The sequence below is a fragment of the Nisaea sp. genome, from assembly GCF_039990255.1.
GTDB lineage: Bacteria > Pseudomonadota > Alphaproteobacteria > Thalassobaculales > Thalassobaculaceae > Nisaea.
In genome coordinates this window covers 56,421-113,321 of record NZ_JBDXGG010000018.1, presented here as the reverse complement: position 1 = coordinate 113,321, position 56,901 = coordinate 56,421, and the positions used below count along the sequence as shown (strand labels likewise).

General features: G+C 59.4%; 55 protein-coding genes and 1 pseudogene (2 of these 56 running past the window's edge). 9 read left to right on the top strand and 47 right to left on the bottom strand.

Going from position 1 to position 56,901, the window contains the following annotated elements; genetic code table 11:
- The 6 genes from ABJ076_RS10780 to ABJ076_RS10755 form a co-directional block, all read right to left on the bottom strand.
- Positions 1 to 374, bottom strand: partial view of a TRAP transporter small permease gene (locus tag ABJ076_RS10780; RefSeq protein ID WP_348190000.1) — the 5' portion only. It extends 151 nt beyond the left edge of the window; only the first 374 of its 525 coding nucleotides appear in the window; it begins with the start codon at positions 372 to 374; the stop codon falls past the left edge of the window.
- A 92-nt stretch (positions 375 to 466) separates the two neighbouring features.
- Positions 467 to 1,447 carry a TRAP transporter substrate-binding protein gene (locus ABJ076_RS10775; protein ID WP_348189998.1) on the bottom strand — a complete coding sequence of 327 codons (981 nt, stop codon included), beginning with the start codon at positions 1,445 to 1,447 and terminating at the stop codon, positions 467 to 469.
- A 263-nt stretch (positions 1,448 to 1,710) separates the two neighbouring features.
- The gene (locus ABJ076_RS10770) at positions 1,711 to 2,628 is read right to left on the bottom strand and encodes a polysaccharide deacetylase family protein (protein WP_348189996.1); all 918 of its coding nucleotides are present in this window, start codon (positions 2,626 to 2,628) and stop codon (positions 1,711 to 1,713) included.
- Between the two features lies 1 nt (position 2,629).
- Positions 2,630 to 3,298: an aspartate/glutamate racemase family protein gene (locus ABJ076_RS10765; RefSeq protein ID WP_348189994.1), complete on the bottom strand. Its 669-nt coding sequence runs from the start codon at positions 3,296 to 3,298 to the stop codon at positions 2,630 to 2,632.
- A gap of 117 nt (positions 3,299 to 3,415) precedes the next feature.
- A complete protein-coding gene (locus ABJ076_RS10760) occupies positions 3,416 to 4,261 on the bottom strand; it encodes a GNAT family N-acetyltransferase (RefSeq protein WP_348189992.1) in 846 nt (281 codons plus the stop codon).
- A gap of 14 nt (positions 4,262 to 4,275) precedes the next feature.
- The gene (locus ABJ076_RS10755; RefSeq protein WP_348189990.1) at positions 4,276 to 4,410 is read right to left on the bottom strand and encodes a hypothetical protein; all 135 of its coding nucleotides are present in this window, start codon (positions 4,408 to 4,410) and stop codon (positions 4,276 to 4,278) included.
- Between the two features lie 145 nt (positions 4,411 to 4,555).
- On the opposite strand from ABJ076_RS10755, the gene ABJ076_RS10750 reads away from it, so the two are divergent.
- Complete coding sequence (locus ABJ076_RS10750; RefSeq protein WP_348189989.1) at positions 4,556 to 5,548, top strand: DMT family transporter; 993 nt, start codon at positions 4,556 to 4,558, stop codon at positions 5,546 to 5,548.
- Between the two features lie 78 nt (positions 5,549 to 5,626).
- On the opposite strand, the gene ABJ076_RS10745 is transcribed toward ABJ076_RS10750, so the two are convergent.
- The 4 genes from ABJ076_RS10745 to eutB all read right to left on the bottom strand — a co-directional run bounded on the left by ABJ076_RS10745 (position 5,627) and on the right by eutB (position 9,647).
- The gene (locus ABJ076_RS10745; protein ID WP_348189987.1) at positions 5,627 to 7,003 is read right to left on the bottom strand and encodes an aspartate aminotransferase family protein; all 1,377 of its coding nucleotides are present in this window, start codon (positions 7,001 to 7,003) and stop codon (positions 5,627 to 5,629) included.
- 155 nt (positions 7,004 to 7,158) lie between these two features.
- On the bottom strand, positions 7,159 to 7,641 hold the full coding sequence (locus ABJ076_RS10740; RefSeq protein ID WP_348189985.1) for an Lrp/AsnC family transcriptional regulator: 483 nt from the start codon (positions 7,639 to 7,641) through the stop codon (positions 7,159 to 7,161).
- 1 nt (position 7,642) lies between these two features.
- A complete protein-coding gene (locus ABJ076_RS10735) occupies positions 7,643 to 8,632 on the bottom strand; it encodes a cyclodeaminase (RefSeq protein ID WP_348189983.1) in 990 nt (329 codons plus the stop codon).
- Positions 8,625 to 9,647 (bottom strand): hydroxyectoine utilization dehydratase EutB, encoded by a 1,023-nt coding sequence (eutB, locus tag ABJ076_RS10730; RefSeq protein ID WP_348189981.1) that lies wholly within the window; start codon positions 9,645 to 9,647, stop codon positions 8,625 to 8,627. Before eutB ends, ABJ076_RS10735 begins: the two co-directional genes overlap by 8 nt.
- A 148-nt stretch (positions 9,648 to 9,795) precedes the next feature.
- On the opposite strand from eutB, the gene ABJ076_RS10725 reads away from it, so the two are divergent.
- From ABJ076_RS10725 to ABJ076_RS10715, 3 genes are all read left to right on the top strand, one after another.
- Positions 9,796 to 10,989, top strand: a complete 1,194-nt coding sequence (locus ABJ076_RS10725) for a M24 family metallopeptidase (protein ID WP_348189979.1) — start codon at positions 9,796 to 9,798, stop codon at positions 10,987 to 10,989.
- 10 nt (positions 10,990 to 10,999) lie between these two features.
- Positions 11,000 to 12,163: an acetylornithine deacetylase gene (gene argE, locus ABJ076_RS10720; RefSeq protein ID WP_348189978.1), complete on the top strand. Its 1,164-nt coding sequence runs from the start codon at positions 11,000 to 11,002 to the stop codon at positions 12,161 to 12,163.
- A 446-nt stretch (positions 12,164 to 12,609) separates the two neighbouring features.
- Positions 12,610 to 14,622: a methyl-accepting chemotaxis protein gene (locus ABJ076_RS10715; RefSeq protein ID WP_348189976.1), complete on the top strand. Its 2,013-nt coding sequence runs from the start codon at positions 12,610 to 12,612 to the stop codon at positions 14,620 to 14,622.
- A gap of 109 nt (positions 14,623 to 14,731) precedes the next feature.
- Here ABJ076_RS10715 and ABJ076_RS10710 read toward each other — a convergent pair whose 3' ends face one another.
- From ABJ076_RS10710 to ABJ076_RS10670, 9 genes are all read right to left on the bottom strand, one after another.
- Positions 14,732 to 15,193, bottom strand: a complete 462-nt coding sequence (locus ABJ076_RS10710; RefSeq protein ID WP_348189974.1) for a DUF3237 domain-containing protein — start codon at positions 15,191 to 15,193, stop codon at positions 14,732 to 14,734.
- Position 15,194: 1 nt separating this feature from the next.
- Complete coding sequence (locus tag ABJ076_RS10705; protein WP_348189972.1) at positions 15,195 to 16,067, bottom strand: amidohydrolase family protein; 873 nt, start codon at positions 16,065 to 16,067, stop codon at positions 15,195 to 15,197.
- 12 nt (positions 16,068 to 16,079) lie between these two features.
- Positions 16,080 to 17,897 (bottom strand): feruloyl-CoA synthase, encoded by a 1,818-nt coding sequence (locus ABJ076_RS10700; RefSeq protein WP_348189970.1) that lies wholly within the window; start codon positions 17,895 to 17,897, stop codon positions 16,080 to 16,082.
- The gene (locus tag ABJ076_RS10695; RefSeq protein WP_348189968.1) at positions 17,894 to 18,388 is read right to left on the bottom strand and encodes a MarR family transcriptional regulator; all 495 of its coding nucleotides are present in this window, start codon (positions 18,386 to 18,388) and stop codon (positions 17,894 to 17,896) included. The genes ABJ076_RS10700 and ABJ076_RS10695 overlap by 4 nt, the downstream gene beginning before the upstream one ends.
- Positions 18,385 to 19,161 carry a crotonase/enoyl-CoA hydratase family protein gene (locus ABJ076_RS10690; protein WP_348189966.1) on the bottom strand — a complete coding sequence of 259 codons (777 nt, stop codon included), beginning with the start codon at positions 19,159 to 19,161 and terminating at the stop codon, positions 18,385 to 18,387. The genes ABJ076_RS10695 and ABJ076_RS10690 overlap by 4 nt, the downstream gene beginning before the upstream one ends.
- A gap of 9 nt (positions 19,162 to 19,170) precedes the next feature.
- Entirely contained in the window at positions 19,171 to 19,935 is a 765-nt protein-coding gene (locus ABJ076_RS10685; RefSeq protein ID WP_348189964.1) for an SDR family NAD(P)-dependent oxidoreductase, read from the bottom strand.
- 45 nt (positions 19,936 to 19,980) lie between these two features.
- A complete protein-coding gene (locus tag ABJ076_RS10680) occupies positions 19,981 to 21,294 on the bottom strand; it encodes a TRAP transporter large permease (protein ID WP_348189962.1) in 1,314 nt (437 codons plus the stop codon).
- Positions 21,291 to 21,875 (bottom strand): TRAP transporter small permease, encoded by a 585-nt coding sequence (locus ABJ076_RS10675; protein ID WP_348189960.1) that lies wholly within the window; start codon positions 21,873 to 21,875, stop codon positions 21,291 to 21,293. The genes ABJ076_RS10680 and ABJ076_RS10675 overlap by 4 nt, the downstream gene beginning before the upstream one ends.
- Before the next feature lie 71 nt (positions 21,876 to 21,946).
- Entirely contained in the window at positions 21,947 to 22,987 is a 1,041-nt protein-coding gene (locus tag ABJ076_RS10670; RefSeq protein ID WP_348189958.1) for a TRAP transporter substrate-binding protein, read from the bottom strand.
- A 293-nt stretch (positions 22,988 to 23,280) separates the two neighbouring features.
- Here ABJ076_RS10670 and ABJ076_RS10665 point away from each other — a divergent pair.
- Positions 23,281 to 23,376, top strand: a pseudogene (locus ABJ076_RS10665) (methyl-accepting chemotaxis protein); the annotation flags it as partial.
- A 371-nt stretch (positions 23,377 to 23,747) separates the two neighbouring features.
- Here ABJ076_RS10665 and ABJ076_RS10660 read toward each other — a convergent pair.
- Genes ABJ076_RS10660 through ABJ076_RS10635 form a run of 6 tightly spaced genes read right to left on the bottom strand, consistent with a single transcriptional unit; the run spans position 23,748 to position 30,803 of the window.
- Complete coding sequence (locus ABJ076_RS10660; protein ID WP_348189956.1) at positions 23,748 to 25,364, bottom strand: AMP-binding protein; 1,617 nt, start codon at positions 25,362 to 25,364, stop codon at positions 23,748 to 23,750.
- A 4-nt stretch (positions 25,365 to 25,368) separates the two neighbouring features.
- A complete protein-coding gene (locus tag ABJ076_RS10655; protein ID WP_348189954.1) occupies positions 25,369 to 26,508 on the bottom strand; it encodes an acyl-CoA dehydrogenase family protein in 1,140 nt (379 codons plus the stop codon).
- Positions 26,508 to 27,320, bottom strand: coding sequence for an enoyl-CoA hydratase family protein (locus tag ABJ076_RS10650; protein ID WP_348189952.1), 813 nt, complete (start codon positions 27,318 to 27,320; stop codon positions 26,508 to 26,510). The genes ABJ076_RS10655 and ABJ076_RS10650 overlap by 1 nt, the downstream gene beginning before the upstream one ends.
- Complete coding sequence (locus ABJ076_RS10645; protein ID WP_348189950.1) at positions 27,317 to 27,775, bottom strand: MarR family transcriptional regulator; 459 nt, start codon at positions 27,773 to 27,775, stop codon at positions 27,317 to 27,319. The genes ABJ076_RS10650 and ABJ076_RS10645 overlap by 4 nt, the downstream gene beginning before the upstream one ends.
- Complete coding sequence (locus ABJ076_RS10640; RefSeq protein WP_348189948.1) at positions 27,772 to 28,518, bottom strand: SDR family NAD(P)-dependent oxidoreductase; 747 nt, start codon at positions 28,516 to 28,518, stop codon at positions 27,772 to 27,774. The genes ABJ076_RS10645 and ABJ076_RS10640 overlap by 4 nt, the downstream gene beginning before the upstream one ends.
- Complete coding sequence (locus tag ABJ076_RS10635) at positions 28,515 to 30,803, bottom strand: bifunctional salicylyl-CoA 5-hydroxylase/oxidoreductase (RefSeq protein WP_348189946.1); 2,289 nt, start codon at positions 30,801 to 30,803, stop codon at positions 28,515 to 28,517. The genes ABJ076_RS10640 and ABJ076_RS10635 overlap by 4 nt, the downstream gene beginning before the upstream one ends.
- Before the next feature lie 227 nt (positions 30,804 to 31,030).
- On the opposite strand from ABJ076_RS10635, the gene ABJ076_RS10630 reads away from it, so the two are divergent.
- On the top strand, positions 31,031 to 31,429 hold the full coding sequence (locus tag ABJ076_RS10630) for a RidA family protein (RefSeq protein WP_348189945.1): 399 nt from the start codon (positions 31,031 to 31,033) through the stop codon (positions 31,427 to 31,429).
- 119 nt (positions 31,430 to 31,548) lie between these two features.
- On the opposite strand, the gene ABJ076_RS10625 is transcribed toward ABJ076_RS10630, so the two are convergent.
- Entirely contained in the window at positions 31,549 to 33,096 is a 1,548-nt protein-coding gene (locus ABJ076_RS10625) for an alanine/glycine:cation symporter family protein (protein ID WP_348189943.1), read from the bottom strand.
- A gap of 12 nt (positions 33,097 to 33,108) precedes the next feature.
- The gene (locus ABJ076_RS10620; RefSeq protein WP_348189941.1) at positions 33,109 to 33,540 is read right to left on the bottom strand and encodes a universal stress protein; all 432 of its coding nucleotides are present in this window, start codon (positions 33,538 to 33,540) and stop codon (positions 33,109 to 33,111) included.
- A 227-nt stretch (positions 33,541 to 33,767) separates the two neighbouring features.
- On the opposite strand from ABJ076_RS10620, the gene ABJ076_RS10615 reads away from it, so the two are divergent.
- On the top strand, positions 33,768 to 34,502 hold the full coding sequence (locus ABJ076_RS10615) for a YrhK family protein (protein ID WP_348189939.1): 735 nt from the start codon (positions 33,768 to 33,770) through the stop codon (positions 34,500 to 34,502).
- A 58-nt stretch (positions 34,503 to 34,560) separates the two neighbouring features.
- On the opposite strand, the gene fumC is transcribed toward ABJ076_RS10615, so the two are convergent.
- The 4 genes from fumC to ABJ076_RS10595 form a co-directional block, all read right to left on the bottom strand.
- Entirely contained in the window at positions 34,561 to 35,949 is a 1,389-nt protein-coding gene (fumC, locus tag ABJ076_RS10610) for a class II fumarate hydratase (RefSeq protein WP_348189937.1), read from the bottom strand.
- A gap of 225 nt (positions 35,950 to 36,174) precedes the next feature.
- A complete protein-coding gene (locus ABJ076_RS10605) occupies positions 36,175 to 36,885 on the bottom strand; it encodes an SDR family NAD(P)-dependent oxidoreductase (RefSeq protein ID WP_348189935.1) in 711 nt (236 codons plus the stop codon).
- A 7-nt stretch (positions 36,886 to 36,892) separates the two neighbouring features.
- Positions 36,893 to 37,285, bottom strand: a complete 393-nt coding sequence (locus tag ABJ076_RS10600; RefSeq protein WP_348189934.1) for a DUF393 domain-containing protein — start codon at positions 37,283 to 37,285, stop codon at positions 36,893 to 36,895.
- A gap of 151 nt (positions 37,286 to 37,436) precedes the next feature.
- Entirely contained in the window at positions 37,437 to 38,690 is a 1,254-nt protein-coding gene (locus tag ABJ076_RS10595) for an MFS transporter (RefSeq protein WP_348189932.1), read from the bottom strand.
- A gap of 275 nt (positions 38,691 to 38,965) precedes the next feature.
- Between ABJ076_RS10595 and ABJ076_RS10590 the strand changes: the two genes are divergently transcribed.
- Positions 38,966 to 40,168, top strand: coding sequence for a CoA transferase (locus ABJ076_RS10590; protein WP_348189930.1), 1,203 nt, complete (start codon positions 38,966 to 38,968; stop codon positions 40,166 to 40,168).
- A 29-nt stretch (positions 40,169 to 40,197) separates the two neighbouring features.
- On the opposite strand, the gene ABJ076_RS10585 is transcribed toward ABJ076_RS10590, so the two are convergent.
- From ABJ076_RS10585 to ABJ076_RS10575, 3 genes are all read right to left on the bottom strand, one after another.
- Positions 40,198 to 40,797 carry a ferric reductase-like transmembrane domain-containing protein gene (locus ABJ076_RS10585; protein ID WP_348189929.1) on the bottom strand — a complete coding sequence of 200 codons (600 nt, stop codon included), beginning with the start codon at positions 40,795 to 40,797 and terminating at the stop codon, positions 40,198 to 40,200.
- A gap of 19 nt (positions 40,798 to 40,816) precedes the next feature.
- Complete coding sequence (locus tag ABJ076_RS10580; protein WP_348189927.1) at positions 40,817 to 41,305, bottom strand: hypothetical protein; 489 nt, start codon at positions 41,303 to 41,305, stop codon at positions 40,817 to 40,819.
- Between the two features lie 169 nt (positions 41,306 to 41,474).
- Positions 41,475 to 43,073, bottom strand: coding sequence for an MBL fold metallo-hydrolase (locus tag ABJ076_RS10575; RefSeq protein ID WP_348189925.1), 1,599 nt, complete (start codon positions 43,071 to 43,073; stop codon positions 41,475 to 41,477).
- A gap of 414 nt (positions 43,074 to 43,487) precedes the next feature.
- On the opposite strand from ABJ076_RS10575, the gene ABJ076_RS10570 reads away from it, so the two are divergent.
- Positions 43,488 to 44,456 carry a sulfurtransferase gene (locus ABJ076_RS10570; protein WP_348189923.1) on the top strand — a complete coding sequence of 323 codons (969 nt, stop codon included), beginning with the start codon at positions 43,488 to 43,490 and terminating at the stop codon, positions 44,454 to 44,456.
- Here ABJ076_RS10570 and ABJ076_RS10565 read toward each other — a convergent pair.
- The 13 genes from ABJ076_RS10565 to ABJ076_RS10505 form a co-directional block, all read right to left on the bottom strand.
- Entirely contained in the window at positions 44,446 to 46,014 is a 1,569-nt protein-coding gene (locus tag ABJ076_RS10565; protein ID WP_348189921.1) for a fused MFS/spermidine synthase, read from the bottom strand. The genes ABJ076_RS10570 and ABJ076_RS10565 overlap by 11 nt on opposite strands.
- A gap of 26 nt (positions 46,015 to 46,040) precedes the next feature.
- Positions 46,041 to 47,120: a YeeE/YedE family protein gene (locus ABJ076_RS10560; protein ID WP_348189919.1), complete on the bottom strand. Its 1,080-nt coding sequence runs from the start codon at positions 47,118 to 47,120 to the stop codon at positions 46,041 to 46,043.
- 80 nt (positions 47,121 to 47,200) lie between these two features.
- Positions 47,201 to 48,472: an NAD(P)/FAD-dependent oxidoreductase gene (locus ABJ076_RS10555; RefSeq protein WP_348189917.1), complete on the bottom strand. Its 1,272-nt coding sequence runs from the start codon at positions 48,470 to 48,472 to the stop codon at positions 47,201 to 47,203.
- A 27-nt stretch (positions 48,473 to 48,499) separates the two neighbouring features.
- On the bottom strand, positions 48,500 to 49,225 hold the full coding sequence (locus ABJ076_RS10550) for a c-type cytochrome (RefSeq protein ID WP_348189915.1): 726 nt from the start codon (positions 49,223 to 49,225) through the stop codon (positions 48,500 to 48,502).
- Between the two features lie 14 nt (positions 49,226 to 49,239).
- The gene (locus ABJ076_RS10545; protein WP_348189914.1) at positions 49,240 to 50,283 is read right to left on the bottom strand and encodes a c-type cytochrome; all 1,044 of its coding nucleotides are present in this window, start codon (positions 50,281 to 50,283) and stop codon (positions 49,240 to 49,242) included.
- Positions 50,267 to 51,523: a sulfite dehydrogenase gene (gene soxC / locus ABJ076_RS10540; protein WP_348189912.1), complete on the bottom strand. Its 1,257-nt coding sequence runs from the start codon at positions 51,521 to 51,523 to the stop codon at positions 50,267 to 50,269. Before soxC ends, ABJ076_RS10545 begins: the two co-directional genes overlap by 17 nt.
- Positions 51,524 to 51,543: 20 nt before the next feature.
- Entirely contained in the window at positions 51,544 to 53,235 is a 1,692-nt protein-coding gene (gene soxB, locus ABJ076_RS10535) for a thiosulfohydrolase SoxB (RefSeq protein ID WP_348189910.1), read from the bottom strand.
- Between the two features lie 146 nt (positions 53,236 to 53,381).
- On the bottom strand, positions 53,382 to 54,224 hold the full coding sequence (gene soxA, locus ABJ076_RS10530; protein ID WP_348189908.1) for a sulfur oxidation c-type cytochrome SoxA: 843 nt from the start codon (positions 54,222 to 54,224) through the stop codon (positions 53,382 to 53,384).
- A gap of 25 nt (positions 54,225 to 54,249) precedes the next feature.
- Entirely contained in the window at positions 54,250 to 54,579 is a 330-nt protein-coding gene (soxZ, locus tag ABJ076_RS10525; RefSeq protein WP_348189906.1) for a thiosulfate oxidation carrier complex protein SoxZ, read from the bottom strand.
- A 19-nt stretch (positions 54,580 to 54,598) separates the two neighbouring features.
- On the bottom strand, positions 54,599 to 55,021 hold the full coding sequence (gene soxY / locus ABJ076_RS10520) for a thiosulfate oxidation carrier protein SoxY (RefSeq protein WP_348189904.1): 423 nt from the start codon (positions 55,019 to 55,021) through the stop codon (positions 54,599 to 54,601).
- Between the two features lie 56 nt (positions 55,022 to 55,077).
- On the bottom strand, positions 55,078 to 55,635 hold the full coding sequence (gene soxX / locus ABJ076_RS10515) for a sulfur oxidation c-type cytochrome SoxX (protein ID WP_348202598.1): 558 nt from the start codon (positions 55,633 to 55,635) through the stop codon (positions 55,078 to 55,080).
- 61 nt (positions 55,636 to 55,696) lie between these two features.
- A complete protein-coding gene (locus ABJ076_RS10510; protein WP_348189900.1) occupies positions 55,697 to 56,263 on the bottom strand; it encodes a thioredoxin family protein in 567 nt (188 codons plus the stop codon).
- Positions 56,264 to 56,274: 11 nt separating this feature from the next.
- A protein-coding gene (locus tag ABJ076_RS10505; RefSeq protein WP_348189898.1) for a cytochrome c biogenesis protein CcdA crosses the window boundary here: on the bottom strand, positions 56,275 to 56,901 show its 3' portion. Its footprint extends 108 nt past the window's final position; the window shows 627 of its 735 coding nt (coding positions 109-735); its start codon lies beyond the right edge, outside the window — the gene reads right to left on this strand; the stop codon is at positions 56,275 to 56,277.

Sequence of the window (56,901 nt, the reverse complement as noted above, 5' to 3'; positions counted from 1 at the left end):
GCCAGCAATCCCGGGCTGATATCGTGGAAGATGTATGAAAAATAAACGAGGTCGAAGGCCCAGTATGTCAGGTAGCCCATGGCTGCAGCGCAGAAACCGACGCTCCAGAGCTCGGTCAATTTCGCCAGCGGTCCCTTTGCGAGGCGGATCAACAGGGTGACCCGGATATGCCCGTCATGCCGAAAAGTATAGGCGAGCCCGAGGAAGGTCGAAGCAGCTAGGCTAAAACCTGCGCTCTCGGTTGAATCGATTGCGACCCCGAAGAACCGCCCAACAATCTGGGCCACGATAGTGAGCGATATCGCGACCAGGAAGAAAGCAGCCAGATAGCCACTCCAGAGATAGAGGCCGTCCAGTAATCGTCGTGCCGCCATTGAATGTCTCTCGGGGGATTGTCTCTAAGGGGTGGGTCTAAATACGGAATTGGCAGCGGCCGCCCCGCATGGAGGCGGCCGCCGATCTTGGCTTACTTCAGCGCGAGATAACGGTCGAGAACCGCGTTCGCTTCCGGGCTCGCGCCTTCACGCCAGCCTTTCATCATCTCGAGACCAATGGTCTTCATCTTGGCGGTAACTTCTTCCGGCGCCGTGGCGGCGGTCATACCGTTATCCGTCAGAACCTTGATCTGGGCCACGGTGGTTTCCGCGCTCATTTCCCACGCCCGCAGCTCGGCTTTGGCCGCAGCGGCAAGCATTCCCGCTTGATCTTCCGGCGACAGGGCGGCGAAGTATTTCTCGCTCACAATGACCGCGTTCTTGGAGAAGATCGCACCGGCATAAGTGAAGTTGGAGGTGTTGTCCCAAGCCTGGATATCGATACCGGTTTGCGGCGAGGTGAACAGCGCCTCGATCAGGCCGGTGGAGAAGGCCTGCGGAATTTCGGCGAACGGCAGGATGGTTGCATCGAAGCCAAGCATTTCACCCATTTTCTGGGTCGCTGTGGAATAGATACGCAGCTTCTTTCCGCTGAAGTCATCGACCTTGGTGACCGGGAACTTGGTGTAGAAGCCCTGACCCGGCCACGGCTGATAGAACAGTACCCGCAAGCCGGCTTTCTTGAAGATTGCGTCGAAATAGCCCTTCTGCAGATCCTTCAGCAGCCATGCGGAGGCATAATCCGGCGCAATGAAAGGCAGACCGGCCAGGATATACATCGGATCTTCGTTGCCGTAGACGCCGAGGCGAATTTCGCCGATCGGGATCTGGCCGCGCTGCACGGCAGTCTTGATCGCGTCCAGCTTGATCAAGCTATCATTGGAGTTCAGCTGAATATCGACAGACGTGCCTGCTTTCACATCCTCAACGAACATCTTCAGGTTCTTGGTCAGGAAGTTGCTGTCCGGATAGCCGGACGCCATGATCCATTCCACCGCCTGGGCATTGCCCGCAGTCACCAGCATTCCGGCGCCAATCGCGGCGGAAGCCAAAAGTGTCTTCATTTTACCCATTTGCCACTCCTGTTCTTGTGTTCTTGATTTAGGGCGACAGAACACCGCCCTTGAAGGAAGGAAGCGCTTAGAGAACCGGCCCCGGAGAGAGACCACGCAATTCTGCGCCTGCCCCACGCTTGCAAGAAGGAGTCCAGAATGGACGCCATTTTTTTGTTTCCCTTCAGATACTTCGGAGATTTTTGTTCTGTCTCCATTAGGTATTTTGCTTAGTTTCTATGCAATCAGCATACAAATATGATCGCTTACCGGGCATGCCTTCGTTAGCAGACGTCCCGGCCCTGCCATTCCGGCAGACCGGCACGTGCCCGCCAATGTTTCGCGATATCGTCCCGCCGGGCAACCCATACGCCGTCCAGTTCGCTCAAATGCTTAAGCACCTTGTCCAACCCGCCGATCCGGCCCGGCCGGCCGATGATCCGCAGGTGCAGGCCTATGGTCATCATCTTCGGCGCCGTGGCGCCCTCTGCCCAGAGCCAGTCGATGGCATCGACGCAGTATTTCGCGAAATCGTCGCCATAGGTGAAACCGCCGCCGCGCTGGAACCGCATGTCATTTGTATCGAAGGCGTAGGGTAGAACCACGTGCGCGTGCCCGTCGACTTCCTGCACGAAAGGCAGATCGTCGTTATAGGCGTCGCTGTCGTAGAGGAAGCCACCTTCCTCAACCAGCAGCCGCCTCGTGTTCGGGCTGGGGGCGGAACGGGTGTGCCAGCCGACCGGGCGCACACCTGCGGCAGCCTCGATCTCGGTCACGCAGCGGGCGATGATCTCCCGCTCCTGCTCCTCGCTCATCCCCGCATGGCGCTCCCAGAGATAGGAATGACAGCCGATCTCGTGACCGCGCTCCACCATGTCCCGCGCCATCCAGGGCGACAGGGTCAGGGCCCGGGCGCAGCAATTCATGTAGGCTTTCATGCCGTAGCGGTCGAGCAGCCCCATGATGCGCCAGTAGCCGGCGCGGGTGCCGTATTCGAAATGCGTGTCCTTGCAGGGATCTGAGGCCCCTTCGACTTCCTCGACAATTTCGTAGACAGGCTCATTCCGGTGATCGCCGAGGCTAACGGAATATTCCGCCCCCTCCTCGACATTGACGACCAGAGACACGGCAAGCCGCGCCCCACCGGGCCATTCCGGGTTCGGCGGGGTGTTGCCGTAGCCGAGAAAGTCGCGCCCGCTCACCTCACGCATCCTCGCCAAGAATGAGTTTGCGGATACGCCGGGCAGCGGCGGGAACCGGGCCCACGATCGGACATGGCGGAGCGTTGGCCGCCAGTGTCTTCGCCGCATCGGCCAGCGGACCGCCGCCGATCACCACGGCATCGACATCCCCGCGCGCAACTGCCTCATCGATCATCCCATGCAGGGTCTCGACCAGCGCTTCCGGCTGGCTCATCAGAACATAAGCGTCGGTCTTCGTGGTCAACAGGGCGGAAAGCTTGTCCCCGACACCATAATTTTTGGCGAGACCGGTGATCGCGTCAAAGAGGTTCGGCGTCGGTGCGACAATGGCGAAATTGCCGTGCTCCGCCGCCTCCAGCATGCCGCACTCGGCAATACCGACAACCGGCACCGGCAGCTTGGCGCGCAATTCCTGCAGCGCCGGATCGCCAAAGGCCGCCACGATCACACCATCGAGCGGATCGCAGCCCTTGTCGAAGGCCTCAACCATCAGATCGGTCGCCAGCTTCAGGCCCGCATCGTTGGTAATGATGTCGGGAGCGCCGACATTCGTCATTTCCTCCACATACCAGTCCGGGCCGAGTTCCTCGCGAACGGCGACGGCCATGCGCTCGGTTACGTATTGAGTGGCGTTCGGATTAATCAGAAGAATGCGGTGTTTCTGGCTCATGACTTATCTCGGTGCAGCAACGGGGGAACGGTCGCGGGAGAGGTGCTGACCGTAACCTTTCGCCGACAAGGGTTTCTTCGTCAACTACAGCCGCATAGCGCGAAATGGCCGCTTGATTTATCCAAGCTCGAAACTTGTCACGCCGTAAACCCGCTCAAGGTCAACGTCGGGCGCAATGCCACGATACATCCGAGCTGTCTCAAAAACATGCTCCAGCCCTAAAGAACGGGCAAGCGCCAATGCCGCATTGTTCGGTTCCGGGACATCCAGAAATATCTCGCCTCCCCCCGCCCCATCGCTAGCTGCTTTCGAAAGTTGGCGCGCAATAGCGGGATCATCGGCGAACAGAGGTCCGATCTTGGTGCCTGCCCGGCAGGGCCTTGCCACAGCATAGCCAACGAGTTCGCCATCACGGATCGCCGCGAAAGCTTCATGATCCGGCGCAGTGATCCAAGCCTCAAGAAAACGTTCGCGCGGCGCCGGGAACAGCTTCCGGTCGTAGGCTTCAAGCTCATCGGAAAGCGATGTGAGCGGTTTCAGAAATGCGCCCTCTTCAGCGGCCAGAGCTTTAGGCAAGCCGCCGAAGCGAATATTCCTGTAAGCGAATTCAAAGCCGGAGCGCCTGTAGTTCTCCTGCTCCGCCAGGACCCCGTCGAGCCCCACCATACGCGCTCCGGCATGGGCAATCCCGGCTTTCCACAGCGTGTAGCCATATCCTTGCCCTCGGAAATCCGGATGGACAATGTAGAACCCCAAAAAGGCGAAGGCTGAATCGTAATTTATCACAGAGATCGACGCGATCATGCGACCATCGATAAAGCCGCCAATGAAACCTTCCGGATCGACCGATGTATAACAGGCCGCATCGCTGGCGCCAGGGTTCCAGCCCTCGGCAGCAGCCCAGCCGACCGCCTCCAGAACCTCGGCGCCCGTCATTGTGCGGATTGTGTAACCCTGCTCCATCGCTCAGGCCTCCGTCATTCGGCTTCTGGGGCATCGGCAACGAAAACTCCGCCGAAGAGTTTCAGCCCCGGACTTTCATACGCCAGACGTTTGCATGTCTTCAGCCCAAGTCCAACCAGCGCGTCGGAGAATTTTACAGCTGCCGCCATTGCGACCACACAGAGGTCGATCACAGACCGGACGTAGACAGTCGAACGCGGTTTCTGCGAAGATTGCGGCCTACCCGACGTGCATTCAGCTCAAAACAGCTTCGCGGCCAGACAGTGCAGCGCTGCTTCCGAAGGACTCGCAATCTTGGTCTCCGAACCCGACGGCAAAAAGCCTCAAGAACCGCAGCAACCTGAGACCGCACTCACCGTTTTCCGTAAATTCGCGACGTATCTCGCTGTGCTGGGAAAACCGGTCACAGTCCCCTTCAAAGCATTGCCCGGCAACGCGCGAGGCGCAATCTGGGTCGCGATTGCAGCCTTATTCTTTACCGTCATGGTCGCGCTGATAAAATCTATCGGCGACACAATCCCGGTCGTGCAAATCCTGCTGTTCCGGCAAATTGTGATGACCTGCACGGTGATGCCGGTTCTGATTTCCGGCTTCCCGGATATCCTGAAAACCCGCCATCTGGGGCTGCACCTGACACGGGTCGTCCTGGCGCTGATCGCGATGACCTGTGGCTTCACCGCCGTGGTCCATCTGCCTCTGGCGGAAGCAACCGCCATCGGCTTCGCCAAAAGCCTGTTCGTTACCATTTTTGCCATGGTCGCTCTCCGGGAAATCGCGGGACCACGACGCTGGTTCGCCGTGCTTATCGGATTCGCCGGGGTGCTGGTAATGGTGCAGCCGGGGCCGGACGGCCTGAACATCTATGCGCTTATGGCAGTGATCGCAGCAGCCTCGGCAGCAGTCGTCATGGTGATCATCCGCAAGGTCTCCCAGTTCGACCGCCCCGTCACCATTCTCAGCTATCAGGCCATTCTCGTCGGCTTTCTGATGGTGCCGCCGACGATCTACTTCTGGGTCACTCCCAGTCTCAACGAATGGCTCATCATGGGCGCGATTGGGTTGTTCTCCGTCTGCGGCCAGCTCTCCAATATCCATGGTTTCAAGGAGGGGGAAGCCTCGGCCGTTGCCCCCATGGACTATATCCGGCTGGTCTTTGCGACAATCATCGGTTTCGCCGTATTCGCCGAGATTCCCGATCTAGAGACGACGATTGGCGCCATCATCATCATCGCGACCTCCCTTTATACGGTCAGGGCCGAGAAACGGGCCGCGACAGCCCGGGAATAACCGTAACCGGGCGTCAGCACGCAGAGACGTGCTAGCGCCCGGCCAGATATGTTCCAGAGTATGTTAAGGAGCCGCCGATCAGGCCGCGCCGAACACCGTCTCTGCTGCCTTGACTGTAGCGCCAACGATAATATCTGCCTCTTCCCTGGTCAGGCAGAGCGGCGGCGCGAAGCCGAGGATGTCGCCCTGCGGCATGGCCCTGGCAATGACGCCCTGCTCCAGCAACGCAGACGCCATGGCGGGACCAATCTTGCGGGATGGATCGAAGAAAGTCCGCTTTTCCTTGTCCTCAACGAACTCGACAGCGGCCAGCAGCCCCTCGCCCCGGACATCGCCGACATGAGCGTGGGAGCCCAGCGCATCTGCCAGTGCCTTGTTGAAATAGGCCCCCATCTCCCGCGCATTGTCGACAAGGCCAAGCCGGTCGATCAGATCGAGGTTCGCCACACCGGCTGCGGCCCCGATCGGGTGTGCAGAATAGGTCCAGCCATGGCCGATCGGCCCAAGCTCGTCCGTGCCCTGCTCCAGCACCTTCCAGACCTTGTCCGAGATGATCGACCCGGAAAGCGGCGCATAGGCCGAGGTCAGGCCTTTGGCGATCGTAATGATATCGGCCTCGATACCATAATGGTCAGAGCCCATCATCGAGCCGAGCCGTCCGAAGCCTGTGACCACCTCATCGGCGATCAGCAGGATGTCATGCTTTTTCAGGACGGCCTGGATCGCCGCCCAGTATCCGGCAGGTGGCGGCACGATGCCGCCGGTGCCGAGCACCGGCTCACCGATGAAGGCGGCGATGGTGTCCGCACCCTCACGCTCAATCAACGCTTCCAGCTCGGAGACGCAATGGGCGGTGAAGTCCGCTTCGCTCTGAGCAAGGTCGGGACGGCGGAAATAATACGGCGCATCGGTGTGCAGGACCTGCGACAACGGCAGGTCGAACTTCTTGTGGAACAGCTCAAGCCCGGTCAGCGAGCCCGTCACCAGTCCGGAGCCGTGATAGCCGCGCCAGCGCGAGATGATCTTCTTCTTCTCCGGGCGGCCAAGCACGTTGTTGTAGTACCAGACCAGCTTCACGTTGGTCTCGTTCGCGTCCGAGCCGCCAAGACCGAAATAGACCTTCGACATGTTCGACGGCGCCCGGTCGAGCACCATCTTGGAGAGCGTGATCGAGGCTTCGGTACCGTGCCCAACATAGGAATGATAGTAGGCCAACTCTTTCGCCTGGGTTGCGATGGCCTCTGCGATCTCCGGACGGCCATAGCCGACATTCACGCAATAGAGCCCCGCGAACCCGTCCAGCATCTTCTTGCCGTCACGGTCCTCGATATAGACCCCGGAGCCGCCTGTGATCACTCGCGTTGGAGTTTCGCCACGGGCATGCTGGGCAAGATGGGTCGAGGGGTGGAAGAAATTCTCCCGGTCCCACTGAGCGAGTTGGTCATTGGTGAGCATCGTTTTTCCTTATCGCTGCGGACGGACCGGACGGCCCAAGACTGTTCTCCCAAGAGCCTAGTCCCGCGAATGGCGAAGGTCTGACTGAAGTCCGGCTATCTGATAGAGAGTTTTTCGCCCGATAGCGCCCCGGGCATGCAGGATTTTCTGCCGGATCAGTCGCCCGCAAACAGCTCCAACGGAATCGCGCCGCCCGATTTCACTTCCTTGGTGACGATGTAACTGTAATAGCGTTTCAGCCCGGCCTCGCTTTCCAGCAACCGGTCGATCAGGCATTGGTATGTCGTGATATTGCTGCTCACGACTTGGAAAAGATAATCGAGACCGCCGCCAAGCGCCCAGCAACCGATAATCTCCCGCTCGCCTCCGACGGCCTCTTCAAACCGGACAAAATCCTCGCTCCGGTGGTTCTCCAGCTCCGCCGTCACGAAAACGGTGACATGCTCAGCGAACATTTCCAGCGCGATGCGAGCACCGTAGCCACGCACAATACCAGCCATCTCAAGCCGCTGCAGCCGCTCCCAGCACGGTGTGTTTGACAGGTTCACCCGCCGCGCCAGATCCGATTTCGAGATCCGGCCTTCCTGCTGAAGAATGGCCAGGATCTTCACATCGCGAGCATCGAGTTTCAGCGCCATGTCAGGAGGTAATCCGGCTGCCAGCCCCGGCCATTACGGCCAGCGCAACGGCGCGGGTGGCGATTGCCGTGTCCTGCACGCCGGTGCCAGTCAGATCCGCGACGGTGATGTCCGACGCAGATTTCCGGCCAGGCGCCTGGCCCGCGATAACATCTCCCAACTCAGGAAAGACCGTGCCGGCGTCCACCGTTCCGGCGTCGATGGCGGACCGCAGCTCGCCCTGAACACGGCACTGGCTGAGCCGATCCGGCACATAGGCATCCACCCGGCGGAAAATAACCGGATCAAGTTCCGCCTTACCCGCCTGATCCGATCCCATGGCGGTAATATGCAGGCCCGGATGCAGCCAATCCGCCTGCAACAGTGGCTCGCGCGCAGGTGTGGTTGTGACAACGAGCTGGCTCTCAGCGACAAGCCGGGCGGGGTCGGTCTCGACGCGGACGTCAATTCCAAGCTTGTCCGACAGATCGTCAGCGCACTTCTTTGCACTCTCCTTATCCCGCCCCCAGACCAGTACACGCTTGAAGGGGCGGACGAGATACGCTGCTTCGATTTGCAACCGGGCCTGAACGCCAGTCCCGATTACCCCGGCAGTATGCACATTTGGCGCTAGATGCCGGGCGGCGACGGCTCCAGCGGCTGCGGTACGCACGTCTGTCAGATAACCGTTATCCAGCAACAGCGCTTCAACCAGGCCGGTTTTGGCCGAAAACAGAATCATCAGCCCGTTCAGACTGGGCAGACCAAGCTTGGGATTGTCGAAGAAACCGGGGCTGACTTTGATAGCAAAACCATCAAAGCCCGGAATATAGGCAGTCTTCACGTCGACTTCGCCATTAACCGCCGGGATATCCATGGAAAGGATCGGCGGCATGACGACGGTGCCCTTGGCCAGCGCCCTGAAGGCGCTATCGACCACGTCGACCGCTTCCAGATCAAGCGTCACGAGGGCTCGCAGGTCGGCTTCGGTCAGAACGCTGATATCAGGCATGATAGGGCTTTCCTTCGAGAGTGAGGTCACCAAGGCGTATACTCCGCCCGGCCATGATGTCCGCGTGCATGTTCATATCCAGATTACGGCCCGTGATGATGGTTGCCATCGGGCCTCGCACATCAGGCAACTTATCCGCCAGCAACGCTGCCGCACCAACGGCGGAACCACCTTCGCAGACAATCCGGTCCTCGTAGTAATGGCATTGCATGGCGCGGTAAATCTCCGCTTCCGTCACAAGAATGGTCTCGTCAATCAACTCACGGCACACCGGCAGGGTGAGCCGGTTATCGGCGCCGAGGCCGCCTCCAAGAGAATCCGCAAGGCTCGGCAACTCCTCTACAGCAACGTTCCGCCCGGCGCGAAGCGATTCATACATCGCCGCGCCACGGTCCATCGAAATACCGATCACCCGAATGTCAGGCTTGCGTGCCTTTGCAGCCAGCGCAATCCCGGCAGCAAGGCCACCGCCGGAAAGCGGGATCAGCAGGGTCTCAAGATCCGGCCGGCTGTCCAGCAACTCAAGCCCGATGGTGCCCTGTCCGGCAATGACCAGCGGATCGTCAAAAGGCGGAATTTCAGCCAACCCGTCCTCCGCCACCAGACGCCTGCTCTCTTCCGCCGCCTCATCCTGTGAGCTGCCAATGATCCGGACCTCGGCACCAAGCGCACGAATGCCTTCGACCTTGGCCTCCGGCACCAGCTCCGACATGCAGACCACTGCCCGCAACCCGCGCGCTTTGGCGGCATATGCAACACCACGCCCGTGATTACCGGTCGAGCAACAGGTCACGCCGGCGCACGCATCCGGCAGGACGGAGATGGCATTAGCCGCCCCGCGGATCTTGAAGGCACCAATCGGCTGGGCAATCTCCAACTTGAGCAAGACGTCCGTGCGGGCCAACTTCGAGAGAAATGGCGACTGCACCAGTGGTGATTCCAGCGCCGTGCCCGCGATGGCCGTCCGGGCAGCCGACACATGCTCCAGCGAGAGTTTCTGACGCCAAGCACTCACAGGCAAATTTCCTTCGAATGAGGACAAGTAATGGGTCTTTTTTCTTTTCAGCATCCGCCACATGTCACGGCGATTGTCAAACAGCGGATGTTGATGCTCAATCGCCAGATCTTCCAAGTCTTGTAATCCGATCAGTGGACTTCGCCTCATGCCCGACGTCAAACTCCCGTTTTCCCGCGACGAATACGCCGAGCGGCTGATCAAGGTCCGGACGGCGATGGCGAAAGCCGGGATTGAAGTGCTGTTCATTTCTGATCCGTCCAACATGGCCTGGCTGACCGGCTATGACGGCTGGTCCTTCTATGTCCATCAGGGAGTCATTGTCGGATCCGACGGGGAGCCCGTTTTCTGGGGCCGGGGCATGGACGCCAAAGGCGCCATGCGGACCTGCTACATGGATGCAGCCAATATCCGCGGTTATTCAGACGATTACGTCATGGCCGCCGACTGCCACGCCATGGAAGACCTCGGCATCGCGATTGCCGAACGAGGGTGGAACAAGCTGACGCTCGGCGTCGAGATGGAGAATTATTACTACTCCGCTCGCGCTCACAGCGTGCTTACAAAAAATCATGAAGGCGCTATCGAAGACGCCACCGGGCTCGTGAACTGGCAGCGCGGGGTGAAATCTGCGACGGAGTTGAAATACATGCGCCGGGCGGCCCATATCGTCGAGAAGATGCATGCCGCCATCTATGAACTCATGCGCCCGGGCTTGCGCAAGAACGAGCTGGTGGCGGAGATTTACCGGACCGGCCTGATGGGCGGTGAGGATGACGAGGGCAGCTTCGGTGGCGACTATCCGGCCATCGTGCCGCTGCTCCCGACCGGCAAGGATGCCAGCGCGGCGCACCTGACCTGGGACGACACCGAGCTGGAGCCGGAACAGGCCACCTTCTTCGAAATCGCCGGCTGCTACCGTCACTATCACGCCCCGCTCTGCCGGACGATCCATCTTGGCACCCCTCCGATCGACATGCTGCGGGCCGAGGAAGTCGTGCTTGAGGGCATCACTGACGGCATCGAAGCAGCCCGCGCCGGCAACACGGCGGGAGATATCGCCCGCGCCTTTTATGCCGTGCTGGAGAAGCACGGGGTCAAGCGGGAGGGCCGCTGCGGTTATCCGATCGGGCTAAGCTATCCGCCGGACTGGGGCGAGCGCACCATGTCCATCCGGCCGAGCGACAATACCGTGCTGCAACCGAACATGACCTTCCATTTCATGCCCGCGCTCTGGATGGACGACTGGGGTCTGGAAATCACCGAAACCCTGCGCATTACCGAAGACGGCCCGGCCGAATGTCTGGCCGATGTCGAGCGCAAACTGTTCGTGAAGGCTTGAAGAACTGATCATGCATCCAAGCCGCGAGACAACGCTTCAGATCCTGTCCGACCTGATCGCCTTCCCGACCGTTTCCGCCGACAGCAATCTGGCGCTGATCGACTATGCGGCGGACTATCTCGGCAGGCTAGGCGCCAGCGTGCACACCTTCCGAGATCCGGACGGGACGAAGGCAAATCTCTTCGCCACCATCGGCCCGGAAGTGGATGGTGGCATCGTCCTGTCCGGACACAGCGATGTGGTCCCGGTGACGGATCAGGCCTGGTCCAGCGACCCGTTTAACATGCGCACCGCCGACGGACGGGTTTACGGCCGCGGTACCTGCGACATGAAAGGCTTCATCGCCGCCGCCCTCGCCATGGCGCCGCGTTATGCGGCGGCGGAGCTAAAGCGCCCGGTGCATTTCGCCTTCACCTATGACGAGGAAGTCGGCTGCTTCGGTGCGCGGGCCTTGATGGAAGATCTCGCCCGCCTGCCTTACAAGCCAGCCGTGTGCATCATCGGCGAGCCGACGGAAATGCGGATCATCGAAGGTCATAAGGGCTGCTGCGAGTATACCGTGACCTTCAGTGGTCTTGAGGGGCACGGCTCGCAACCGGATCTCGGCGTCAATGCGGTGGAATATGCAGTCCGCTACGTCACAAGGTTGATGGAGCTGCGGGAAGTTCTTAAACGCCAGGCACCCGAAGGCTCCCGCTTCGATCCACCCTGGACAACGGTTCAGATAGGGCGCCTTTCCGGCGGTATCGCCCACAACGTCATTCCCGGTCTGGCGCATCTCGACTGGGAAATGCGCCCAGTCCAGAACAGCGATGCGGATTTCGTGAAACGAGAAATCGCCGCCTACGTGAATGACGACTTGCTGCCAGCCATGCGCGCGGTCTCGAAGGATGCGGATATCAGCACAGAGATCATTGGCGAAGTTGACGGACTGGAGCCGGTTCCGGAAAACGAAGCCCTGAAAATCGTCTCTGAGCTGACCGGCGCGAACGGCGCGGACCTAGTGGCATTCGGGACCGAGGCCGGCCTGTTCCAGAAACTCGGTATCTCCACCGTCGTCTGCGGTCCCGGCTCCATCGAGCAGGCCCACAAGCCGGACGAATTCATCGCCCTCGACCAGATAGACCAGTGCCTTGTTATGCTGGAAAAACTGACTGCCAAGCTGACCCGTTGAGCTCAGAACGATGAACCAAACGAGCGCAACAACCTGCGTCAGCGTTTCACACAGCATCATCAACGATGGTCTGCGAAATTCTGCGCGCGTTAGGCACGACCCAAAGCCCTGTGATCACCCATGTGTTGAGTGCTTTCCGAACAAACTCACTCTTCTTTTCGAAGAAATCAAAAACACCAGCACAAGAATGCGCCCCATCAATAAAATAATAATTTTGACTCGAGCTCTTCAAAATTAACCAAATAAAATACCTAAATCACTGGCGCAGAGCATATCTCGTAAATTCGAATTCCTTCGTCTGAGAAAAACCCATTAATCAATATTTAATAGATACTTCTTAAAATCCCAAACTCCTAAATCATTGCCATTGTTTTGCATGATTTTGAGTTCAATCTCCTTCATGCATCCAAAACGGGCAACCAGTCCGACCTACCGGAGCGTGAAAAGTGAATCTTCTCAAAAACATCAAAATCTCGATCAAGGTGTACGGCGGCTTCGCTATCGTTATCGCCTTCCTGTTGCTGATCTCATTCACCGGATGGCGCGAAATCAGCAAAGCGAACGATATTTTCACTCGGTACAGGTCTATTGCCCTTCAGAGCAACCAGGCCGGTCGTGTCCAGGCAAACCTGCTGGAAGCCCGTCTTGCGGTGAAAAACTTCATTATCAATGGCAGCCCGGAGAATATCGAAACGGTCAACACGCGCATCGGGAAAACGCTCGCTTTAAAAGACGAATTCGCAAAAATTGCCGATAGCGGTGCAATGAAAGAAACAATCAAGCATTCCGGTGAAAGCCTTGAGCAATACTCCACGTCTTTCCAAGAGGTGACCGGTCTGCAGGCGCTGCGAAATGAACTCGTTATCGGGACGCTGGACGTTGTCGGGCCGCAGATCGAAAAGAAACTTACCGCCATCATGAAGAGCGCCGATGAAGATGACGACGCCCATGCAGCCTTCCTGGCAGGTATGGTTCAGCGTAACCTGTTGCTGATGCGACTCTACGCGACAAAATTCCTGGTCACGAACGACGAAGCGACCTTTGACCGGGTGCTAAAAGAATCAGCAGAGATGCGGCGACACCACAATGAAATGCTGGCTGAGCTCCAGAACCCGACCCGCCGGAAGCTCGCCGAGGAAGTGGCCGATCTTCAGACCACCTATGATAAAGCCTTCGCGCAGGTCAACCAGACGATTAATGCGCGCAACGATATCATTCTCGGAACGCTGGACCAGATCGGACCGCAAGTCGCTTCGGATATGGAAGCGCTCAAGCTCGCTATCAAAGCCGAGCAGGACACTGTCGGCCCCAAAGCAAGCGCCGACATGAAGGCCGCGATCACCACGACTTTCGTCGTTTCACTGATCAGTGTTGTCATAGGCCTCCTAGCGGCATGGCTTATCGGCAACGGTATCTCGCGCCCAATCCAGCGGATAACGTCGTCCATGAAAGCTCTCTCGGAAGGCGATAAAACCATCGAAATTCCGGGACAGGACCATCGGGACGAGGTCGGCGACATGGCTGCCGCAGTTCAGATCTTCAAAGAAAACATGATCAAGAACGACGAATTGGCCGAACGCGAGTTACAGGCGGCCGAAGGCCGAGAAAAACGTGGCCGTCTGATCGAGAAACTGACCCAAGATTTCGATGCCGGTGTTTCCGAACTGTTGGGCGCCCTGGGCGAGTCGGCGACGGAGATGAAAACGACTGCGGGATCAATGACAAGTATCGCGGACCAGACGAATGAACGTTCCACGGCAGTCGCAGCCGCTGCACAGCAGGCATCCGCAAACGTACAGACAGTCGCTACAGCGGCTGAGGAATTGTCATCTTCGATCAGTGAAATCGGGCGTCAAGTCGCCCATTCGTCCGATACCTCTAAACGGGCGGTGGACCAGGTCAATACGACCAATGATCAGGTCAAGGGTCTGGCAAAGACAGCACAACAGATCGGAGACGTCATCAATCTGATCTCCGACATCGCCGAACAAACCAATCTTCTGGCCCTGAATGCAACCATCGAGGCGGCACGGGCCGGTGAAGCGGGCAAAGGGTTTGCCGTGGTCGCGAGCGAAGTGAAGAACCTGGCGACCCAGACAGCCAAGGCAACAGAGGAGATTTCCCAGCAAATCGGGGGGGTTCAATCCGAAACGGATGCTGCCGCAACCGCTATGGAAGCTATCGGCGCCACCATCAACGAGCTGAACGAAGTTGCGACGGCTATTGCCGAAGCTGTCGACGAACAGGGTGCTGCAACTGCCGAAATTGCCCGTAACGTTGAAGAAGCATCTGCGGGCACGCAGGACGTTACAGTCAACATCACCGAGGTCACGAGGGCCGCCGGCGAAACCGGCAGTGCTGCGGCCCAGGTGACCGGTGTGGTCGGTGAGCTGAACGCACAGGCGGATCAGCTTCGCGATCAGGTCCAGAAATTCCTGTCGGCTGTCAAGGCCGCGTAAAGAAGCGATTCTGGCGGTGGATCGGAAATCCGGTCCACCGTCCCGACTATCGTTGCTCCACGCCTTTCGCCGCCCTACGCATCCATCAGCGCCTTCTCGCCGGCAAGACTCACGTCACAGCAAAAAGGGCGATCTCGACGGCTGACGGCAGACGCGTCCCGGTACCGACAAACAGAGTGCGGTTAACCCAGTCATATCGCGGATCGCCTGTCTCCAGACTGGCTGTAGTACGCATGTAATAGTCTTCCGAGTCGACAGGATCACCAGCCGCCAGACGTTCCATGACCTCAGGCGAGCCATGCCGAAAGCCCCGGTTCACAACTTCGATCAGCCCCCCATCAGGTGTCTCGAAGGCATAACGCGCGTCCAGAAAAGCACAGCCATCGTCATAAACTGTCTGCCAGTCAGCCCCAATGCCAAGGATGACACCATTCAGCTCCGGTCCTTCAACCCGGCCACCGACAATCGGGATGATACGCCTCTTGCCGGCCCGCCCCCTGCCGAGCTCGCGGATGGAGCTCAGATCAACCGTCAGCATGCAAACCGGTCGAAGGGCGGGCGCGGCACGCATCTCACGAGAGTCCGAGCAAGCGCGCTGCATTTCCCTTCATGATGTCTGGGCGGATCTCGTCCTTGATCGAGATCTTCTCGAAGTCGGCAAGCCAGCGTTCCGGTGTAATCATCGGCCAGTCACTGCCGAACAGGACCTTTTTCCGCAGGATCGAATTGCAATAGCGGACCAGGATTTCGGGGAAGTATTTCGGGCTCCAGCCGGAGAGGTCGATATAGACGTTCGGCTTGTGCTGGGCGACAGCCAGCGCCTCTTCCTGCCAGGGGAAGGACGGGTGCGCCAGGATGATCTTCAAGTCCGGGAAATCCACGGCGACATCGTCCATATACATCGGGTTGGAATATTTCAGCCGCATGCCGTTACCGCCGGGCATGCCCGAGCCGACGCCGGTCTGCCCTGTATGAAAAAGTGCGATGCCGCCTGCTTCCTCAATCGCTTCATATAGCGGATAAGCGACCCGGTCGTTCGGATAGAAACCCTGCATGGTCGGATGGAACTTGAAGCCCTTGATGTCGAAATCACGGATCAGGCGGCGCGCCTCGCGCACCCCCATCTTGCCCTTCCACGGATCTATGGAAGCGAAGGGAATGAGCACGTCGTCATTCTCCGCTGCGAGTTCCGCGACTTCCTCGTTCTTGTAGCGCCTGTATCCGGTTTCCCGCTCTGCATCGACCGGGAAGATCACCGCTGCGATATTCTGCTCGCGATAATGCTGTGCGGTCTCGGTTACGGTTGGCGGATGCTTCCAGGGCGCCCGGAAATACTGCGCCATCGTCGCCTGCAAATCGTCATAGCCGTCATCCGTGTGGCAGCCGCACGGCTCTTCGGCGTGAGTGTGGATGTCGATCGCCCGGAGCTTGGAGATATCAACCATGTTCCTGTTCCTTCAGAGTGTCGTCACGGCCGCATCGCCGTCGGAATAAAGCCGCTCAAGAAGCGCAGACCGGCGCTGCAGCACGCGGCGGAAATTGAGATTGCCCTTGGCGGTCATCTCCGCCTCCGGCATCGACGCCGGCTCGGACAGCACGATGGCCCGGCTGACACGCGTCGAGCTGCCGGAAAACTCGCGATCCCGTTCAGCAAGCCGGCGGTGGATATCGCCGAGCAATAGTCTGTCGGTCAGCGCGCCATCCGCCTCATCCAGAGCATATCCCTCCCGCTCAAGCTCGGCGAGATTGGGAAAGATCATCATCCCGATCTCGTCCCGGTCGGCGCCGGTTACCACAAGGTCTGCGGCGAGCGGCGCGAGGCAGGACAAGAGATCGAGCCGGAGTTGGGCAGCCCGCACCCATGTCCCGGTCAGCAGCTTGAAATCTTCCGAGATCCGGCCATCGAAACGCAGACCCCGGTTGAAATCCTCGGGGTCCACGAAGGTCATCGCATCCCCGGTGATCAGGAATCCTTCCTCGTCGAACGCCTCCCGGGTCTTTTCCGGTGCCTCGAAATAGCCGGGCATGATGTTCGGCCCCTTGACCCTGACCTCGCAGCGCATATCCGGATCCGGGACGAGCTTTACCGTAACCCCGTTCAGCGGCACGCCGACGACGCCCGAGCGTTCCGTCGGCTCCATCTGCATCAGCGCGGCTGGCGCGGTCTCAGTCAGTCCCCAGGACGAGGTGATCAGCGGGATCTCTCCCTTGACCTCGAACGCCATGCGCTCCAGCCCCTCCCAGACCTCCTGCGGCAGGGACGCCCCCGCATAGAAGATCAGGTCAAGCCCCTCGAAGAAGCGCTGGCGTAGAGCCTTGTCCCCGGACAGGGCCGAGACCAGCATGGAAAAGCCGACCGGCACGTTGAAAGAAAGGGTTCCGGGCATCAGGGAGAGATTCTCGACCGTGCGCTCGAACAGCCCCTTCACCGGCTTGCCGTCATCGATATAAAGGCTGCCGCCATTGGCCAGCATCATGTTGAAGTTGTGCGAGCCGCCGAAGACATGGTTCCACGGCAGCCAGTCTGTGATCCGTGGCGGCCGCTCGCGCAAAAACGGCAGGGCGTCGGCGATCTGGGTCTGGTTCGCACACATCATCCGGTGGGTGGTAAGCACCCCTTTCGGCTCCGAGGTCGAGCCCGACGTCATCAGGATCTTGCCGACCGTATCCGGCGTGACCGCTGCAAAAGCGGCATCGACCTCCGCCCCGGCCCGCGCCTTCAGCAGATCGTCAAATGCCGTAACATCGCTCCGTCCTCCGGTCCGGCTTGCAACGATCTCGATGCCGTCGAACATATCCAGCGCCAAGGCCTCGCCATATTGGCCCGCATCGACGGTGTAAGCCATGCGCGGACGCACCAGCTCGACCACATGGCGGAGCCGGTTATGGGCACCATGAATCAGGGAATACTGCTCGGCCACGGGAACGATCGGCGCGCCGATATATTGCGCGGCCAGGGCGAGGAGGCCGTGATCCACTCCGGCGCCTGACAGCACGATGATCGGTGTTCCCGTTCCCATGCCCCGCGCCAGCAGCGCCGCTGCCAGAGCCCTGACTTTTTCCAGAACATCTGCAAAACGCTCTTCCCGCCAGCCAGCACCGCTCCGTTCAGCAATGAAAACGCGATCCGGTGCTTCGGTAGCCCAGTGATGCAGCCAGTCTCCTGTCCGCTCGACGACCGGGCCAAGCGGATAGGCCGAGCGCATGACGATGCTGCCGTCGGGGCGATCCTCCCGCTTGGTGCGATGAGGCCGGAAATTGGAGGTGCGTTTCATTTTAAACCGCCTCCGTCCCCGCCTTGCCGGATGATTGTCATTGCTTCGGCAACCGTCGCCCGCGTTTCCAGCGGAAGGCCGCTGAACATCCGTTCCTCGTGCCGTTCGACCTCTGCCATCGCCTTTTCGCAAAGCCGTCTGCCTGCCAGGGTGACGTTAAGTGCATAGGTCCGCCGGTCCGTCGGCACCCGCTCGCGGACAATCAGCTCCCGGCCTTCCAGCTCGTCGACCAGCACAACGAGGTTCGGCCGTTCTATATCCATCACGGCGGCGAGCTGGGACTGGTTGAGCCCGGGATTATCCATGATCAGCACCAGTGCCGTGTAGGAGGTCATCCGAAGATCGAACGGGCGCAATGTCTCGGCGAGATCCGCCTGGATCACACTGAAAGCTCGTTTCATCCGGTAGCCGAGGAAACGTTGCAGCAATGTGTCGGACACCCCCGCTTCAGAGAGCGGCTCCGGTCCGGGTGCCCGCTCGGACGCCGTCATGCCGCGCCTCCGAATTTCGGCGCCCTTTTCTCCAGAAACGCAGCCAGCCCTTCAATCGCGTCCGGGCTGGTCTGGGTCAGCGCCGCGCAAAGGCTTTCGGTGAAGAGGCCGTCCGTCTTGGACATATCCTCGATCCGGCTGAGAGCCTGGATCATGATGTAGTTCGAGAGCGGCGCGTTCGAGGCGATCTTGGCGGCGAGATCCAGCGCCTGCTCCAGCGCCTCTCCTTCCCCCACCGCATAATGGGTCAAGCCGAGCGCCAGCCCCTCCGCCGCCGAATAGCGCCGGCCAGTCAGCATCATCTCGATCATCCGGTCAGCGCCGAGAATGCGGCCCACACGGACGCTGGCGCCGCCGCCGACAAAGATACCGCGCCGTCCTTCGGGAAGCTGAAAGATGGTCGACGGCTCCGCCAGCCGCACATGAGTGGCTGTGGCAAGTTCAAGACCGCCACCGATGACTGCACCAGTCATGGCCGAAACCACAGGCAGGCCACCGAACTGGATACGATCCATCACCGCATGCCAGCTCCGGGAATGCCGCATCGTGCCTTCCGCATCCCGCGCCACATGCTCGCTGAGATCAAGGCCGGAGCAGAAATGCCCGCCGGTGCCCGTCAGCACCACCGCCTTGACCTCTGGCGGCGGCGCGACGAAGAAGGCGTCAATCGCCTGCAGCAGCGCATCGCACATCGCATTTCGCTTGTCCGGTCGGTTCATGGTCAGCACGGCGATCTCGCTGCGCACCTCAATTGTCAGAACAGGATCACTCATGACGACACCTCAGCGCTTCGGCAGCCGGACCGCGCCATCGAGGCGGATGGCCGTGCCGTTCAAATAGGGATTGGTGATGATCTGCCCGGCGAGCAGTGCATATTCCTCAGGCTCCCCAAGCCGGGCCGGGAACGGAATGTTTTCGGCGATTTTTTGCGCCACCTCTTCCGGCAATCCCTGCATCATCGGGGTCTGAAAAAGACCCGGCGCGATGGCGACGACCCGGACACCGAACTGGGCTAACTCCCGCGCCGCCGGCAGGCAGAGCGAGGCAATCGCCCCTTTCGACGCGGCGTAAGCCGCCTGTCCGAGCTGGCCGTCCTCGAAAGCCACCGAGGAGGTGTTCACGATCACGCCGCGCTCGCCGCCTTCGAGCGGAGGGAGTTCTGCAATGTGCCGGGCTGCGTGGCTCATCACATTATAGGTGCCGAACAGGTTGACCCGCAGCGTGCGCTCGAACACGTCGATGGAAAGCTTGCCCTCGCGGCCGACAATCCGCGCGGCCGTGCCGATCCCGGCGCAGTTCACGACAATGCGCGGCGCGGCGCCAAGTTCTTCGGCAATGCTGTCGATCGCGGCGCCGACCGCGTCCGCGTCGCTGACATCGACCTGCCGGAACAGGCCGCCGATTTCGCCTGCAACCTCTTCGCCCCGAACGGCATCAAAGTCGAGGATCGCGATCTTCGCCCCCTGCGCGGCCAGATAACGCGCCGTCGCGGCGCCGAGGCCGCTTCCGCCTCCAGTCACGAGTGCTGCATTACCGTCGATCAGCATGATTTCAATTCCTGTTGCATGTTCATGCGCTTTGCTTTCGCCCGCTCAGTAAAGAAGGAACAACGTGATCGACGGGAACAGCACCAGAAGCATCACTCGGACAATGTCGGAAGTGACAAACCAGAGCACCGCCTTGTAGGTTTCGCTGATCGGCGTTTCCCGATCTATCACATTGATAATAAAAAGATTCATCCCTACAGGTGGGGTGATCAGTCCGACCTCGACCACGATCAGCACCAGAATGCCAAACCAGATCGCCATATGTTCCGGGCTCATGCCGAAATCGAGCTGGCTGACCACCGGAAAGAAGATCGGTATGGTCAGCAAAATCATCGAGAGGCTGTCCATCAGGCAGCCAAATACGAGGTAAAACAGCAGGATCAGTGTCAGCACGGTCCAGGCGCTGAAGCCCTGCCCGACAACCCAGGCCGAGAGTTCCTGCGGCACCTGGCTGAGCGCCAGAAATCCGTTATAGAGCGCGGCGCCGAGGATTATGAAAAAGATCATCGCGGTATTCTGGGCCGTGGCGATGATACTTTCCTTGAGGAAACTCCAACTCAGAGCCTTGCGCGCCAGCGCGATGGCACCCGTGCCCGCCGCACCGACCGCCGCGCCCTCCGTCGGCGTGAACCAGCCGAGATAGATGCCGCCAACAACCAGCCCGAAGACCAGCAGCACCGGCCAGACATTGACCAACGCGCTGAAACGTTCCGTATAGGGGACAGGCTCTCGCGTACCCGCCGCGTCCGGGTGGCGCCGGACATAGAGCGAGATCGTGATCATGTAGCCCGCAGCTGCCAGCAATCCGGGGATGAAGGCGGCAGCGAACAGCTTGGCGATATTCTGCTCTGTCAGGATGGCGTAGATCACCAGGATCACGGAAGGCGGGATCAGGATGCCGAGCGTGCCGCCTGCCGCCAGGGTCGCAGTCGAGAAACCACCGGAATAGCCATACCGCTTCAGCTCAGGCAAGGCGACCTTGCTCATGGTGGCCGCCGTCGCCAGTGACGAGCCGCAAATCGCACCGAACCCGGCACAGGCTCCGACCGCTGCCATGGCAACCCCGCCCCGGCGATGGCCCAGCCAGCTCTCCGCCGCCTTGAACAGAGCCGTAGACATACCGGATGCGGTCGCGAACTGCCCCATCAGCAGAAACATCGGGATAATGGTCAGCGAGTAGCTGGAAAAGGTCGAGTAGGTTTCCGACTTCAGCTTGGCCATGAACATGGCGCTGCCACCTGTCGAAAAATATAGCCCGCCAATGCCGCACAGAAACATCGCGAGACCAATCGGCGCGCGCAGGAAAATCAGGACCAGCAGGACTGGAAAGGACCAGAAACCGAGTTCGAGGGGGCTCACTGTCTGATGCTCCGCTCAAGGGTCGCGATATCACGGCCGGCCAGCAGCCCGGCGACTCTGGCCCCGGCCGCATAAAGCGCAATCAGGCCGGCGACGACAGAGGCGACGAAACTCGCGCCATAGGACCACCAGACTGGAAATTGCAGAAGGAAAGTGGTCTCACCGTTGCGGAATTTGCTCTGAAAACCCTCGAACAACCGCCAGGCAACCAACAGGACAACCAGCGTCAGGATAACTTCCCAGAGAACGACCAGCACGCGGTTCGCTCCGCCCGGAAGCTGGTCGGTGAAAATGTCGACCTTGGCATGTCCGGATTTGAGCTGGCAGATTGGCAGGAAAGCAAAAATCGCGAAGGCAATTCCGGCCTCAACGATCTCGAAATCGCCGGTGACAGCGCCAACACCACTCGCCAGTAGCGCTTCCGCGAGGCCAGGCGCCAGATCGGTAAGCAAAGCACTATGACCGAACGTGTTGAGGCCCCGGCCCAGCACGCTGACGCAGGTGATCGCGATCAGCGCCAACAGCACGCCGCCACCGAGCAATGCCATGAAGCGTGCCAGCCGTGTCGCGAGGACAGCCATGGTTTGAACTCCGGAAAGGAAAACAAGAACAGCTTGCCCCGGGCCGTCTGAGACGGCCCAGGGCAATGCGGCTATTGCGCCGTATGTTTCTTGATCAGGGCGGCGGCTTTGGCCTTGAGGCCAGTACCATCAAGCCCCTTGCCGTCCATCTCCTTGATCCAGCTTTCAGTCACTGGTTGGGCGGCCTTGCGCCAAGCATCGACCTGCGCGGGTGTCAATGTGATGATGTTGTTACCCATGTCGATGGCCACCTGCCGGGCCGGGCCGTCATCCCGTTGCATCTGGGCTCCGGCAAAGGCCGAGAATTCGAGACCTGAATTTTTGTCGATCACGGCCTTCAGATCGTCCGGAAGACCGTCATACCGATCCTTGTTCATCGCGAAAATGAAGGTTGTGGTGTAGAGCGTCGCATCGCCGAAATCGGTATGGTTATGCACCAGTTCCGGAACGCGCAGCGCACCGGTTACCTCCCAAGGAATCACGGTCGCGTCGATCACGCCCTTGGAAAGCGCTTCCGGCACGGCGGGCACAGGCATCCCGACCGGGGTTGCACCAAGCGCGCCGAACAGCATGTTGGTGACGCGGGTCGGCGCCCGCAGCTTGACCCCGTTCAGATCGCTGATCGCACTGATAGGCGCTTTAGAGTGGATCAAACCGGGACCATGAACCCACAGGCCCAGCACCTTGAAGGCGCTGAAGTCGCTGTCCATCATGGTTTCCTCGGCAAGCTCCCAATAAGCGCGCGAGACCGCTTCCGCGTTGGTCATGGTAAAGGGCAGCTCGAACACCTCGGTCTTCGGAAAACGACCGGGCGTGTAGCCGGAAACAGTCCAGATAATGTCAGCGATGCCATCGATGGCCTGGTCAATCAGTTCCGGCGGCTTGCCGCCGAGCTGCATGGCCGGGAAGCGCTGGATTTCGATCCGCCCATTGGACTCAGCCTCGATCTTGTCGGCCCAGACATACAGGACGTTTTTCGGAACATTGGCCTGCGCCGGCAGGAATTGGTGCATACGCAAGGTGACTTCCGCCGCAGCGGAAACACCTATGCTGAAGACGAGCACGGCGAGCGCCGCGGCCGCCCTTGCAAGGCTCACGTGAATAAAGGTCATGGTTTCCTCCCCTGATGACCGATGTCGGCGGAGGCTTTTTCGCCTCTCTTCCGATTAGTTATGTAACATAACCATTGTTGATCTGTAACTGTTTCTATGTACAGCGCCTACCGAACGATTGGGTTTGAGCGAACAAGATCTATCCGGAGTATGCTGATTTATAAATTCCGCGGAAGGGCGCTCGGCGCAGCATACTGTCCGGCCGCAAAGGCAAAGTGAGTAACAGCCCCAAATTGATGACCGGCGAGAGTCAAGCCGGCGCAAGCGAAACTCTGGATACCGTCGGACCACAGGAGGCGGCACGCGCTGGCGAGACCGACAAGGGATTTGCTGTGCTTGCATCAGAAGTGAAAAACCTCTCGACCCAGACCATGAAGGCTACTGCTGAATATCAAGGCCGACCAGCTCCGCGCCTAGGTGCAGAGATTTCTTTCTGGGGTCAAGGCCGCGTAACGCGAGAACAGAAACGGACACGAGAGTGCATCGTGTTTCTGCAGACATGAACAATAGGAGGCGCCTTATGAAGGTGCCTCCTGTTTTAGATGGTGTGTCCGGATACTAACGTTTGAACTTCTTGATTTCGCCCGGCTTCATACGCTCAATACAGGACGTCATATCGTTCTCGACGACGCCCCGTAGCAAAGACCGCAGCGCCGCAAACTCTCTGTATTCAGCAGGTAGGTCACTCCGTCGCCGGCGGTACCGTCGCACGAGATGACTGTGAGCGTCCTCAAAAGCCATTGATTAGGAGCGGCTGTGCCTACTTCGCCTTCAATCGGAAGCGCTGTATTTTCCCGGTTTCCGTCTTCGGCAAAGCGTTCGTGAACACGATGGAACGCGGATATTTGTAGGGAGCGATTGTCGCCTTGACGTGCGCTTTCAGCAACTCGGCCTCAGCGTCGGACGGCTCTCCGCCGTCAGCGAGAACGACATGAGCCTCGACGATCTGCCCCCGTCCGTCATCCGGGGCGCCGACCACCGCACATTCGGCGACATGTGAATGGGCAAGCAAGGCGGCCTCAACCTCCGGACCGGCAATGTTGTAGCCGGCTGATACGATCATGTCGTCATTGCGGGCGGCAAAATGAAAATAGCCGTCCTCATCCTGGATGAACGTATCGCCAGTGATGTTCCAACCGTTGCTGACATAGTTCGCCTGCCTGTCATCCGCCAGATACCGGCAGCCTGTTGGCCCTTTGACGGCAAGGCGGCCCGGCGTGCCGCGCGGGGCTTCGTTCATCTTCTCATCCACCACCATCGCCTCATAGCCGTTCACAGGCCGCCCGGTGCATGCGGCGCGGGCATCTCCAAACCTGTTGGATATGAAAATATGCAGCAGCTCTGTCGCGCCGATCCCGTCCAGCATCGGCTTGCCAGTCTTCTCCATCCATTCGTCGAAAACCGGTGCAGGCAGGGTTTCGCCGGCGGAAACGGCGCAGCGGAGCGAGGAAAGGTCTGCCCCCTCTTCCATAGCACGGAGCATGACGCGGTAGGCGGTTGGCGCCGTGAAACAGATGGTCGCCTTATGTGTCTCGATGATCTCGATCATGTTGGGCGGCGCAGCGTTTTCCAACAATGTCGCAGTCGCGCCGAAACGGAGCGGAAAAATCGCAAGACCGCCAAGGCCGAACGTAAAGGCGAGTGGTGGCGAGCCGACGAAAACATCCTCGGATGTCACCGCCAGAACCTCGCGGGCGTAACCGTCGGCGATCATCAGCAAGTCACGATGGAAATGCATCGTCGCTTTCGGCGACCCGGTGGTACCGGATGTAAAGCCGAGCAATGCAACATCATCCCGGCCGGTCCGAACGGCCTCGAACCGCACCGGCTTACCAAGCGCTGCTCGGTCAAGCTCCGCATCGTGGTTGGCAGTCCCATCAAAGCCGATGACCGCCTTGAGGAATTTGCTTTGCTTGCCGCAAGCAACGAGCTCATCCATCAACCGTGTGTCGCAGAGCGCGAGAGAGATTTCCGCCTTGTCGACGATCGCCGACAATTCGCCCGCGCGCAGCATCGGCATGGTATTGACCACCACCGCGCCCGCCTTGGTGGCAGCAAGCCAGCAGGCGACGAGCGCCGGATTGTTCGCGGACCGGATCAACACCCTGTTCCCCGGCTTCACGTCGTAATCCTCGACCAACGCATGCGCCAGCCGGTTGGTCCAGTCGGTAAGTTCCTTGTAGGTACGCAAGCGACCGTTACCGATCAGGGCGACATTATCGCCGAATCCCTTGGCCACCATGTCGTCAGTCAAAGCCGTGCCAACATTCAGGAACTCTGGATAGGGAAACCCCTCAAGTAGATAGTCCGGCTGCATCGCCTGCGGCGGCAGATTATCCCGGGTGAAACTATCAACGTGTCCGCTCGGTCCCAGCATCGCCTTAACCCCCCAAAGCCTGGCGCGCGATGACTATTTTCTGTACGTCGGTCGCCCCCTCATAGATGCGGAGCGCTCTGATCTCCCGATAGAGACTCTCCACGATACAGCCTTTGCGCACCCCGTCCCCGCCATGCAGCTGCACCGCCTGATCGATAATCTGCTGTGCGGTCTCAGTGGCATGGAGCTTGGCCATCGATGCTTCCCTGGTGACCCGAGACGCGCCCATATCCTTGGTCCAGGCTGCGCGGTAGATCAGCAAAGCGGACGCATCGACGCCGAGCGCCATATCGGCCAGGTGGCCCTGAACCATTTGCAACTCGGAAAGCGGGGCACCAAACAGCTCGCGCTCCCTTGCCCGTTTCAGGCTTTCATCAAACGCCCGGCGGGCAAATCCGAGAGCAGCGGCGCCAACAGTGGCGCGGAAGATGTCGAGTACTGACATGGCTATGCGGAAGCCTGCTCCCGGCGCACCAATAAGGGCGTCGGCAGGCAGCCGCATCTCGGTAAATTTCAGCCGCGCGAGAGGATGCGGGGCAATGACTTCGAGCCGCTCGGCGATTTCCAGGCCCTGCGTATCCGCGGGCACAAGAAAGGCCGATAGGCCCTTTGCACCTTCGCCCTCACCTGTGCGGGCAAAGACAGTGTAGAGATCAGCGATACCGCCGTTGGATATCCAGGTCTTCTCGCCGTTCAGGATGAAACAGTCACCATCCCGGCGGGCGTGCGTGGTAATGTTGGCGACGTCGGAGCCGGAAGCCGGCTCGGTCAAGGCGAAAGCAGAGATCGCAGTTCCTGCCCGGGTCCGCGTCAACCATTCCCGTTGCTCCGGCGTGCCGAAGAGCGAGACGGCGCCCATCCCGAGCCCCTGCATGGCAAAAGCAAAATCGGCCAGACCGTCGTGCCTGGCCAGCGTCTCACGGATCAGGCAAAGAGAACGAACGTCCAGCTTCTCGCCGTCATCCGCCCCGCTAAGCGCGAGGATTCCGCCATCGCCGAGAGCGCGAACCAGCGCACGGCACGCCTCATCGACATCACTATGATCGACCGGCAGGAACTCCCCGCACCAATCCTCCAGCACGCCGGCCAATTCCCGATGTCGGTCCTCGAAAAACGGCCAGGAAAGGAAACTCGTATCCGCCATCAGTTGCCCTCGAATACTGGTTTTTCCTTAGCCACAAAGGCCCGGAAAGCGCGCTCAAAATCCCGGGTCTGCATGCAGATCGCCTGAGCCTGTGCTTCGGATTCGATAGCCTGCTCCAGAGACATGCTCCATTCCTGGCTCAGCTGGGTCTTGGTGATGCCATGCGCAAAGACCGGACCGGCAACGAGACGCTGAGCAAAGGTCTGGGCTTCCGCCTCCAGGGCCTCCGCGCTGTGAAGACTGTTGAAATATCCCCAGGCAAGTCCTTCCTCTCCGCTCATGGAGCGGCCGGTATAAAGCAACTCGGCCGCCCGGCCCTGGCCAATGATGCGGGGGAGGATGGCGCAAGCCCCCATATCGCATCCGGCCAGCCCGACCCGGGTGAAGAGGAACGCTGTTTTAGCCTCGGGCGTACCGAGGCGGATGTCTGCGGCCATGGAGATAATGGCGCCCGCGCCAACGGAAATTCCGTCAACTGCTGCGATGATCGGCTTGCCGCACCCGATCATCGCCTTGACCAGATCTCCGGTCATGCGGGTAAAAGCGAGCAGCCCCTTCATATCCATCCCGACGAGCGGGCCTATAATGTCGTGCACATCGCCACCGGAGCAGAAATTGCCGCCATTCGACGCGAAGACAACAGCATCGACATCGTCGGCATAGGGCAACGCGCGGAATGTATCCCGGAGTTCGGCATAACTGTCGAAGGTCAGGGGGTTCTTCCGGTCCGGCCGGTCTAGGCGGACGGTGGCCACCCCGTCTTCGACCTGCCAGAGAAAATGTTTCGGCGTCAAAGCAGCCATCTCGGTCATGAACCGTCTCCCTGATTTCGGATGTCTTTCAGCCGCCCGGAAACCAACGCCGCATCTTCCGGCGTGATCGACGCAAGAAGCCCGTTGACCCACCCCTCATGGGCAGCAGCCATTTCCGCGAACTCCTGCCGGCCAACAGCCGTTAACCGGACAAGGGTCGCCCGCTTGTCGTGCGCGACAGCAGCCCGCTCGACCAACCCATCCTGGACCAAACGCTCGACGATGCCTGTTACGTTGCCATTGGACACCATAAGTTGCTGGGAAAGCTCGCTCATCTGAAGTCCTTCCTGACAACGATCAAGTGACGCGAGCACATCAAACCGAGGCAGTGTATGGCCGTAAGCGAGGCGCATTTCCTCACGCAGCGCATTCTCGACGAAGCGCGTCGTGCGCAGAAGGCAAAGCCAGAGCCGGAGCCTTTCCTTGCGAGCGCCCCCCGCTTCGGCCTCGCTCATATCTCGCCTCCGTCAATGGCAATGGCCTGACCGTTGATACTCTCCGAGCCGGGAGCGCAAAGCCACAGAGCAGCCGCGCTCACTTCACCCGGAGCGATCAACCTGCGCTGGGGATTGTTTTCAACCAAACGAGCCTTCGCTTCTTCCGCGCTCATACCCGTCTTTTCAGAGATGTTGGCAATGCTACGCTCGGTCATCTCGGTGTCGAGAAACCCCGGGCAAAGAGCATTCGCTGTAACACCGGTCCGCGCGGTCTCTTGCGCAGTTGCCCGGATCAAACCAACTGCCCCGTGCTTTGCTGCGGTGTAAGCCGCAACGTACGGATATCCCTTCAGGCCCGCAGTTGAAGCGACGGTGATCAGCCGGCCCCATTCACGCCCTTTCATCTGCGCGAGACCAGCCCGCAGAGTCAGGAAAACGCCGGTGAGATTGACCGCAATCTGGCGGTTCCAGTCATCAAGACTTGTCTTTACAAGAGGAGCACTCTCCGCCATGCCAGCGTTGGCGATAACGATATCGACAGGACCGGCAGCCTTGAACAAGGCATTTACAGCCTCTTCGTCGGTCACATCTGCAGCATAAGGAGAAATCGCACGATGGCGCGAGACCACCCTGTCGAGCGCCTCGGCACGGCGGCCGGTTATGATGACACGCGCGCTCGCTTCAGCGAACTGCCACGCCATATCAGCGCCAACACCACTCCCGCCACCGGTTATCAGAACCGTTTTGCCCGCGACACTCATACCCTCACCGCCGCGACATCGGCGCGCTCCGCCAAGCGGTTCAATTGATCCCGCCCGGGCTGATAGGGGGCAGGCCATACTGCTCCCTTGTCTCCGAGCGCCGCCGCCGCATGCAAAGTCCAGTAGGGATCAGCAAGATGCGGACGGGCCAGGCAAACCAGATCCGCCCGGCCTGCGAGCAGGATCGAGTTCACATGGTCAGGCTCATAGATATTGCCGACGGCCATGGTTGCCACGCCAGCCTCGTTTCGGATCTGATCTGCAAAGGGTGTCTGGAACATCCTCCCGTAAACCGGTTGTGCTTCCAGAGAGGTCTGACCGGCAGACACATCAACGATATCAACACCAGCGGCACCGAACATCTGCGCAATTTCGACAGCCTCTTCCGGCGTGACCCCGTCATCGCCCGCCCAGTCATTGGCGGAGATACGAACAGACATCGGTTTCTCCTCCGGCCAGGCGGCGCGCATGGCACGGAACACTTCAAGCGGGTAGCGCATCCGGTTTTCCAGACTGCCGCCATAATTGTCCGTCCGCCGGTTCGAGAGAGGCGAGATGAAGGAGGAGATCAGGTACCCATGAGCAGCATGAAGCTCGACCATGTCAAAACCGGCTAGCGCCGCCATTTCGGTCGCGGCGACGAAGGCATCTCGCACATCATCCATGTCCGCCCGATCCATCTCTCTCGGCACTGCGTTTCGCGCCGACCAGGGGATTGAAGAGGCGGAAAGCAGAGGCCAGTTGCCGTCCAGCAGCGGAGCGTCCATTTCCTGCCACCCCAATTGAGTGGAGCCCTTGCGTCCTGAATGACCGATCTGAGCGCAGATCTTCGCGTCTGTCTCCGCATGCACGAATTCAGTCAGCCGGCGCCACGCCGCCTCATGCTCCGGCGCATAGAAACCGGGGCAACCCAGCGTGATCCGGCCGTCGGCGGAGACACAGGTCATCTCTATGAAGACCAACCCCGCGCCGCCCTTCGCCCGTTCGGCGTAATGGGCGAAATGCCAGTCAGTCGGACACCCGTCGACGGCCTTGTACTGGGCCATCGGCGAGACAACCACACGGTTCGCGAGAGCCATATCGCGCAACTTGAACGGCGCAAACATCGGCACCCGGTGATCGGTTGAAGCGCCAGTCTGGGCCTGGAACCAGGTCTCCGCCGACTTGAGCCAGGCCGGATCGCGCACCCGGAGGTTTTCGTGGCTGATGCGCTGGGACCGGGTCAGAAGCGCGTAATTGAACTGCACCGGATCGAGATGGAGGTAGCGCTCGACCTGCTCGAACCATTCCGTGGAATTGCGCGCCGCCGACTGCAGCCTCAACACCTCGACGCGGCGCTCTTCCTGGTACCGTGTGAAAGCGGCGTCCAGGGTTGGCTCTTCGTGCAGAACGTTAGCTAATGCAATCGCGCTCTCAATGGCGAGCTTGGTACCTGAGCCAATGGAAAAATGCGCCGTAGCCGATGCATCGCCCAGCAGGACAACATTCTCGTGATGCCATTTTTTGCAAAGCACGCGGGGAAAATTCAACCAGGCGGAACCGCGGAGGTGCCGGGCGTTCGACATCAAAGAATGGCCGCCAAGATGATCCCGGAAGATCTCCTCGCAAACCGCGATGCTCTCGTCCTGGGTCATATCTCCGAAGCCGTAGGCGTCCCAGGTTGCTTCGGAACATTCGACGATGAAGGTCGCGGTGTCTCCGTCGAATTGATAGGCGTGCGCCCAGACCCAGCCTTTTCCCGTCTCTTCGAAGATGAATGTAAAAGCGTCATCGAACTTCTGGTGCGTACCGAGCCAGACGAACTTGCAGGCGCGCGTTTCAATTTCCGGCTCGAAACTCTCCGAGAACTCGGTTCTCGTCCTGGAGTTCAGCCCGTCGGCCGCAACCACAAGGTCATAGTCATCCATATAATCGGTAGCGGATTGGCTTTCGGCCTCAAACTGCAACTCGATGCCGAGATCCCGGGCGCGCTTCTGCAACAGAAGCAACAGCTTCATCCGTCCGATGCCGCAAAAACCATGGCCAGTGGAGACAGTACGAACGTCCCGATAATAAACGGCAACATCGTCCCAATAGGCGAATTCTGCCCGGATTGCCTCAGCGCTGACTGGGTCGTTCGCCTTCAGATTATCCAGTGTCTCATCTGAAAGCACCACGCCCCAGCCGAATGTATCGTCCGCGCGATTACGCTCGAACACCACGATTTCGTGGGACGGATCCTGCAATTTCATACTGATGGCGAAATACAGACCAGCAGGCCCACCGCCGAGACATGCAATCTTCATGGGGTGTGGCTCCATCAAAAGTCGCAAAACGTATTAAGAGGATTTCACTGAAAAGAATATCCTTCAAGCTTTAAATTTCAAATTTAAAATTCTTCTGGAGCAATCTGAACCAAGTTCGTATGATGCCGACATGAGAAGCAGTCACAGCGCGGACTGAATGAGCCTTGGTCGTCCTGCTCGATAGAGCGGAGAGACGAAGGAAGCAGCGTGTATGCAGAGGAAACCCGATGACCACGATCACCGTACAGCCAGAAGGCTGGGCCAAGCCCAAAGGATATGCCAATGGAATTCTCGCCAGCGGGAAAGTCCTGTTCATTGGCGGGCAGATTGGCTGGAACGGAGCACAGGTCTTCGAAACCAACGACTTCATCGGACAGATGGAACAGGCCCTGCGCAATATCCTTGCAGTGCTCGAAGCCGCCGGCGGCAGTCCAGAGCATCTGACCCGCCTGACCTGGTATGTGACCGATAAAAAGGAATATCTGGACAACCAGAAAGCCGTTGGCGAGGCCTACCGGCGAGTACTGGGCTACCATTTCCCGGCAATGACCATGGTTGTTGTCGCAGACTTGATCGAGGATGCGGCGAAGATCGAGATCGAGGCCACTGCCGTCTTGCCGGAATAGCAATCTGCTCTGGCTGTTGAGGCTTGCTCCTTATGGCAACCGAAATGCGCTCATGAAAAAGAGGCACCTTTTCAGGTGCCTCTTCTCTTTACCAAATGATGCGGCGTTACAGATGCCGCCTATTCTTTGAACTTCTTGATTTCGCCCGATTTCAGACGCGCTGCGTAAGACGTCATTTCGTTCTTCACGACGCCCATCAGGAAGTAGAGGCCGATGATGTTGACGACCGCCATGGCGAAGATCGCCGCGTCGGAGAAGTCGATCACCGGGCCGAGATTTGCGGCCGCGCCGATCACCACGAACACGCAGAAGATCAGCTTGAACACGAGCTCCGCCGTCTTCCCTTCGCCGAACAGATAGGTCCAGCTTTTCAGTCCGTAATAGGACCAGGAAATCATGGTCGAAAACGCGAACAGGATGACCGCGATTGCCAGAACATACGGGAACCAGCTCACAGCAGAGCCGAAGGCGGCGGACGTAAGGGCAACGCCCGTATTTCCGTCGACTGTGGCGATATGCGAGCCATTGAGCACGTAGTTGCCCGTGGCCGGATCAGAGATAAGCTGACCGGAGATCGTGATCACCAAGGCCGTCATCGTGCAGATCACCACCGTATCGATGAACGGCTCGAGCAGAGACACGAAGCCTTCCGTAATCGGCTCTTTCGTGCGCACCGCGGAGTGCGCGATGGCTGCTGAGCCGACGCCGGCTTCGTTAGAGAAGGCGGCACGCTTGAAGCCCTGGATCAGAGCACCGACAAAGCCGCCGGCAATCCCGAGACCGGTGAAGGCTCCCTCGAAGATCTGGCCGAATGCCCAACCGATATGATCGTAATTCACGATCAGGATGACGATCGCGGCCAAGACGTAGAGAATGCCCATGAACGGCACGACTTTCTCGGTCACACGGGCGATCGACTTCAGGCCACCGACGATCACGGCGAAGACAACCGCCGCGAAGATCAGCCCCGTAATCCAGCCCGGATAGTCACCGACAATGCCGGATATCTGGGCGTGAGCCTGATTGGCTTGGAACATGTTCCCGCCGCCCAAGGCGCCGAGGACACAGAAGATCGCAAACAGGACCGCCAGAATTTTGCCTCCGGGGATCCCCTTCTCGGCAAAACCTTTGGAGATATAATACATCGGACCACCGGAGACGGTGCCGTCCGCATATTCGTTCCGGTATTTCACGCCGAGCGTACATTCGGTGAACTTGGAAGCCATCCCCATCAGGCCGGCAAGGATCATCCAGAATGTCGCGCCCGGACCGCCGATTCCAACGGCAACCGCCACACCGGCGATATTCCCGAGACCGACTGTTCCGGACAGTGCGGTCGCCAGAGCCTGAAAGTGGCTGACTTCGCCCGCATCGTTCGGATCAGCATAATCGCCCTTAACCAACTCTATCGAGTGCCTGAAGAAGCGGAACTGAACGAAGCCGAAATACAGCGTGAAGACCGTCGCCGCGATCACCAGCCACATAACAATCCAGGGAAAGCTGGTCCCCGGAATGGGTGCAAAAATAAGACTGACAAACGGACCCGTGACTGTCGCAAAGATCGCATTGACCTTCGCATCCAGGCTCTCGGCTTCCTGTGCGAGCGCCGGGGTGCTGGTCACCCCCATGAGCAATGCGAAGATCGCCCCCAGATTAAATTTTTTCATTATCGCCCCCTCCTAAGCAACGACCGTGACAGGCACGTCGGCATGCATGACGAGATTCGCGGTGACGCTGCCAAAAATACGGCTTGCAATCGCGCCTTCCGAAGTTCGACCGACAATGATCTGGTCTGCTTTCTCGTCGCTCGCGATGGCATTCAGCGTATCCGCTACATTGCCATGCCGGACCATTCCCTGAGCGTTCATGCCCGCCTTTTTCAAGGCTTCAAGCGCCGGGGTAATGACCCTTTCCATCGCCAGAGAAATCTCTTCCTCTCGCCGTTTGTGGCGCTCGGCGTTTTCCTCAGGTGTCTGAAAGGAAAAAGGCGACCATTCAATCACATAGACAATCAGAAGCTCGCAGCTTCCCATGGTGGCAGCTAAGTTCTGCCCGAATGTCAAAGCCCGTTCACCGGAACCATGACCATCAAGCCCAATAATCAGCTTCATTTTAGTCCCCCTATTATTTCCCCAATGGAATGATACCCCACCGGTTGTTTATACCCCAGACTAAAACAAGCTTTAAGAGGGGTCCATCTTCAATCCGATGGCCAGCGTCGGATAAGAAATCGCTGGAACGCGAAGAGTCCTGGTGGTTTTTTGGCAGCCGCTGTTGACCCTGCCCGCACAAGCTGCTGAAAACGCGCAATACCTCCCTGTAAATTTGGAGCCGTTCGATGCCTCATTTTTTCGCGCACCGTCCACGCTCCCTTGCGCTTTTCCGGAAGGAAGCAAACGCGCGGCATCACTTCCTCTGGGAAACTATCAACGCGGTGGTTTATCTTTTAGGCGGCGCAATATTTGTTTTCGGCAGCATCTTTTTCTTTCCGACGCTTTCGGCATGGCAGGATGTCGGCGCCGCCGCATTTGTGCTTGGTTCAGTACTCTATCTGATCGTGACCGCGCATGATTTCGCAGAAGTCATGCGCCATTGCCGCGCTGATCGGAAAGACTCCTCCTTGCGCCGGAAGTTCGATCTCTCGGCCGCCACCGCCTACTTAACCGGCACGGTGCTTTTCACAGTCGGGAGCGCCTTTTTTCTGTCGGCGATTGACTGGACCGAAGCCGGTGCCTGGTGTTTCATCATTGGATCGGGCCTGTTTCTTTTCGGCTCGACCATCAATATTTTGCAAATTGTTTTCACTGGAAACATCATCACTCTGCAACTCATGAACCTGACTGCGGTCAATTTCGTTGTCGGCTCAGTTCTGTTCTGCGTGGCGTCAGTACCGTATCTCTGGTCCCTGCAAACTTCTGCGGACCGCCATCTCCTCGACACGTTTCTCGCATGGCTTTTCGTGGTTGGTAGCGCACTTTTTGTTGTGGGTGGTTTCTTCAACTATTGGCGCGCCTGGCTGCTGGCACGCCGTGCCATCTTGAGCGAAGCCATGGTTGCGGCCAGGAACAGCTGAGCGCCGGCGGATATCCGCCGACGCCCAATTGCTCGAGACGAACTCTCAGCTAGGGGAGTTAAATTCCGACCATATTCTCCGGCCGGACCCATTCGTCATACTGTTCGGCGGTCAGATGCCCGAGCGCAGTTGCCGCCTCCTTGAGGCTTGTTCCCTCATTGAAGGCCTTCTTCGCGATCTGGGCCGCATTGTCGTAGCCGATATGCGGATTGAGGGCCGTCACCAGCATCAAGGATTGTTCCATTAATTGCTGGATGCGCTCCTTGTTGGCCTCGATCCCGGAGACGCAATTGGTCGAGAAACTGCGTGCCCCGTCAGCCAGCAACGCCACCGACTGCAACAGATTGAAGATCATCACCGGCTTGAAGACATTCAGCTCGAAGTGCCCCGTAGCACCGGCGACGGTGATAGTGGTGTGATTCCCCAAGATCTGGGCACAGACCTGCGTCAGGGATTCGGACTGCGTCGGGTTGACCTTGCCGGGCATGATCGACGAGCCCGGCTCGTTCGCCGGCAGTTGCAGCTCACCGAGCCCGCTGCGGGGGCCGCTGCCCAGCATGCGGATATCGTTCGCGATCTTCATGCAGCTCGCGGCCAGGACATTGAGAACACCTGACATCTCGACGATGGCATCATGCGCGGCCAGCGCCTCGAACTTGTTCACGGCACTGGTAAATGGCAGGCCGGTCAGTTCCTTCACATGTTCCACGAATTTGTCAGCGAAGCCCGGTGCTGCATTAAGCCCCGTGCCGACCGCCGTACCGCCCTGGGCAAGCTCCATAAGACGTGGCAGCGCATCGCGCACCCGTTCGATCCCGAGTTCGATCTGCCGGGCATAGCCGGAAAACTCCTGCCCCAGCGTCACCGGCGTCGCATCCTGAAGATGAGTCCGGCCGATCTTTACAATGCTTGAGAATTCTTCCGCCTTCGCCTGTAGGGCGGAGTGAAATTCCTGCAGCGCCGGCAGCAGAGCCCTGTCGATCTCAAGCACACCGGCAATCGACATTGCAGTCGGGAAACTGTCGTTCGAGCTTTGCCCCAGATTGACGTGATCGTTCGGATGCACCGGTTGCTTGCTGCCGACAACGCCGCCCATCAACTCGATAGCGCGGTTCGAAATCACTTCATTGAGGTTCATGTTCGTCTGGGTGCCGGAACCGGTCTGCCAGACCACCAGCGGGAAGTGATCATCGAGCGTGCCCCCGATCACCTCGTCGGCGGCCGTCACCATGGCCTTGCCGCGTTCCGCATCAAGTTTGCCAAGATCCATATTGGCCAGCGCGGCTGCTTTTTTCTGGATCGCGAATGCGCGGATCAGCGCGACGGGCATGCGTTCCCCGCCGATTTTGAAGTTCTGAAGGGACCTTTGGGTCTGGGCGCCCCAGTAACGGTCCGCCGGAACGGACATCTCGCCCATCGTGTCGGTTTCTATACGTATATCGGTCATGAAAGACTCTCCGAATGCACCCTGTGGGTTCGGTAAATTTTCCGACCAGCCTCGCTCCCTGGGCCATGCGCCGCGTCAAACTCTCGCGTCCAATAGACCCAGATCCTGTCCGCCTTGAGCAGCGGATCGTCTTCCCCTCAAATGCCCCCAATGGCGCAGATGTGCAAGTATGCCGCGCTCAAGGAGCATCTCATTCCAGGCTATCCGAATCTTCCCGCCACACTCTCACCAGGGTATGGCAGCGCCTTGCCAATCGAAGAACCCGCCTGTGTCGTCCGCCTTGAGACGATCAAGAACCGTCAGCAAATCGGCGGCTGCAACGTCCGGGCTGTGCAGGTCGAGACCCTGCTTTGCAAAGGGCGCAGACAATTGAGTATCGACCGTTCCCGGATGCAACGCGACACAGATGGCTTCGGGAGCCCGGCGTGCCAGCTCTACGGAGGCCGTCCGGACAAACTGGTTGAGTGCCGCTTTCGAGGCACGATAGCCATACCAGCCACCGAGGCGGTTATCGCCGATTGATCCGACGCGCGCGGACAATGTCGCGAACACGGTCTTTCCGCTGCGGGGAAGCCTCGGCAGAACGTGTTTCATTATGAGAGCCGGTCCGATTGCGTTCATGGCAAAAGCAGTCGCAAGCCTCTGCGCATCGAGCTCACGCCAGGTTTTCTCCGGCCCCTCGCCGCCCTGATGAAGAAAACCGGTCGCATCGATTACCAGGCGGATCTCGCCTTCCGCCGCAGCCGCCTTTGCCGCACGTTCCAGGCTCGCCTCATCGGCAAGATCTATGGCAACAGGACTGCTGCGGCTGAAACCGAGAATAGTCTTGAAACGGTCCGTCTCGTTTAAGCGCGAGACCAGAGCCGCGCCAATGCCGCCGGATGCTCCGATCACCACGGCCACCCCGCCGGGCGCAAAGGATTCAAATGCGGGCATTATGGTGCTAGTCCTTCCGGATCAGGTGCCGGGCGCGCTCAACGCCCTGCGCGAGCCGGGGACGTAACGGCAGGAACGCACGGTAGCCACATTCAAGCAACGCCGTCAGCCCCGGTAGCGCTGCAATTCTCGCCACCCATCGCCATCCAGGCAATTGTCGCCAAACCTCTACGAAGGCAGCCGCGCCTGAGAGTATTTGTCCTTCACTCCCGATAATGTGGAAACGCTTCATTGCCGTTTCCCTGTCGAGGGTCGGGGGCAATCCGGTATGGTCAACGGACACATCCACAAGGCACAGCGCTCCTGCCGCATCTTGGCGGCGGTACATCTGAATTTCAGACCGGCAGAGAGGACAGGAGCCGTCAAAAAAGACGACTGTTCTGCTTTCCTGATCTGTCAATTTCCGCCTCGCTTGATGGTTTGACCCTTATGCCGCAACGAGTCTTACGATGCTGCTTCAGCGGCGGATCTTTTTTGGCCTGCCAGTCCAAGCCATCAATGGGATGAGATAGGACCGGAGAGCTCCAGAGCGCTCAACCCGTTTGTTTGGTTCAGGCCGTCCCGATTGCCCGTAGAGGACGTCTCCTGTCGAGCTGGAACCAAAGGAAAACAGCGACAGAGATATTGAGCAGGTTCCACCCAACGCCGTTGAGAAAGGCTGCATCGTAGGACAGGGTCAGGTCGTAAATCTTGCCGGACATCCAGCCACCGAGCGCCATGCCGAGCAATGTTGCCGACAGGACGAGCCCTACCCGGGTCCCCGCTTCCGCCGCCGGGAAGACCCGCCGCACGATCAGGGCATAGGTCGGCACGATGCCGCCCTGAGCCAGTCCAAACAGGGCGGAGACGGCATAGAGGGAGAACAGGCCGGTAAAAGGCAGAAACAGCAACAGCGATAGCCCCTGCATGACGGAGGAGAGGACAAGCGTCGGCAAGGCGCCTATCTTGTCGGCAATCCAGCCGAACAGAAGACGGCTGACAATGCCGGTCGCCAGCATCAGGGAAAGCATTTCCGCCCCACGCGCCGTGCCATAACCGAGGTCCCCGCAATAGGCGACGATATGAACCTGCGGCATCGCCATAGCGACACAGCAACTGATGCCAGCAACCAATAGCAACCCTTGCACGGCAGGGCGCGGCAAGGCGTTTTCGTAGCTCTCCGGAACCGGCGCGGCCGATGTGCCGGTTTCTTGGACAGATGCCCTGGGGCTACGCTCGCGCAGCGCCGCGGAGAGCGGCAGCAGCGTGCAGAGGCAAATGCCTGCAATGATCATATGCGTGTCGCGCCAGCCCTGCGTATCGACGAAATACTGCACCACTGGCGGCCAGACCGTGCCCGCGAGATAGCTTCCACTGGCGCCGACAGCGACCGCAATCCCGCGCCGGCGCCGGAACCAGTGGGTGATGTCGGAGATCACCGGCCCGAAGCTGGCCGAGCTACCGAGCATACCGATCAACAGCCCCTGAAGCATCGCGAACTGCCAGAGCGTTTCCGCTTGGGAGGAGAGCGCGTAGCCGAGCGCGAGAGCAACCGCGCCGAACCGCAATGGCACAACAATGCCAAAACGATCCGCCATCCGGCCCATAAGGATACCGCCGACCGCGAAGCCGATCATGGTGATCGTATAGGGCAACGACGCATCGGCCCGCGCCAGATTGAAATCAGCCTCCAACGCCGGCAGGATGACCACAACAGACCACAGGCCAACACCGCCGATCATACTGATCAGCAGCGACATCGAGAGGCGGAACCACGCGTAGGGACTGTCGACCTCACGCTCCGCCAAAATGGACGCGATCTTCATACGATAAACGGCCTAAGCTGATTGATGTTTCGGTGCTGTCCGAAAAGGCGGCACCGGAAGACGGTAACCGAGACATCGGGAGACGCATAGCGGCGTCTTTCCACCACAGAGTTTGATCGTCGGACCGATGGCGTCCAGTCCTCTTATCGCATAATAGCTTTATGAAAATTGGGACTACTCACCGCCACCCATGCATCATAGTTAGAAACAAACAATCGGCCTTGTTATGCCGGTTATAGAGTTGCGAAATACAAAGACGTGCAGGGAGCCGACGCATGAGAGCGTTCAAGGGCGTAAGGGTCATCGATTTCAGCCGTGTGCTGTCGGGTCCGGTCGCGGCACAGATGCTGGGTCTGCTCGATGCCGATGTCATCAAGGTCGAGCCAACGGGCGATGGCGATCAGCTACGGGGCGTTCTGACGGACCCAGAAATGGCGGCCAAGCGAATGTCGCCCGCTTTCCTCACCGTCAACCTCAACAAGCGCAGCATCGCGCTCGACCTCAAATCCGATGCAGGCCGTGCCGCCGCAGCAAAATTGGTCGAGAATGCGGATGTGGTGGTCGAGAATTTCGTTCCGGGTGTCGCGGCCAAGCTCGGTATCGATTACGAGAGCGTGCGTGCGGCCAACCCGAATGTCGTCTATTGCTCGATCAGCGGCTACGGCCAGAACGGACCGAAAAGCGGCGAGCGGGCATACGATGTCGCCGTGCAGGCCGATTCCGGAATGATGACCCTGACGGGCCACCCGGAGACCGGACCAACCCGCGTCGGATTCATGTTGATAGATATGACCACAGGCATCTCAGCGGCCTACGCGATCGCCTCTGCGCTATATCGGCGCGCGGTCACCGGCCAGGGTCAGCATCTCGATGTTGCGATGTACGACACGGCACTTCAGATGATGTCCTGCCAGGCGGCGGACTACATGATGCGCGGCAATCACCCCGGCCTCCTCGGCAACGGCTCCCCGACAGCTCAACCCACGGCTGGCGCTTTCGAAACCAGCGATGGGATCGTGCTACTGGCGACCCTGACCTCGGCGCAACAGGAAGGGTGTTTCCGGGCGCTCGGACTTGAGGAAAGCCTGCTGGACTCGCGCTATTCCACGGAGCCAGCGCGGCAGGAAAACTTCAAAACCGGACTGGCGCTGATACAAGCCGCCATGAAGTCCCGCACCACAGAGGAGTGGCTCCCGATCCTGAAGAAACATGGTGTAGCGGTTCAGGCGGTACGGGATCTGGACACTTCACTCTCGGATCCCCAACTCGCGCACCGGGGCATTCTGGTCGACGCTTCCGGCAGCGGTCTCGAAGAGAAAACTGACCTGATCGGTGCGCCGTTCCTGGCCAATGAGGACGGCCCGCTGCAAGAGGCGACGGCTCCCGTCACGGTCGGTCAGGACACTCGCGAGGTGCTTGAGGAGTTGGGCTGCACGCCAGACGAAATCGACGCGATCCTCGATAGCGTGAATACGTAAGTCGCAACTGGAGACCGGGACACCGTTTTCTACCGCCGCACGCCCCATATCCTCAGATCGGCGCCGACATTCAGTGTCGCCAGAACCACCAGCGTGCACAGCGCGACCTTAGATATGGTCTCCATCGTTCCTTCGATAAGGATCGCGTGGATCACACTGCAAAGCACGGTCACTGCTACGAGGCTCATATGACCGAGGCGCCACATGCGCGGGCGCAACCGGCGAGAACGGCGGAACGCTGCAAAAACTGCTGCCCCGAAGGCCGCCCACATTGCGATCACGCCCCAATCCGAGAACGGCGTCGGAGATGCGAAGAGAAGCGCGTCAATCACATCCGGCGGGCTGGTGAGCCAAAGGCCCGCAACGTGGATCGCAATCGCCATGACGAGAACAAGACCTGTCACGCGATGGATGCGCCTCCCCCGCAGGCCAAGGAGGCCCGGCAGATAGCCACCAATCAGCAACGGCTGAACAAGCAGGAGAGCCATCGCAACGATCCCTGCGAACCCTGCAGCTATGTAGATTGGGTCACGCCACGCAAGCAGCGGGCTCATCGCCGCCGCAGCGACCGGCGTCGCAATAGCGGCTGCAAGACCGGCCCAGATCAGGGTCTTACGGCCCCGCCTCATCCCCAACAAATACCCCCGATCAAGCTGGCTTCAGGACAAAATCCGCACGCAAACTGGTATCTTTTGAGCTCGACATGACCGGACGCAGAAATACGGTTTCGAATTCGTCGCTGTCATAGGCGAGATGGCCATGTGGCTGACCGAAGGCAGGAACAATCTGTGGCATCTCAAGCCGATATTCTCCGTTTTCGTCAGTCAGAGTGGCTCCGTGACTATGCGGATCGCTCTCATACCCTTCGGTCGTATGTGCCCAGATCTGGATGCGCTGACCTGCAAGCGGAGCGCCATCTCCTGCCCGACGGACGGTCCCCGTCATCCAGAAACCGCCGCCACCGATCCGGTCCACGATCGGGGCGTTGGGGATATAGTTGTTGGAGCCGCCGCGCATAGACTGTGTGGGTGCCAAACCTTGCGCACTGGCTGGGACAATGAGGCCGGAACCCCAGGTCGCCGCGATGGCACCGCCAGCGGCAAGCAGTGTACGGCGTGTAAACAGATCAATGGGCATATCAACCTCCCAGACGAACGTGGTGGTTACTGGTCTGATTGTCGGAACCTTGCACGACCACCTCCGATTGCAGACCCTCTCGCGAGTACTTCCCATTTAAGACGGGCAGCGCATGTGATAACCGACGCTCACAGCTTCGTGATACAGGATTTTCGCCCAAATCAGGGAGTCATTCCCGCTCTGTGGCGTCCAGAGCTCTCGCAACCCGACGCATGATCTTGCGCCGGGAGCGGTCATCAGCGGCGGTCTCCATCTTTTCCCTGAGCAGAAGAGAGAATTCCGCCAGGTCGTTATGCCAATCCAGCCCCCGAGCAGCTTCCGGAGCAAGTCGCACGGCTTTTCTCTTCAATCGTATCGCCACTTGATCGGCCGACAGGTCGACGGCGTCGTCCAGCTGTGGAATCACGATCAGCTCCGGATCAACACCCTTTGCCTTCAACCCGTCACGCATGGCCGCAAGAGCCTCTTCCTCACCATGGGTAAGGAAGATAGCAGATTTAACAGGCAGCCGATCCGTCAGCCAGTCGACCAATTCATCTCCGTCAGCATGTCCGGAATACACATCGATCTGCCGGATCGCAGCCTGCACGCGAAGCTCTTCGCCAAAGATCGTCACAGCTTCAACACCGCTCGCGAGGAGCGCTCCGAGTGAGCCCGGAGCCTGATAGCCGACCAGCAGAACAGTCGCATTCGAGCGCCAAAGGTTCTGCTTCAGATGATGGCGGATACGTCCCGCGTCGCACATGCCGCTACCGGCGATGATAATAGCGCCGCCGTTCACCCGGGCGATCAACTTGCTTTCATCGACCGACTCTGTGAAGCGGATGTTCGGGCGCCTGAAACTGGCTCCAACGGCAGGGAGATCCTCGAGATCGGAGGCATTCTTCTCGAACACCTCCGTCGCCCTGATCGCCAGCGGCGAGTCTAGGAATACTGGCGCCGGAGGGATACGTCCCTGATCGAACAATGCCCCCAGATCAAGCAGAAGCTCCTGCGTTCGTTCAACCGCGAACGCGGGGATCAAAAGATTACCTCCCCGCTCCAGCGCATTGTTAACTTCCTCGGCAAGCACAATACGCCGGTGTTCAGGTGTCACATCGACACGTGGCCGCCCACCGTAGGTCGCCTCACAGCAGACCCAGTCCCAATTCCCGGGCGCTTCCGGGTCCGGGTGGAGCAGCTTATGGTCTGGCCCTATATCGCCGGAGAAGAGTAGCCGGGACGGTCTCGCGTCCCGATCTCCGGACGACACTTCGACCTCGATAGAGGCCGAACCGAGAATATGTCCGGCATTCCAATACCGGGCGCGGACGCCACTGCCGACATCGCACCACTCTTCGTATTCGACAGAGGAGAATGAGCTGAGAGCAGCTTGCGCATCTTCCTTGCCGTAGATTGGGGTAACCGCCGGACGGCCGCGCCACGCGTTCCGCCTGTTCAGCCGTTCGACCTCCATTTCCTGGATCCCACCGCTGTCTGGCAACATGTAGGTCAAGAGATCGACTGTTCCACTCGTGGCAAAAACCTGCCCGGCGAACCCCTGTTTGACCAGCTTGGGAATAAGACCTGAATGGTCGATATGGGCATGGGTCAGAAGAACAAAGGAGATATCTTTAGGGTCGAATGGAAAGGGCCCGTAGTTCAGTTCCTTCAGGGTCTTCGATCCCTGGAACATTCCACAATCGACAAGGAACTGGCACCGGTCCGTTTGCAGCCAGTAACACGACCCCGTGACGGTCCCGGCCGCGCCGCAGAATGTCAGGATCATTTGATAAAACTCCGGTGAACGCGCTCAAGCCAAAAAATATTAACAGACGAAGCCGTCAAGCGTGCGGACGAAAAACATGCTCCCGTGGCCTGATACTCTGGCACAAACCAGCCAACACGATCCGTTCCAGAAAAAGCCAAGACAGGGAACGCATCCACCACACACCACAAAACATATGACCGTTTCATTCTAATTTCATAACCACACCTAGGCGTTTGTGAACGAACTTTATATCTATCGCATCACAGCCAGCTGCTCTCTCGCTGAAAGAAGCGGTCCGGTTGATACGAACTTTCAAGATTGCAGGCACCGACTTGCCGTGTTTGCCACCCAACCGGAATTGAGGCCACAAAGGCTCAGTCCCGGCTTACGCGCCACGGCTCTCACCGCCGGTCAAGAGAACGGAACACGATAATGAAATCGATCGTCACAGCATTGATTGCCCTGATCGCATTCTACGGGACGGCGGTCGCTCAGGCGGCAACTCCCTTGGTCAGCGTCGAATGGACGAAAGCCAATATCGGCAAACCCGGCGTCGTCTTTCTCGATGTCCGCGGCAAGCTCGCCGGCGCGAGCAAGGATGATTACCGGAAAGCCCACATACCCGGCGCCGTCTGGACCAACTACCTTAAAGACGGCTGGCGCACGAAGGATGGAAACGGCACGATCGCCCAGCTTTCCAGCGCCGAGACGCTGGAGACCACGATCGGCAATCTCGGCATCGAGAACGAAGATCATGTTGTTATCGTTCCGGCCGGAAAAACGGCGCTCGATATGGGAACGGCGACGCGGATCTACTGGACATTCAAAGTTGCCGGGCATGACGCGGTATCAATCCTGAACGGCGGCATGAAAGCCTACACGGCGGAGATAAACGCCGATACGAAGCAACCGGTAAACCCGCTGGAGACAGGCGAGGTCGTTCCGGAGCCGACGATCTTCACCGTGGAACTGCGCGAAGACATGCTGGTCACGAAAGCCGACATGGTCGCGGCGACTGAAGCTGGCGAGGTGATCGTCGATAACCGGCCGCAGGATCAGTTCCTCGGCATCAACAAACATGCCAAGGCAAAGCGCGCGGGAACCATCCCGGGTGCGCGCAACCTGCCGGAAAACTGGCTGACGCAGAACGGCGGCACATTCCGCGACAAGGAAACTATTGCGAAGCTCTACAAGATGGCTGGCATCAAGACCGATGACGCGCAGATCAACTTCTGCAACACCGGTCACTGGGCAAGCCTCGGCTGGTTCGTTTCTCAGGAAATCCTCGGTAACAGTGCTGCCAAGATGTATGACGGCTCAATGGTCGAGTGGTCAGCGGACGCAGACCTCCCGGTCGACTCTATGCTGGAGCGCCCACAGACGGCACAGGTCACTCAGTAGGCACACCCGAGAACAGGACCGGCGCCAACAGCCGGTCCACCGGCGCGAAATCGTCGGTCAGAACCACAGCAGAGACTTCTCCTGCATCCAACAGATCCGCGATCGGGATCCGCTGCCAGCTACGGCGGATCCCGAAGGCGGAATGGATCGTTTTTTCCGGCACGCCTGACAAGGCCGCAACGACCTCATAGGTTACGCGGCCGTCCGGTCCAGCGCCGGTGCCCTCCCCCATCTCCCGCCAGACCGAGACATCAGAGAAATCAAGGGCCAGCGTCCGGACAAGCGCCGCGAGAAACAGCGGGTTGCGCGCACCATCCACCACATTGGCGACATAGAAACCCATAGGGCGCAGCCGTGCCGCTACCTCGGCATTAAACTCGCGGCTGACCAGATGGGTCGGCACGGATATGTCATGGAAGGCATCGCCGAAAATCACGTCGAACCTGGGTTCAGGCGGCAGGGATTGCAGCAGTGCACGGGCATCGCGGTGATGGATTTCCAGCCCGGTTGCAGAAGTGTCCAGCCAAAGATGATCGCGCGCCGCTGCCGTGACCGCCGGATCGATTTCAGCGACCACCAGACGCGCGCTGGGGATTGTCGCCGCCCAGGAGCGCGGCAGGGAGTAACCGCCACCGCCAATGAAGAAGGCGGAGAAATCCACACCGGGGAGATCAAGCGGGAACCGACGCCGCGCCAATTCGTCAACGAATTGAATGTACGGGCTGAAGAGCAGGCTTGGGTCCGTTTTGTCATTGATGCTGTGAACCAGATTATCAAGCACCATCAGATTGCTCGGGCGTCCGCTATAGGGCGCAAAGTCATCGATCACGATGCAGAAATAATCGCTTTCGACAGTGCATCTGGAAACGAACGCTCCACGGGCGATCCCGATCCCGGCGAGAGGCAGACCAAGAACCACGATCGATACGGCAGCGATGAGGGCCGGGCGACGCCCGGCAAGCAGAGCGCATCCAAGAGCGAGGGTCCCGTATAACGCTGTCACTGCGATCAGCGTACCGCTGGAGCCGATCCAGGAGATGAAGAGATAGCCAGCCGAGAGCGTGCCCAAAATGCTTCCGGCCGTACCGACGGCATACATGGTTCCGATCACAGCGCCGGTCCGGTTCGGATTGGCATCGACGGACAGCTTGGTCACCACCGGCGCGACCATGCCGACAAACAGACTCGGCAACAGGAAAAGTGCCGTTGCGAGGACAACCACAATGGTCACCTGACCAAGCCCAGACGACAAAAGCCCTACGGCCAGATCATTGAGCAAGACAAGAGCAAGCAGACTGCTCGCCCCGGCCAAGGCAAGCGCACCGGCAAGCCTTCCAAAAATACTTTGCCTGCCCACACCGGGACCGGCCATGAGGCCACCAATCCAATGCCCGGCTGAGAGGCCGGCAAGAACCACGGCGATAATCGCCGTCCAGGTGTAAAGCGACATGCCGACATAGGGCGCGATCAGGCGACCGGCGACAATCTCCACGACCAGCCCGCCGGCCGAGCTGAGGAACAGAACAACAGCTAGGAACAAGCGTATAATCAGCGACATGGGAGCTCTGCTTTCTGCGGCGCCGGTCATGAAAGAGCCGTCCGTGGAGCCGGAGAATATCTCCGCTCTCCCATTGCCCACTGGCAGGCCCCAGCGCCGAGCCACATGGCCAGCAGTGCCAGCCAGGCGGTCAGAGACAGCACCGATCCGCCGGTGACCCCGGCACCAACCGCGCAGCCGCCGGCGAGCATGCCGCCGAAGCCCATCAGCACCGCACCGAAGACGTATCGCACCATGCCAGTCGACTGGTCGAAGACCTCGATATAGAACTCCCGCCTGACCAGTGCCGAGGCGCAGGAACCGAGGGCCACGCCGGGCACAAGGCCAAGACTGAAACTGAGCGGCACACTGGGCGCGGTGATCAACGCCATGAGCGTGTCCGCCGAGGGACCCGTAAAGGTAACGCTCAGAACCGATACAGGCTCGAATGAGACATGAGCCAGTGAAGCGGTATAGAGCCAGCCGCCAGCGATGGTCGCGCCAAGCAACACAGACAGCAGGGCGCGGGGCCAGCCCAGAGCCGATCTCGATGCCAATAAAGCCGCGACTGCCAGCAGAGTGCCGCCAAGAAGGATACCGAAACCTTCGGGAACATGAAGATTGAGGTTCCGGGCACCCGGGCTAACTGTCCAGAGAGCGGAGAGGTCGAGCCGCAAGGGCGACAGAATGCCGGAGAGCGCCGCCTGGGCCACGACTGTCACCAACAGCCCGGTCATCAGAGCCCGGAGGTTTCCTGTCGCCGAAAGCACAAGCAGGCGGCTGGCGCAGCCGCGGGCGAGAACCATGCCGATACCGAACATGGCACCACCGATGACCGCACCGGAGAGTGTTCCGACGGACGTCAGTTGCCGCACCTCCATGGCCGGCAAAGTGTCCGACCAGAGCAACAACTGAACGCACAGCAGCGCAGAGCCGAAAACGAGCAGCCAGACCGCGAAATTTGGTCCCGGCGTGCCACGCCAGAATTCCAGCGACGCACTTCTGAGACAAAAACGGCTGGCCTGGGCGCAGGCCCCGAATGCGAGTCCGACCAGCAACCCGCCAAGACCTGCCTTCGCAGGGTCCGACAGCAGGTCGCTCGCCAGCAGTGTCTCCAGAAACTCCATATCGACCTGTCCGTCAGATACTCACGCTACGCCTCCCGCCGCCGGCCACCGTTGCAGGCGGACGGCGGGATCAATTTGTATCAGCCGAACATGTCCTTGCTGATCCCGTCATACCAACCGATGCTTTCCTCGTAGGTCTGCTTCCGCAACGCCGCATCCTCGCCATTCTGACTGATGAAGCCCGAGGTTTTGGCGATCTTCTCCGGGGTTGCTTCATAGGCAGCCCCGACCTTCACACCGTTGTTGGTGCCGATCAGCGACCAGCAGGTATTTGAGAATTTGGCCGGGAACACCTTCGAGCCGGTGAGTGCACCGCGAATGGCATTCGCAGCCACCTTGGCCTGACTGTTGGCGGAAAAACCGGATTTCGGCATATCGCCCTGATGCGCGGCATCTCCGAGAACGTGGATATTCTCGTCCTCCCTGCTTTGCAGCGTGGCTGGAACTACCGGTGCCCAACCCTTGTCGTTTGTAATCGCGGCGAGTTCAGCAATGCGACCGGCTTTCATAGCCGGAATGACATTGACAACATCCGCCTTCGTCACCTCACCGCCGACAACAACTTCCATGCTGCCGGGACGCACTTCTTCCAGCGCTCCGGTGAATTCGGCATCCAGCCAGTCGATCATTCCCGGATAACTGTTTTCCCAGCCGGCCTGGAAAAGCCCCTGCTTCGAGAACTTCTTCTTAGGATCGAAGATCAGGATCTTCGCACTCGGATTCTTCTGCTTCAGCATATGCGCAACCATGGACACCCGTTCGTACGGGCCGGGCGGGCACCGGTACGGGTTTGGCGGCGCAACCATGGCGAACACACCACCCGGCCGCATCGTTTCGACCTGCGCCTTCAAAAGCTCGGTCTGCGATCCCGCCTTGTAGGCATGGGGCATATGGTTTTGCTGCGTGACATCCCAGCCGGGCACAGAGCCATCGACGAAATCGATGCCGGGAGACAGGACGAGCCGGTCATAGGCCAGCGATGCTCCACCGGCGAGGGTTACGGTTTTCTTGTCCCGGTCGACACCTATTGCCCAGTCGTGCACGACGTTGATTCCGTATTCGCTGGCGAGCGTTCCGTATGTATGACCAAGCGAGGCGAGGCTGCGGAAACCGCCAAGATAGAGATTGGAGAAAAAGCAGCTGTAATAGGTGCGGCTTGGCTCGATCAGAGTAACGTCGAGCGCGCCCTTACTGTCTTTCGCAAGGTATCGCGCGGCTGTGGCGCCGCCTGCGCCGCCGCCGACGACGACCACTTTCGGCTTTCCGTGACCCGCACCCATGATCATCGGCGCTGTGGTGAGAGCAGCGGTCGCTGCCGCTCCCTTAAGGATCGACCTTCTACTCAGAGACATGGCACTTCCTCCCTTTTTGTGCCCCGTTCATTCGAGGCTTTCGAAATACGCAGCCAGACCGGCGATCTCTTCGTCCGACAACCGGCCCGCGATCATCCGCATGACCGGATGCGGCCGGATCCCGGTCTTGTAGGCGTGCATCGCGACGACAAAATCTTCCCGCAGCCACCCGGTAATCGCGGGGATACCACTGTCCGATCCGCTCTTCTGGTGGCACGTCAAACATTCACCGGAGAGATATTCACCGTAATCCGGATCACCGACGATGGCGAGAATGGCAGGATCGACCGTATGATCGGTTGCCGCCGATGTGGGTTCCGCTTCCGGAATATCACTCGGCTTGTCGGAGAAACCACGCAGATAGGCGATGACATGCGAGCGGTCTTCTGCGCTGGGCATGCCGCTGAAGTTCATCCGCGTCCGCGATACCAGGTTTTTCGGGTTTTCGAGATAAGCGTCGATGGAGTCGAACGTCCAGACCAAGCCATCCGCCCCGGCACGCATTAATCCTTTTGAATACCGGAAGCCCTCAACGGTGCCGGCGGTGCGGCCGAACAATCCGTTAAGATGCGGCCCCACCGCGTTTCGTGCATTCTCGCCGACCCGGTGGCAGGCCTTGCAGACCTTGAAGAGTCTCGCGCCCGCAGCCGGATCTCCAAGCTCGTTGGCGGCGACTGGACCGGGCGCGGGAATGACGGCGAGCATCACCGCCAAGCTAAATGCCTTGATGATGCGAGCCGTCCACACACTCATCCGGACATCCTTTCCTAGTCAGCCATCGCCTTCAGGTAAGCGATGACTGCCGTGAGATCGTCTTCCTTCTTGAGACCGGCAAAAGCCATCTTGGTCCGCTTGATCATCGCCTTGGGCTTGGCGAGGAAGGCTGCGAGGGTCTCTTCATCCCAGACCAGACCGTCTGCACCGGCAGTCTTCATACTCTTGGAGTATTTCTTGAAACCCTCCGCGGTGCCAGCGGCTCGTCCGAAGATGCCATTCAGGTGCGGGCCGATTTTGTGCTTCGCCTTATCGCCGACAGCATGGCACGCCTTGCATTTCTTGAAGACCTTCTCGCCCGCCTTGACCAGCGCCGAGTCCACTGCCGGAGCGGCGGCGACCTGGGTCGCTTCCTCTTTCGTTGCCTCGGTCTCTTCCGCAGCCGGCGCCGCAGAAGAATGTTTCGAGGTCGGATCATCCGGCGTCACGTCGACAACCTGAGCACGGGCAGTGATCTTCACCTCCGTCTTGCAGTCCGTCATGCAGGGAGTGCGGTTCTTCCAGACGGCGGTCTCGGCTCGGTCATCTGCATAGAAGCCCTCGGCGTTCGGCATGACGACCTCTGTGAAGTTCTCCCGGCTGAGTTCGAAATCGTCGTCGACCAGATCGTTCAGATAAAGCAGATAAGCCGTCAGCGCGTAGGTCTCGTCATTCGTCAGGGATTGAGCATCACCGAACGGCATGGCCCGGTGCACATAGTCCCAGACCGTCGAGAGATAGGGCCAGTATGACCCAACGGTCTTGACCGGACGGGCACTGGTCAGTGTGTCCTGACCGCCCGCCAGAACCGGCCAGCGATCGACAGCCTCACCGAAATCGCCGTGGCAGGAGGCACAGCGTTCCGCAAAGATTGGCTCTCCCGCTTCAACAGAGCCGCTGCCTTCCGGCAGGCCTACACCGTCTGGCCGGACATCGATATCCCAGGCCGCAACCTCGTCCGGAGTGGCCGGACGGCCGAGACCTGTCGGCTCTGCCATCGCGGTACCCGCAAGACCGACAACAAAGGTCAGAGCTGCCAGATTAAGAAATCTCGACATTTTCCGCCTCCCCGTTCGCATTGACGTGCCAGGTCTGGATTCCGTTATTGTGATAGATCGAATTCTCGCCACGGACGGCGCGCAGCTCGTTCTTTGTTGGCTGCACATAACCAGTGCTGTCGATAGCGCGCGACTGCAGAAGCAACGGACTGCCATCCCAGTCGAACTCGTAATAGAAGCGGTGCATCGACTTTTCCCAGGACGGCCCGTCGATCCGCGCCTGCTGCCAGTTGCGTCCGCCATCGGTTGTGACATGGACTTCCTTGATGGTACCTCGGCCGGACCAGGCGACTCCGGTGATGATGGTCGGGCCTTTGCCATGCAGGATCGGAGCCTGCGGGCTCGGGTTGGTGATCACCGACTTGGCGTCCATCTCCCAAGTGAAGCGACGCGCTTTCCCGTTCTCCATGAGGTCTGTGTATTTGGAAGTTTCTTCCCGATGGTGCCAGGGCATGTCACCGACTTCGATCCGGCGCAGCCACTTGACCCACATGTTGCCTTCCCAACCCGGCACTACCAGACGCACCGGATACCCCTGCTCCGGCCGCAATGCCTCGCCATTCATGGCGAAGGCGACCAGGCAGTCGTCGAGGGCTTTCTCGATCGGCACGGAACGGGTCATCGCAGCAGCATCCGCGCCTTCGGGCATGATCCATTTGGCGTTGGTCTTGACGCCGGCTTCCTCGAGGATCGTCTTCAGCGGAATGCCGGTATAGATGACATTGTGGATCATGCCGTGGGTGAACTGGCAGCCATTCAGCTGCGCGCCGCGCCACTCCATGCCGCTGTTAGCTGCACATTCCAGGAAATAGGCGCGGTTCTCACGGGGGAAACGCTTCAGGTCCGCCATGGTAAAGACAAGCTCGCGCTCGACCAGACCGTTGATCATCAGCCGGTACTTCGCCGGATCTACTTCGGCGACACCACTATGATGGCGCTCGAAGCAAAGACCATTCGGTGTGATTACGCCGTCCAGTTCATGCAACGGGGTGAAATTGATCGAACTCACCGGGTCGGCGGTCAGCCAGGGAACGTTCCGGCGTCGGACATGAGCCTCGTAAGCGGACGGCGTGCCGTAAGGTTTTACATCGACGCCTTCGCCGAGCTCGCTGGCCCATGGCTGAACCTCAAGGATCGCGGGATCGCCTGCAGCCAGAGCGGGCGCTGCGGCCAGTGCGCCACCGGCAGCCAAGCCGCCTTTCAAGAAGGTTCTGCGTGAGGTTGGTGTCTTGTCAGTCATCGTTCCGTCTCCGGCCCGGTCTATCCGGCAATTGTCTTCACAGCTGAATTCGGGGTGATCTCGACCCGTCCCTTGCGAGCAACATACTGCTCGACAAGATCGTAAATTGGCGGTCCCTCGGTACCCTCGTTTACCGATGCCCAACCCGCGACCACATAGGACTTGGCCGGGTCGATGGCTTCACCGGTCTTCAGCAGGGTCATTCCGGAGATCCGGCTGCCGATCGGCTTGTTGACGTCGATCGAGTAGCCCATGCCGCCGACGCGCACCATGTCGCCACCCTGCTGGTAATAGGGATCAGGATTGAAAAGGTTGTCGGCAACGTCCTCGAGGATGGTGTGGATCAGCTCACCCGTCATCTCGCTGCGATAGACGTTGGGATAGGTCATCGCCGTTGCGCCATAGATGTCTTCGCGGGTGATATCGTCGCCCGGCAGAAGGCTCGGACCCCAGCGGAAGCCCGGCGAAAGCGCTATATCGGCTTCGCGTTCCTCCAGCAGGGCCTGGCAGATCAGATCATCCCAAGTGCCGTTGAAATTCCCTCGCCGGTACAGCAGGGACTCGGTCTGGCCGATGATCTCGCCGAGCTCCGCCTTGAAGGGAGCGCGCTGGGCGTCGACCAGTGCGGTCATTTCGGGATCCGGCGCAATCACGTCCGAGAAAATCGGGATCAAGCGGAAGTTGAAGCCTTTCACCCCACCGTCACGGACATCGAGATCGAGACGGGAGACGAACTTGCCGTGGGAGCCGGATGCGACAACCAGCGTATTGCCGACCTGGACCGGCTCCGGCAGGGCATCGTGGGTATGCCCGGCAAGGATAACGTCGATGCCCTCGACCTGGCTCGCCAATTTGCGGTCGACGTCGAACCCGTTGTGGGACAGCACGACGACCAGCTCCGCACCGTCCGCACGCACTTCCTCGACCACCTCGCGCATGCGCTGCTCGCGGATGCCGAAGGAAAGGTTCGGGAACATCCAGCCCGGATTGGCGATCGGCAGATAGGGGAAGGCCTGACCGATGACGGCGACCTTGACGCCACCGCGTTCGAAGATCGAGTGGGAATCGTATGCTGGCTCGTTCCATTCACTGTCGAAGATATTCGCACCAAGGAAGGGGAACGGCAGTTCATCGACAATCTCTGTCACCCGGTCGATGCCGTAGGTGAACTCCCAGTGCGAGGTCATCGCATCCGGCTTCAGCGCGTTCATGACATTGACCATGTCCTGCCCCTGCGTGCGCAGGGCGGTCATGGAGCCGTGCCAGGTGTCGCCACCGTCGAGGAACAGCGCGTCCGGCCGGTCCGCCCTGATCGATTTCAAGACAGTAGAAATCCGGTCAAATCCGCCAATCTGGCCATATTCGCGTGCGAGCGCGACAAAGTCCTCCGAACTCAACGCATACGCCTCGGGCGTGCCAGGCTTTAATCCGTAGGTATCGAGGAATTTCTTGCCTGAAATATGGGGCGGCAATCCGGCAGACTGGCCAACCCCTATATTGATCGACGGCTCGCGGAACCAGACCGGCATGAGCTGGGCATGGCAATCGGTCAGGTGCACCAGGGTGACATTTCCCGTCGTATCAAAATCCAGAAGCTGGTCCTGAGTGAGGCGCTGCTGCGCAGCGAGCTTGGCCCAGTTCCCGAAACCGCTCAGACCGACGATCGCAGAGGCAGCAAACGACGTCTGGAGGAAATCGCGGCGCGACAACATGACATGTGGCTCCTTCGGCAAATCCCGTTTCGGGACGCAGTTCTCCCGGCTGAAACACACGGCATTTCAGGCGATGGAACAGACAAAATGTTCACTCAGTGGCCATGTCCGGGAGCCTATAGCTCCCGGATGCAGGACCCGATCAGTTAGTTACGCAGCGCCGGAGTCTCGACAGAGAGACCCTCTCCACGCGATGCGAGATAGAGTTCTAGAGCAGTGAACTCGTCCGAGCCGCGCTTGTAAGGCGTCGCCCGAATGTTATCCATGCAGCCTTTGAAGCGGCGGTGGATCGAACCCATACCCTGCCATTTCAGGCGATAAACCGGAAATCCGTTGGTCTGCCCCTGGCTGAGATGATCGGCCCGGATCATGTTTCCATAGTTATTTTCGTGGCAGTGGGCGCAGGACATGTCGAGCTGGCCGACGCGGGTGTAATAAAGCTCTTCGCCCCGTTTCCACCATTCAGCGGCCGGACCATCGGTTTTCACCTTCACGGGCATGCCGCGGGACTGCAGGCCGATATACGAGGTCATCGCCAGCATCTCCTGGCTTTCCCATTTCCACGGCTTGGCCTTCTGATGTTCTTCTCGGGACAAGTTGATGTGATCCTCAAGCGCAAACAGGGTTTTCTTGCCTTCGTGCCATTTAGGCATCGAGGCCCGTAACCCCTTCATGCTCTCGGCAGCATCACCGTGGCAGTCCGCGCAAGACTTGCCGGTTTCGCCGTCCGCCGTCTCCCACAACTCCTCGCCATACTCCGCGAAGATCATTGCCGGGTTCTCGAAATCGTCGGTCTGCAGTTCCTGGGTTTCGTCGTTACGGAACCGCCAGCCGGACAGGATTTCCGACAGGGGCGAATCCGCCGGTGCATCCAGTTTGGTCACAAAGGCCTGACCTTCAATCACCAGCTCGGCATCTTCATCGGCCAAGGCCGCGTTTGCCGTAGCCGCCAAGAGTCCGATGACCCCCATTGCCAAGAGTTTTTTCATGCCACCCTCCCATGTCTCCGTTCGTTCAAGCGACGGAGATCTTTTTCTCGATGTCGTAGACGGAGCCGTCATCATCGGTCCATTCGAACCGCATGGTTCCGGATTCCGTCAGCTTGACCGAGAACTCGACATAGGGGTTCGCGGCGATTGCAGGCTCCATGTCCATCCAGAACACGTCCGTGCCGTTATATTTGGCGACGAACTTGTTGATGATCTTGCGCGGGATCAGCTCACCGGTCTTCCGGTCCTTACGCTGGCCGGACTCCATCGGATGGCTGATCAGGGTTTTGATCGTGACGGCCTCACCGGCCTTGGCCTTTTTCGGCACTTTCACGCGGGGTTTGATTTTCGCCATGGTTCTGTTTCCTCCGTCCTCAGCCGCCGCAGCCGCCGATCGTTACCTTGACTTCGCGCCGGGCCATCTTCGTGGACCCGTCTGCCATTTTGGCCACCGCAACGATTTCCTGCGTTGTCGCCAGACGAATGCGCGTGGAGGCGCGGCTCTCGGCACACATTTCGGTAAAGTGGAACGTCCCGACACCGGGGCTCGGATTGCCTGCGGCAAGGACCATGATTGAAGTCGCGCCCTCAGCGGCCACTTCGATCGGCACGGTATTGCCGTTTTCGGCAATTTCCGGCGCGCCGATTTCGACACCGCCAGTTTCCGGCATGCCACCGGCGAATTCCTTGATGGCCGCTTCGACCGCGTCCTCGCTTGCGTTGGCCGGAACCTGAATCAGGCCAACGGCAGCAAGGCCGGCAGCAAGCGCGAACAGGTCACGCCTTGTCATCTGCATTTATTTTTCCTCCGTTTAGATAGCTGCGCGAGGGCGCAATGGCCCAGCGCCCGGCTTTATTCTTCTTTCAGGGTCATCAGATACGCGACAACATCCTCAACCTGCTGAGCCGTCAGAACTGTCTTGCCGGCAAATTTCTTCGCAACCCGGTTCAGACCGGCATCACGATAGAAGCCGGGCATAATGGTTTCCGGCGACAGGGCTTCTTTGGAATTAATGACAATTGCCCGGAGCTCAGTGACCGACCAACGGTCGGCTACTCCGTCAAGAGGCGGTCCCACTTCACCGTGATAGGGCTGATCGGCCAGATCAGAATTCGCGTGGCAAGCGAGGCAGTTTCCAAGCTTGCGGCCCATGAACCATTGACGGCCTTTTTGGGGATCGCCAGGTTTGTCTGTCAGTGCTTGAACAACCTCACCGTCGACAATCTTGACGTCGCCAGGCTTGACCGTTTCGGCCGAGACACCCGAAATACCAAGCATCAATGCCAACACGGTGGTGACTACAACTCTTATCACCGGATCTCCTCCCACTTTTTTTGTCGGTACAGCTCTTTGGCTGACCTTTGAATTAAGCAGACCGGAAAATTCGACCTGACGCAACAACAAATTCATATCTTTGAATTTGTTGTTGCGTTACAGGCCTCTGCCGCTGCTACGGCAATCCAACCCGCCTTTACTGTGTCTTCTGTTGTTCGAGGAAGCGGCGAGCATGATATTTCTGGAAATGCTCCTCGCCCTCGTAGCCCTTCTCCCGGACCCAGGCGAACATGTTGAGTGTGGTCCACTTGCCGAAAGCTCCGGGCATGGTCGCGACCGCAGCACGCCCGGCATTGTCGCCTTCCGGTCCCTGTTCGGGCATGAACAGAATCGTCGGCGTGAACACCACGCCCCAGCGTTTCGCCATTTCCTTTTCGGGAAGCGCCGTGCCATCGAGATCGGTCACTTCCTCGTCGCCGAAAAGATTGTACTGAACCACCACGAAGTTCGACTTTATGAAATCGACGACTTCCGGGTCAGACAGCGGCCCTTCATGCAGCTGCTTGCAATAAATGCAGCCACGCTGCTCGAAGATCATTGCCAGCCGCTTGCCTTGGCTTTCCGCGTCCGCGATATCCTCGGCCACATCCTTAAAGGTGACTGCAAACCAGGAATTCTTGTGAAGACCATCCTCTCCGACCTCTGCCAATGCCGGTTGAATGATCAGCAATGCTGCGAGAAGTCCAAACATCACACGCGCCATATCCTGTCTCCTCATCCGATGGTTCCGAATACCGGGAATGTGTCGATCATCCATTGGGCGATAACGCCTACCGTGTTGGTACCGATCAGGATGGCAAAGACCAGCAGCGCGGCGCCAATTCCCTTCTCGACTGCTGCCACGTAACGGCGAACCGATTTCATCCACTCCATGAAGGGCCCAAAAAAGAAGGCCGCGAGGATGAATGGCAAGGTCATGCCAATGCCGTATCCGAACAGCAGGAACGCGCCTTGCTGGACCGTTTCAGCGGCTCCCGCGCTGAACAGGATCATCGCCAGAACCGGTCCAACACAGGGTGTCCAGCCAAAAGCGAAGGCAAGCCCGACCAAATAGGGACCGATCATGCCGGCAGGGGCCGCGACATCCATCCGAGCCTGACGGTACAGCAGCGGAATTTTCACCCAACCAAGAAAATGCAGCCCCATGGCGGCGATCACAACCGCCGCGCCATACCGCAAAATATCGAAGTACTCGCGCAACTGCTGTCCGAATGCAGACGCACTGGCACCGAGGCCGACAAAAACTGTGATCACCCCAGCCGAAAACAGAATGGCGGACAGCACGACCTTGCGGCGAGCGGCTCCATCGTTCTCCCGCTCTTCGAGCTCGTTCATAGACAC

Coding starts and splice junctions, on each gene's coding strand:
- ABJ076_RS10620 (WP_348189941.1), bottom strand. CDS start 33,540: ATGAAGCTGATTATTGGGCTTGATGGTCATGGTTCCGGTGAACGGGCT.
- ABJ076_RS10765 (WP_348189994.1), bottom strand. CDS start 3,298: ATGAGCCAGAAACACCGCATTCTTCTGATTAATCCGAACGCCACTCAA.
- ABJ076_RS10675 (WP_348189960.1), bottom strand. CDS start 21,875: ATGGCTGTCCTCGCGACACGGCTGGCACGCTTCATGGCATTGCTCGGT.
- soxY (WP_348189904.1), bottom strand. CDS start 55,021: ATGCAGATGACAAGGCGTGACCTGTTCGCGCTTGCTGCCGGCCTTGCT.
- ABJ076_RS10590 (WP_348189930.1), top strand. CDS start 38,966: ATGAGAGCGTTCAAGGGCGTAAGGGTCATCGATTTCAGCCGTGTGCTG.
- ABJ076_RS10605 (WP_348189935.1), bottom strand. CDS start 36,885: ATGCCCGCATTTGAATCCTTTGCGCCCGGCGGGGTGGCCGTGGTGATC.
- ABJ076_RS10705 (WP_348189972.1), bottom strand. CDS start 16,067: ATGGTTGATATCTCCAAGCTCCGGGCGATCGACATCCACACTCACGCC.
- ABJ076_RS10655 (WP_348189954.1), bottom strand. CDS start 26,508: ATGGCGGATACGAGTTTCCTTTCCTGGCCGTTTTTCGAGGACCGACAT.
- ABJ076_RS10640 (WP_348189948.1), bottom strand. CDS start 28,518: ATGAGTGTCGCGGGCAAAACGGTTCTGATAACCGGTGGCGGGAGTGGT.
- ABJ076_RS10585 (WP_348189929.1), bottom strand. CDS start 40,797: ATGAGGCGGGGCCGTAAGACCCTGATCTGGGCCGGTCTTGCAGCCGCT.
- ABJ076_RS10635 (WP_348189946.1), bottom strand. CDS start 30,803: ATGAAGATTGCATGTCTCGGCGGTGGGCCTGCTGGTCTGTATTTCGCC.
- ABJ076_RS10575 (WP_348189925.1), bottom strand. CDS start 43,073: ATGATCCTGACATTCTGCGGCGCGGCCGGGACCGTCACGGGGTCGTGT.
- ABJ076_RS10740 (WP_348189985.1), bottom strand. CDS start 7,641: ATGGCGCTGAAACTCGATGCTCGCGATGTGAAGATCCTGGCCATTCTT.
- ABJ076_RS10710 (WP_348189974.1), bottom strand. CDS start 15,193: ATGCGTGCCGCGCCCGCCCTTCGACCGGTTTGCATGCTGACGGTTGAT.
- ABJ076_RS10650 (WP_348189952.1), bottom strand. CDS start 27,320: ATGACCGAGATGGCTGCTTTGACGCCGAAACATTTTCTCTGGCAGGTC.
- ABJ076_RS10550 (WP_348189915.1), bottom strand. CDS start 49,225: ATGAGTGTGTGGACGGCTCGCATCATCAAGGCATTTAGCTTGGCGGTG.
- ABJ076_RS10625 (WP_348189943.1), bottom strand. CDS start 33,096: ATGAAAAAATTTAATCTGGGGGCGATCTTCGCATTGCTCATGGGGGTG.
- ABJ076_RS10700 (WP_348189970.1), bottom strand. CDS start 17,897: ATGAAACGCACCTCCAATTTCCGGCCTCATCGCACCAAGCGGGAGGAT.
- ABJ076_RS10695 (WP_348189968.1), bottom strand. CDS start 18,388: ATGACGGCGTCCGAGCGGGCACCCGGACCGGAGCCGCTCTCTGAAGCG.
- ABJ076_RS10565 (WP_348189921.1), bottom strand. CDS start 46,014: ATGTCGCTGATTATACGCTTGTTCCTAGCTGTTGTTCTGTTCCTCAGC.
- ABJ076_RS10685 (WP_348189964.1), bottom strand. CDS start 19,935: ATGCTGATCGACGGTAATGCAGCACTCGTGACTGGAGGCGGAAGCGGC.
- ABJ076_RS10595 (WP_348189932.1), bottom strand. CDS start 38,690: ATGAAGATCGCGTCCATTTTGGCGGAGCGTGAGGTCGACAGTCCCTAC.
- ABJ076_RS10755 (WP_348189990.1), bottom strand. CDS start 4,410: ATGGCGGCAGCTGTAAAATTCTCCGACGCGCTGGTTGGACTTGGGCTG.
- ABJ076_RS10690 (WP_348189966.1), bottom strand. CDS start 19,161: ATGAGTGATCCTGTTCTGACAATTGAGGTGCGCAGCGAGATCGCCGTG.
- ABJ076_RS10735 (WP_348189983.1), bottom strand. CDS start 8,632: ATGCCTGATATCAGCGTTCTGACCGAAGCCGACCTGCGAGCCCTCGTG.
- ABJ076_RS10615 (WP_348189939.1), top strand. CDS start 33,768: ATGCCTCATTTTTTCGCGCACCGTCCACGCTCCCTTGCGCTTTTCCGG.
- soxX (WP_348202598.1), bottom strand. CDS start 55,635: ATGAATTTGTTGTTGCGTCAGGTCGAATTTTCCGGTCTGCTTAATTCA.
- argE (WP_348189978.1), top strand. CDS start 11,000: ATGCATCCAAGCCGCGAGACAACGCTTCAGATCCTGTCCGACCTGATC.
- ABJ076_RS10570 (WP_348189923.1), top strand. CDS start 43,488: ATGAAATCGATCGTCACAGCATTGATTGCCCTGATCGCATTCTACGGG.
- soxC (WP_348189912.1), bottom strand. CDS start 51,523: ATGACTGACAAGACACCAACCTCACGCAGAACCTTCTTGAAAGGCGGC.
- ABJ076_RS10555 (WP_348189917.1), bottom strand. CDS start 48,472: ATGTCTCTGAGTAGAAGGTCGATCCTTAAGGGAGCGGCAGCGACCGCT.
- ABJ076_RS10560 (WP_348189919.1), bottom strand. CDS start 47,120: ATGGAGTTTCTGGAGACACTGCTGGCGAGCGACCTGCTGTCGGACCCT.
- ABJ076_RS10630 (WP_348189945.1), top strand. CDS start 31,031: ATGACCACGATCACCGTACAGCCAGAAGGCTGGGCCAAGCCCAAAGGA.
- soxZ (WP_348189906.1), bottom strand. CDS start 54,579: ATGGCGAAAATCAAACCCCGCGTGAAAGTGCCGAAAAAGGCCAAGGCC.
- ABJ076_RS10775 (WP_348189998.1), bottom strand. CDS start 1,447: ATGGGTAAAATGAAGACACTTTTGGCTTCCGCCGCGATTGGCGCCGGA.
- ABJ076_RS10510 (WP_348189900.1), bottom strand. CDS start 56,263: ATGGCGCGTGTGATGTTTGGACTTCTCGCAGCATTGCTGATCATTCAA.
- soxA (WP_348189908.1), bottom strand. CDS start 54,224: ATGAAAAAACTCTTGGCAATGGGGGTCATCGGACTCTTGGCGGCTACG.
- ABJ076_RS10545 (WP_348189914.1), bottom strand. CDS start 50,283: ATGTCGAGATTTCTTAATCTGGCAGCTCTGACCTTTGTTGTCGGTCTT.
- ABJ076_RS10660 (WP_348189956.1), bottom strand. CDS start 25,364: ATGCTGGGACCGAGCGGACACGTTGATAGTTTCACCCGGGATAATCTG.
- ABJ076_RS10670 (WP_348189958.1), bottom strand. CDS start 22,987: ATGACCTTTATTCACGTGAGCCTTGCAAGGGCGGCCGCGGCGCTCGCC.
- ABJ076_RS10760 (WP_348189992.1), bottom strand. CDS start 4,261: ATGGAGCAGGGTTACACAATCCGCACAATGACGGGCGCCGAGGTTCTG.
- soxB (WP_348189910.1), bottom strand. CDS start 53,235: ATGTTGTCGCGCCGCGATTTCCTCCAGACGTCGTTTGCTGCCTCTGCG.
- ABJ076_RS10725 (WP_348189979.1), top strand. CDS start 9,796: ATGCCCGACGTCAAACTCCCGTTTTCCCGCGACGAATACGCCGAGCGG.
- fumC (WP_348189937.1), bottom strand. CDS start 35,949: ATGACCGATATACGTATAGAAACCGACACGATGGGCGAGATGTCCGTT.
- ABJ076_RS10580 (WP_348189927.1), bottom strand. CDS start 41,305: ATGCCCATTGATCTGTTTACACGCCGTACACTGCTTGCCGCTGGCGGT.
- ABJ076_RS10645 (WP_348189950.1), bottom strand. CDS start 27,775: ATGAGCGAGGCCGAAGCGGGGGGCGCTCGCAAGGAAAGGCTCCGGCTC.
- ABJ076_RS10745 (WP_348189987.1), bottom strand. CDS start 7,003: ATGCTCACCAATGACCAACTCGCTCAGTGGGACCGGGAGAATTTCTTC.